The sequence below is a fragment of the Streptomyces sp. NPDC024632 genome, from assembly GCF_055559175.1.
On record NZ_JBVHLD010000007.1, the window covers coordinates 210,843 to 263,294 of the forward strand.

71 protein-coding genes (1 of these 71 cut by a window edge) are annotated in these 52,452 nt (G+C 69.6%); 22 read left to right on the top strand and 49 right to left on the bottom strand.

The window, feature by feature from the left end:
- Positions 1–256 precede the first annotated feature (256 nt).
- Both ACZ37P_RS16670 and ACZ37P_RS16675 read left to right on the top strand, forming a co-directional pair.
- On the top strand, positions 257–991 hold the full coding sequence (locus ACZ37P_RS16670; RefSeq protein ID WP_355336958.1) for a D-Ala-D-Ala carboxypeptidase family metallohydrolase: 735 nt from the start codon (positions 257–259) through the stop codon (positions 989–991).
- Positions 992–1,150: 159 nt separating this feature from the next.
- A complete protein-coding gene (locus ACZ37P_RS16675; RefSeq protein WP_391046960.1) occupies positions 1,151–1,333 on the top strand; it encodes a hypothetical protein in 183 nt (60 codons plus the stop codon).
- 81 nt (positions 1,334–1,414) lie between these two features.
- Here ACZ37P_RS16675 and ACZ37P_RS16680 read toward each other — a convergent pair whose 3' ends face one another.
- The 3 genes from ACZ37P_RS16680 to ACZ37P_RS16690 all read right to left on the bottom strand — a co-directional run bounded on the left by ACZ37P_RS16680 (position 1,415) and on the right by ACZ37P_RS16690 (position 3,233).
- A complete protein-coding gene (locus ACZ37P_RS16680) occupies positions 1,415–2,164 on the bottom strand; it encodes a VOC family protein (RefSeq protein WP_467346978.1) in 750 nt (249 codons plus the stop codon).
- Between the two features lie 142 nt (positions 2,165–2,306).
- The gene (locus tag ACZ37P_RS16685) at positions 2,307–2,480 is read right to left on the bottom strand and encodes a nuclear transport factor 2 family protein (RefSeq protein WP_467346979.1); all 174 of its coding nucleotides are present in this window, start codon (positions 2,478–2,480) and stop codon (positions 2,307–2,309) included.
- Between the two features lie 9 nt (positions 2,481–2,489).
- Positions 2,490–3,233 carry an alpha/beta fold hydrolase gene (locus ACZ37P_RS16690; protein ID WP_467346981.1) on the bottom strand — a complete coding sequence of 248 codons (744 nt, stop codon included), beginning with the start codon at positions 3,231–3,233 and terminating at the stop codon, positions 2,490–2,492.
- A gap of 123 nt (positions 3,234–3,356) precedes the next feature.
- On the opposite strand from ACZ37P_RS16690, the gene ACZ37P_RS16695 reads away from it, so the two are divergent.
- Positions 3,357–4,166, top strand: coding sequence for an AraC family transcriptional regulator (locus tag ACZ37P_RS16695; RefSeq protein ID WP_467346982.1), 810 nt, complete (start codon positions 3,357–3,359; stop codon positions 4,164–4,166).
- A 516-nt stretch (positions 4,167–4,682) separates the two neighbouring features.
- Here ACZ37P_RS16695 and ACZ37P_RS16700 read toward each other — a convergent pair.
- The 4 genes from ACZ37P_RS16700 to ACZ37P_RS16715 all read right to left on the bottom strand — a co-directional run bounded on the left by ACZ37P_RS16700 (position 4,683) and on the right by ACZ37P_RS16715 (position 10,807).
- Complete coding sequence (locus tag ACZ37P_RS16700; protein WP_467346983.1) at positions 4,683–5,279, bottom strand: RNA polymerase sigma factor; 597 nt, start codon at positions 5,277–5,279, stop codon at positions 4,683–4,685.
- 276 nt (positions 5,280–5,555) lie between these two features.
- Positions 5,556–6,710, bottom strand: a complete 1,155-nt coding sequence (locus ACZ37P_RS16705) for a S1 family peptidase (protein ID WP_467346985.1) — start codon at positions 6,708–6,710, stop codon at positions 5,556–5,558.
- Positions 6,711–7,148: 438 nt separating this feature from the next.
- Positions 7,149–8,948, bottom strand: a complete 1,800-nt coding sequence (locus tag ACZ37P_RS16710; protein ID WP_391046937.1) for a discoidin domain-containing protein — start codon at positions 8,946–8,948, stop codon at positions 7,149–7,151.
- A gap of 299 nt (positions 8,949–9,247) precedes the next feature.
- Entirely contained in the window at positions 9,248–10,807 is a 1,560-nt protein-coding gene (locus tag ACZ37P_RS16715) for a cellulose binding domain-containing protein (protein ID WP_467346986.1), read from the bottom strand.
- Positions 10,808–11,070: 263 nt separating this feature from the next.
- On the opposite strand from ACZ37P_RS16715, the gene ACZ37P_RS16720 reads away from it, so the two are divergent.
- Both ACZ37P_RS16720 and ACZ37P_RS16725 read left to right on the top strand, forming a co-directional pair.
- Complete coding sequence (locus ACZ37P_RS16720) at positions 11,071–13,998, top strand: glycoside hydrolase family 48 protein (RefSeq protein ID WP_467346988.1); 2,928 nt, start codon at positions 11,071–11,073, stop codon at positions 13,996–13,998.
- A 428-nt stretch (positions 13,999–14,426) separates the two neighbouring features.
- Positions 14,427–14,669 carry a helix-turn-helix transcriptional regulator gene (locus ACZ37P_RS16725; RefSeq protein WP_467346989.1) on the top strand — a complete coding sequence of 81 codons (243 nt, stop codon included), beginning with the start codon at positions 14,427–14,429 and terminating at the stop codon, positions 14,667–14,669.
- A 167-nt stretch (positions 14,670–14,836) separates the two neighbouring features.
- Here ACZ37P_RS16725 and ACZ37P_RS16730 read toward each other — a convergent pair whose 3' ends face one another.
- From ACZ37P_RS16730 to ACZ37P_RS16740, 3 genes are all read right to left on the bottom strand, one after another.
- A complete protein-coding gene (locus tag ACZ37P_RS16730) occupies positions 14,837–15,085 on the bottom strand; it encodes a hypothetical protein (protein ID WP_467346991.1) in 249 nt (82 codons plus the stop codon).
- Positions 15,082–15,279, bottom strand: a complete 198-nt coding sequence (locus tag ACZ37P_RS16735) for a hypothetical protein (protein ID WP_467346993.1) — start codon at positions 15,277–15,279, stop codon at positions 15,082–15,084. The genes ACZ37P_RS16730 and ACZ37P_RS16735 overlap by 4 nt, the downstream gene beginning before the upstream one ends.
- Before the next feature lie 125 nt (positions 15,280–15,404).
- Positions 15,405–16,640: a helix-turn-helix domain-containing protein gene (locus tag ACZ37P_RS16740; RefSeq protein WP_467346994.1), complete on the bottom strand. Its 1,236-nt coding sequence runs from the start codon at positions 16,638–16,640 to the stop codon at positions 15,405–15,407.
- 109 nt (positions 16,641–16,749) lie between these two features.
- Between ACZ37P_RS16740 and ACZ37P_RS16745 the strand changes: the two genes are divergently transcribed.
- The 3 genes from ACZ37P_RS16745 (at position 16,750) to ACZ37P_RS16755 (ending at position 17,752) form a co-directional block, all read left to right on the top strand.
- Positions 16,750–16,947: a hypothetical protein gene (locus ACZ37P_RS16745; protein WP_467346995.1), complete on the top strand. Its 198-nt coding sequence runs from the start codon at positions 16,750–16,752 to the stop codon at positions 16,945–16,947.
- Between the two features lie 9 nt (positions 16,948–16,956).
- Positions 16,957–17,271, top strand: coding sequence for a hypothetical protein (locus ACZ37P_RS16750; RefSeq protein WP_467346996.1), 315 nt, complete (start codon positions 16,957–16,959; stop codon positions 17,269–17,271).
- 115 nt (positions 17,272–17,386) lie between these two features.
- A complete protein-coding gene (locus ACZ37P_RS16755; RefSeq protein ID WP_467346998.1) occupies positions 17,387–17,752 on the top strand; it encodes a hypothetical protein in 366 nt (121 codons plus the stop codon).
- A 99-nt stretch (positions 17,753–17,851) separates the two neighbouring features.
- Here ACZ37P_RS16755 and ACZ37P_RS16760 read toward each other — a convergent pair whose 3' ends face one another.
- The 3 genes from ACZ37P_RS16760 to ACZ37P_RS16770 are packed head-to-tail and all read right to left on the bottom strand — an operon-like array spanning position 17,852 to position 18,462.
- Positions 17,852–18,025, bottom strand: coding sequence for a hypothetical protein (locus ACZ37P_RS16760; protein ID WP_467347000.1), 174 nt, complete (start codon positions 18,023–18,025; stop codon positions 17,852–17,854).
- On the bottom strand, positions 18,022–18,231 hold the full coding sequence (locus ACZ37P_RS16765) for a hypothetical protein (RefSeq protein WP_467347001.1): 210 nt from the start codon (positions 18,229–18,231) through the stop codon (positions 18,022–18,024). The genes ACZ37P_RS16760 and ACZ37P_RS16765 overlap by 4 nt, the downstream gene beginning before the upstream one ends.
- Before the next feature lie 3 nt (positions 18,232–18,234).
- Entirely contained in the window at positions 18,235–18,462 is a 228-nt protein-coding gene (locus ACZ37P_RS16770) for a hypothetical protein (RefSeq protein WP_467347002.1), read from the bottom strand.
- A gap of 101 nt (positions 18,463–18,563) precedes the next feature.
- Here ACZ37P_RS16770 and ACZ37P_RS16775 point away from each other — a divergent pair, with 101 nt between their 5' ends.
- The 3 genes from ACZ37P_RS16775 to ACZ37P_RS16785 all read left to right on the top strand — a co-directional run bounded on the left by ACZ37P_RS16775 (position 18,564) and on the right by ACZ37P_RS16785 (position 19,565).
- Positions 18,564–18,947: a WYL domain-containing protein gene (locus ACZ37P_RS16775; protein ID WP_467347004.1), complete on the top strand. Its 384-nt coding sequence runs from the start codon at positions 18,564–18,566 to the stop codon at positions 18,945–18,947.
- Positions 18,948–18,990: 43 nt separating this feature from the next.
- Complete coding sequence (locus ACZ37P_RS16780; RefSeq protein WP_467347006.1) at positions 18,991–19,266, top strand: hypothetical protein; 276 nt, start codon at positions 18,991–18,993, stop codon at positions 19,264–19,266.
- A 110-nt stretch (positions 19,267–19,376) separates the two neighbouring features.
- Positions 19,377–19,565, top strand: a complete 189-nt coding sequence (locus tag ACZ37P_RS16785; protein WP_467347008.1) for a hypothetical protein — start codon at positions 19,377–19,379, stop codon at positions 19,563–19,565.
- A gap of 62 nt (positions 19,566–19,627) precedes the next feature.
- On the opposite strand, the gene ACZ37P_RS16790 is transcribed toward ACZ37P_RS16785, so the two are convergent.
- From ACZ37P_RS16790 to ACZ37P_RS16810, 5 genes are all read right to left on the bottom strand, one after another.
- Complete coding sequence (locus tag ACZ37P_RS16790; protein WP_467347009.1) at positions 19,628–19,954, bottom strand: hypothetical protein; 327 nt, start codon at positions 19,952–19,954, stop codon at positions 19,628–19,630.
- Between the two features lie 50 nt (positions 19,955–20,004).
- On the bottom strand, positions 20,005–20,232 hold the full coding sequence (locus ACZ37P_RS16795) for a hypothetical protein (protein WP_467347011.1): 228 nt from the start codon (positions 20,230–20,232) through the stop codon (positions 20,005–20,007).
- A gap of 119 nt (positions 20,233–20,351) precedes the next feature.
- Complete coding sequence (locus tag ACZ37P_RS16800) at positions 20,352–20,588, bottom strand: hypothetical protein (protein WP_467347012.1); 237 nt, start codon at positions 20,586–20,588, stop codon at positions 20,352–20,354.
- Positions 20,585–20,917 (bottom strand): DUF6221 family protein, encoded by a 333-nt coding sequence (locus tag ACZ37P_RS16805; RefSeq protein WP_467347014.1) that lies wholly within the window; start codon positions 20,915–20,917, stop codon positions 20,585–20,587. The genes ACZ37P_RS16800 and ACZ37P_RS16805 overlap by 4 nt, the downstream gene beginning before the upstream one ends.
- Positions 20,910–21,221 (bottom strand): hypothetical protein, encoded by a 312-nt coding sequence (locus ACZ37P_RS16810; protein ID WP_467347015.1) that lies wholly within the window; start codon positions 21,219–21,221, stop codon positions 20,910–20,912. Before ACZ37P_RS16810 ends, ACZ37P_RS16805 begins: the two co-directional genes overlap by 8 nt.
- A 168-nt stretch (positions 21,222–21,389) precedes the next feature.
- On the opposite strand from ACZ37P_RS16810, the gene ACZ37P_RS16815 reads away from it, so the two are divergent.
- From ACZ37P_RS16815 to ACZ37P_RS16865, 11 genes are all read left to right on the top strand, one after another.
- Positions 21,390–21,566, top strand: a complete 177-nt coding sequence (locus ACZ37P_RS16815) for a hypothetical protein (RefSeq protein ID WP_467347017.1) — start codon at positions 21,390–21,392, stop codon at positions 21,564–21,566.
- Positions 21,566–21,703 carry a hypothetical protein gene (locus ACZ37P_RS16820; protein ID WP_467347018.1) on the top strand — a complete coding sequence of 46 codons (138 nt, stop codon included), beginning with the start codon at positions 21,566–21,568 and terminating at the stop codon, positions 21,701–21,703. The genes ACZ37P_RS16815 and ACZ37P_RS16820 overlap by 1 nt, the downstream gene beginning before the upstream one ends.
- The gene (locus ACZ37P_RS16825) at positions 21,703–21,861 is read left to right on the top strand and encodes a hypothetical protein (protein WP_467347020.1); all 159 of its coding nucleotides are present in this window, start codon (positions 21,703–21,705) and stop codon (positions 21,859–21,861) included. The genes ACZ37P_RS16820 and ACZ37P_RS16825 overlap by 1 nt, the downstream gene beginning before the upstream one ends.
- A gap of 64 nt (positions 21,862–21,925) precedes the next feature.
- Positions 21,926–22,102 carry a hypothetical protein gene (locus tag ACZ37P_RS16830; RefSeq protein ID WP_467347022.1) on the top strand — a complete coding sequence of 59 codons (177 nt, stop codon included), beginning with the start codon at positions 21,926–21,928 and terminating at the stop codon, positions 22,100–22,102.
- A gap of 65 nt (positions 22,103–22,167) precedes the next feature.
- On the top strand, positions 22,168–22,926 hold the full coding sequence (locus tag ACZ37P_RS16835) for a DUF2637 domain-containing protein (RefSeq protein WP_467347023.1): 759 nt from the start codon (positions 22,168–22,170) through the stop codon (positions 22,924–22,926).
- The gene (locus ACZ37P_RS16840) at positions 22,923–23,456 is read left to right on the top strand and encodes a hypothetical protein (RefSeq protein WP_467347025.1); all 534 of its coding nucleotides are present in this window, start codon (positions 22,923–22,925) and stop codon (positions 23,454–23,456) included. The genes ACZ37P_RS16835 and ACZ37P_RS16840 overlap by 4 nt, the downstream gene beginning before the upstream one ends.
- Positions 23,453–23,959, top strand: coding sequence for a hypothetical protein (locus tag ACZ37P_RS16845; RefSeq protein WP_467347027.1), 507 nt, complete (start codon positions 23,453–23,455; stop codon positions 23,957–23,959). The genes ACZ37P_RS16840 and ACZ37P_RS16845 overlap by 4 nt, the downstream gene beginning before the upstream one ends.
- Positions 23,956–24,723 (top strand): hypothetical protein, encoded by a 768-nt coding sequence (locus tag ACZ37P_RS16850; protein WP_467347028.1) that lies wholly within the window; start codon positions 23,956–23,958, stop codon positions 24,721–24,723. Before ACZ37P_RS16845 ends, ACZ37P_RS16850 begins: the two co-directional genes overlap by 4 nt.
- The gene (locus ACZ37P_RS16855; RefSeq protein ID WP_467347029.1) at positions 24,720–24,989 is read left to right on the top strand and encodes a hypothetical protein; all 270 of its coding nucleotides are present in this window, start codon (positions 24,720–24,722) and stop codon (positions 24,987–24,989) included. Before ACZ37P_RS16850 ends, ACZ37P_RS16855 begins: the two co-directional genes overlap by 4 nt.
- A gap of 206 nt (positions 24,990–25,195) precedes the next feature.
- A complete protein-coding gene (locus ACZ37P_RS16860; RefSeq protein WP_467347030.1) occupies positions 25,196–25,834 on the top strand; it encodes a restriction endonuclease in 639 nt (212 codons plus the stop codon).
- Positions 25,831–26,217, top strand: a complete 387-nt coding sequence (locus ACZ37P_RS16865) for a DUF6221 family protein (protein WP_467347032.1) — start codon at positions 25,831–25,833, stop codon at positions 26,215–26,217. Before ACZ37P_RS16860 ends, ACZ37P_RS16865 begins: the two co-directional genes overlap by 4 nt.
- Before the next feature lie 70 nt (positions 26,218–26,287).
- On the opposite strand, the gene ACZ37P_RS16870 is transcribed toward ACZ37P_RS16865, so the two are convergent.
- From ACZ37P_RS16870 to ACZ37P_RS17020, 31 genes are all read right to left on the bottom strand, one after another.
- The gene (locus ACZ37P_RS16870) at positions 26,288–27,925 is read right to left on the bottom strand and encodes a hypothetical protein (protein WP_467347033.1); all 1,638 of its coding nucleotides are present in this window, start codon (positions 27,923–27,925) and stop codon (positions 26,288–26,290) included.
- Positions 27,926–27,927: 2 nt separating this feature from the next.
- Positions 27,928–28,257 carry a hypothetical protein gene (locus ACZ37P_RS16875; RefSeq protein ID WP_467347035.1) on the bottom strand — a complete coding sequence of 110 codons (330 nt, stop codon included), beginning with the start codon at positions 28,255–28,257 and terminating at the stop codon, positions 27,928–27,930.
- Positions 28,254–28,685, bottom strand: a complete 432-nt coding sequence (locus ACZ37P_RS16880; RefSeq protein ID WP_467347036.1) for a hypothetical protein — start codon at positions 28,683–28,685, stop codon at positions 28,254–28,256. The genes ACZ37P_RS16875 and ACZ37P_RS16880 overlap by 4 nt, the downstream gene beginning before the upstream one ends.
- Position 28,686: 1 nt before the next feature.
- On the bottom strand, positions 28,687–29,010 hold the full coding sequence (locus tag ACZ37P_RS16885; RefSeq protein WP_467347037.1) for a hypothetical protein: 324 nt from the start codon (positions 29,008–29,010) through the stop codon (positions 28,687–28,689).
- 2 nt (positions 29,011–29,012) lie between these two features.
- Complete coding sequence (locus ACZ37P_RS16890; RefSeq protein ID WP_467347039.1) at positions 29,013–29,903, bottom strand: glycoside hydrolase family 25 protein; 891 nt, start codon at positions 29,901–29,903, stop codon at positions 29,013–29,015.
- Positions 29,903–30,151 carry a hypothetical protein gene (locus ACZ37P_RS16895; protein WP_467347041.1) on the bottom strand — a complete coding sequence of 83 codons (249 nt, stop codon included), beginning with the start codon at positions 30,149–30,151 and terminating at the stop codon, positions 29,903–29,905. The genes ACZ37P_RS16890 and ACZ37P_RS16895 overlap by 1 nt, the downstream gene beginning before the upstream one ends.
- A gap of 19 nt (positions 30,152–30,170) precedes the next feature.
- Positions 30,171–30,668 (bottom strand): hypothetical protein, encoded by a 498-nt coding sequence (locus tag ACZ37P_RS16900; RefSeq protein WP_467347043.1) that lies wholly within the window; start codon positions 30,666–30,668, stop codon positions 30,171–30,173.
- A 9-nt stretch (positions 30,669–30,677) separates the two neighbouring features.
- The gene (locus ACZ37P_RS16905) at positions 30,678–33,926 is read right to left on the bottom strand and encodes a carbohydrate binding domain-containing protein (RefSeq protein WP_467347044.1); all 3,249 of its coding nucleotides are present in this window, start codon (positions 33,924–33,926) and stop codon (positions 30,678–30,680) included.
- Positions 33,926–37,708 carry a phage tail tape measure protein gene (locus ACZ37P_RS16910; protein ID WP_467347046.1) on the bottom strand — a complete coding sequence of 1,261 codons (3,783 nt, stop codon included), beginning with the start codon at positions 37,706–37,708 and terminating at the stop codon, positions 33,926–33,928. Before ACZ37P_RS16910 ends, ACZ37P_RS16905 begins: the two co-directional genes overlap by 1 nt.
- A 120-nt stretch (positions 37,709–37,828) precedes the next feature.
- Positions 37,829–38,236, bottom strand: coding sequence for a hypothetical protein (locus tag ACZ37P_RS16915; RefSeq protein WP_467347048.1), 408 nt, complete (start codon positions 38,234–38,236; stop codon positions 37,829–37,831).
- A gap of 12 nt (positions 38,237–38,248) precedes the next feature.
- Positions 38,249–38,650: a hypothetical protein gene (locus ACZ37P_RS16920; protein WP_467347049.1), complete on the bottom strand. Its 402-nt coding sequence runs from the start codon at positions 38,648–38,650 to the stop codon at positions 38,249–38,251.
- Positions 38,651–38,656: 6 nt separating this feature from the next.
- A complete protein-coding gene (locus tag ACZ37P_RS16925; RefSeq protein ID WP_467347051.1) occupies positions 38,657–39,091 on the bottom strand; it encodes a hypothetical protein in 435 nt (144 codons plus the stop codon).
- A complete protein-coding gene (locus tag ACZ37P_RS16930) occupies positions 39,091–39,828 on the bottom strand; it encodes a hypothetical protein (RefSeq protein ID WP_467347053.1) in 738 nt (245 codons plus the stop codon). The genes ACZ37P_RS16925 and ACZ37P_RS16930 overlap by 1 nt, the downstream gene beginning before the upstream one ends.
- Positions 39,828–40,289 carry a hypothetical protein gene (locus ACZ37P_RS16935; RefSeq protein ID WP_467347055.1) on the bottom strand — a complete coding sequence of 154 codons (462 nt, stop codon included), beginning with the start codon at positions 40,287–40,289 and terminating at the stop codon, positions 39,828–39,830. The genes ACZ37P_RS16930 and ACZ37P_RS16935 overlap by 1 nt, the downstream gene beginning before the upstream one ends.
- Entirely contained in the window at positions 40,286–40,681 is a 396-nt protein-coding gene (locus tag ACZ37P_RS16940; RefSeq protein WP_467347056.1) for a hypothetical protein, read from the bottom strand. The genes ACZ37P_RS16935 and ACZ37P_RS16940 overlap by 4 nt, the downstream gene beginning before the upstream one ends.
- A gap of 1 nt (position 40,682) precedes the next feature.
- Entirely contained in the window at positions 40,683–41,708 is a 1,026-nt protein-coding gene (locus ACZ37P_RS16945) for a hypothetical protein (RefSeq protein ID WP_467347057.1), read from the bottom strand.
- A 39-nt stretch (positions 41,709–41,747) separates the two neighbouring features.
- A complete protein-coding gene (locus tag ACZ37P_RS16950) occupies positions 41,748–42,326 on the bottom strand; it encodes a hypothetical protein (protein WP_467347059.1) in 579 nt (192 codons plus the stop codon).
- Complete coding sequence (locus ACZ37P_RS16955; protein ID WP_467347061.1) at positions 42,326–42,799, bottom strand: hypothetical protein; 474 nt, start codon at positions 42,797–42,799, stop codon at positions 42,326–42,328. The genes ACZ37P_RS16950 and ACZ37P_RS16955 overlap by 1 nt, the downstream gene beginning before the upstream one ends.
- 1 nt (position 42,800) lies before the next feature.
- The gene (locus ACZ37P_RS16960) at positions 42,801–43,238 is read right to left on the bottom strand and encodes a hypothetical protein (protein ID WP_467347062.1); all 438 of its coding nucleotides are present in this window, start codon (positions 43,236–43,238) and stop codon (positions 42,801–42,803) included.
- 100 nt (positions 43,239–43,338) lie between these two features.
- On the bottom strand, positions 43,339–44,793 hold the full coding sequence (locus tag ACZ37P_RS16965; RefSeq protein WP_467347064.1) for a phage major capsid protein: 1,455 nt from the start codon (positions 44,791–44,793) through the stop codon (positions 43,339–43,341).
- A 2-nt stretch (positions 44,794–44,795) separates the two neighbouring features.
- A complete protein-coding gene (locus ACZ37P_RS16970; protein ID WP_467347066.1) occupies positions 44,796–45,725 on the bottom strand; it encodes a head maturation protease, ClpP-related in 930 nt (309 codons plus the stop codon).
- Positions 45,718–47,190 carry a phage portal protein gene (locus tag ACZ37P_RS16975; protein WP_467347068.1) on the bottom strand — a complete coding sequence of 491 codons (1,473 nt, stop codon included), beginning with the start codon at positions 47,188–47,190 and terminating at the stop codon, positions 45,718–45,720. The genes ACZ37P_RS16970 and ACZ37P_RS16975 overlap by 8 nt, the downstream gene beginning before the upstream one ends.
- 205 nt (positions 47,191–47,395) lie before the next feature.
- The gene (locus ACZ37P_RS16980) at positions 47,396–48,796 is read right to left on the bottom strand and encodes a phage terminase large subunit (protein ID WP_467347069.1); all 1,401 of its coding nucleotides are present in this window, start codon (positions 48,794–48,796) and stop codon (positions 47,396–47,398) included.
- Positions 48,793–49,065 (bottom strand): hypothetical protein, encoded by a 273-nt coding sequence (locus tag ACZ37P_RS16985; protein WP_467347071.1) that lies wholly within the window; start codon positions 49,063–49,065, stop codon positions 48,793–48,795. The genes ACZ37P_RS16980 and ACZ37P_RS16985 overlap by 4 nt, the downstream gene beginning before the upstream one ends.
- Positions 49,062–49,616 (bottom strand): hypothetical protein, encoded by a 555-nt coding sequence (locus ACZ37P_RS16990; RefSeq protein WP_467347073.1) that lies wholly within the window; start codon positions 49,614–49,616, stop codon positions 49,062–49,064. Before ACZ37P_RS16990 ends, ACZ37P_RS16985 begins: the two co-directional genes overlap by 4 nt.
- A gap of 53 nt (positions 49,617–49,669) precedes the next feature.
- On the bottom strand, positions 49,670–50,287 hold the full coding sequence (locus ACZ37P_RS16995) for a hypothetical protein (RefSeq protein WP_467347075.1): 618 nt from the start codon (positions 50,285–50,287) through the stop codon (positions 49,670–49,672).
- 3 nt (positions 50,288–50,290) lie between these two features.
- Positions 50,291–50,959 carry a hypothetical protein gene (locus tag ACZ37P_RS17000; protein WP_467347077.1) on the bottom strand — a complete coding sequence of 223 codons (669 nt, stop codon included), beginning with the start codon at positions 50,957–50,959 and terminating at the stop codon, positions 50,291–50,293.
- A gap of 34 nt (positions 50,960–50,993) precedes the next feature.
- Positions 50,994–51,398 (bottom strand): hypothetical protein, encoded by a 405-nt coding sequence (locus ACZ37P_RS17005; RefSeq protein ID WP_467347079.1) that lies wholly within the window; start codon positions 51,396–51,398, stop codon positions 50,994–50,996.
- Entirely contained in the window at positions 51,395–51,748 is a 354-nt protein-coding gene (locus ACZ37P_RS17010) for a hypothetical protein (protein WP_467347080.1), read from the bottom strand. Before ACZ37P_RS17010 ends, ACZ37P_RS17005 begins: the two co-directional genes overlap by 4 nt.
- Positions 51,748–52,125, bottom strand: a complete 378-nt coding sequence (locus ACZ37P_RS17015) for a hypothetical protein (protein ID WP_467347082.1) — start codon at positions 52,123–52,125, stop codon at positions 51,748–51,750. The genes ACZ37P_RS17010 and ACZ37P_RS17015 overlap by 1 nt, the downstream gene beginning before the upstream one ends.
- Before the next feature lie 247 nt (positions 52,126–52,372).
- Positions 52,373–52,452, bottom strand: the final stretch of a protein-coding gene (locus ACZ37P_RS17020) for an AAA family ATPase (RefSeq protein ID WP_467347084.1). The gene runs 1,549 nt beyond the window's last position; only the last 80 of its 1,629 coding nucleotides appear in the window; its start codon lies beyond the right edge, outside the window; the stop codon is at positions 52,373–52,375.

Here is a 52,452-nt window from a genome sequence, read left to right on the forward strand (position 1 = left end):
CCTTCCCACCCTCCTTTCTTTACCCCTTCCCTCTCCCTCCTCCCCTCCTATTCTGTCTTTTCTCGTTTTTTTTTTTTTTTTTTTTTTTTTGTTTCTCCTCCCCTCCCCCCCCCCCCCCCCCCCCCCCCCCCCCCCCCCCCCGCCAGCGTTCGCGGGCGAGGTGCGCCAGGCGAATATGCCAGGTCAAGGGGTGGTTGACGCGCATAGACAAGGTCGGGCAGTCTCATGAGTCCGTGAACCCCCCATGGGAGGCGTGATGTTGAGACGGTACGTCCGTGCATTACTCGCTATTGTCATGTTTGCGTCAGCTATCCTCGTCGGAACCGCCGTGACGGCGGGCAGCGCCCATGCGGCCGGCTGCTACTCCTGGGGCCGCACCCTCAGCCAGGGCGCGAGCGGTGAGGACGTCCGCCAGCTCCAGATCCGGATCGCCGGATACCCCGGCTACGGCGCGGTGCTGGCGACCGACGGCCAGTTCGGGCCGGCGACCAAGTCCGCCGTCGTGCGTTTCCAGCAGGCGTACGGCCTCACGGCGGACGGCATCGCCGGGCCGCAGACCTTCGCGAAGATCGGCGCGCTCCAGGACACCGACTGCACCCCGATCCACTTCACCTTCGGCGAGATGAACCGCTGCAACACCACCTGGGCGGGCGGCGCGGTCAGTGCGGCGACCGCCCGTGACAACGCCCTGCGGCTCATGTGGAAGCTGGAGGCGCTGCGCCACGCGCTGGGCGACCAGCCGCTCAACACGAGCAGCGGCTTCCGCTCAGCCTCGTGCAACAGCGCCGTCGGCGGGGCCTCGAACAGCAACCACATGTACGGCCGGGCCGTCGACCTGATCGGCTCGCCGAGCTACTGCCGCATCGTGCAGGAGGCCCGCTACCACGGCTTCAACGAGATCCTCGGCCCCGGCTACCCGGGCCACAGCACCCACGCCCACCTCGGCGACCAGAGCTCCCGCTACTGGAGCGCCTCTTCCTGCGGAATCTGACCCCCGCGCCCCGTGGCCGACGCTCCCCCTCCGCCTCGGCCACGGGGTTCCGCACCGCCCGGATCCGGCGGCGGCGTTCCGGGCAGAGCAGGAGCGCGAACTCTCCGAGGACGACCACGGGTTCGGGACGATGACGAAGAGGGGCCGTTCACGGGCCCCTTGGCCGACGCGGAGGTCCGCGCCTGGTGCCCCGGCGGCCGTCCCACCGAGGCCGAGTGGACCGCCGCGGTGTCGGACCGCGGCGACCTCTACCCCGACCGCGCGGCGGGCAACTGCACCGTCCTCTACGACGCCGACGGCAGGCCGGTCTCGATCGGCTACTGGGGCGTCACGGCGGACTGACCGCGGCAAGCCGCGGCGGGGCGGGGCGGGAGCCGGGCCGGGGCAGGCTCGGGCAGGACGGCTTCATCCGGGCAGGACGGCCTATCCGGGCCTCCGGACGGAGAACTCGTTGCCGTCGGGGTCGAGGAGCAGGACGTGGGCTCCGCCGTCGGTCTCCGCGGCCTCGGGGCGCGTGGCGCCCAGGGCGAGGAGGCGGTCGACCTCGGCGGAGCGGTCGGCGCCGGCGGGGAGGGCCAGTTCGAAGAAGAGGCGGTTGGTGCCGGTCTTGGGGGCGACGGGCGGGCCGCCCCAGGTGATCTTCGTACCGCCCTCGGGGGACTGGATCGCGGTCTCCTCGTCCTGGTCCCAGACCAGGGGCCACCGCAGGGCCTCGCTCCAGAAGTAGCCGACCTCGCGGGTGCCGTCGCAGGCCAGGGCGCCGATGGCGCCGGTGTCGGCGAGGAATGTGTTGCCGGGCTCGATGACGCAGAATTCGTTGCCGTCAGGATCGGCGAGCACGACATGTCCCTCTTCGGGGAGTTGGCCGATGTCGATGTGCTGTCCGCCCAGTTCCAGCGCCCTGGCCACCGTCTGCCGCTGGTCCTCGGCGGAGGCGCTCGTCAGGTCGAAGTGCGCTTGATTCTGGCGGGACTTGGGCTCCTGGCTCGGCAGGAAGCGGATACGGAAGCCGCCGGTCGCCCCGTCCGCGGCGGGCGGCACGATCGCGACACCGCCCTGCGCGTCCTCGTCCTCACCGGGGATCACCTCCCAGCCCAGCACCCCGGACCAGAACCTCGCCAGCCCCGTCGGCCGCGTCGCGTTGAAACAGATCGCGAACAGTTCACTGCTCATACCCCGTACCTCTCCGATCCCTCGACGTCCGAGCCGCACCCTAGACACGCCCGTCCGGCCCCCGCACCCGAGTTTCCGCCCCGGGCGGCGACGCCGGGCCCCAGCCCGAAGGACCCCCACCGGCCCACCGGCCCACCGCGTGTCAGGGACTCAGGTGCTCGTGCAGCATCTTCCACGCCCCGTCCCGCTTCACGATCACGTTCGTGCCCCGCCTCTCCCCTGACCGGGGCTGCATCACGCGTGCGATGTCGTGGCTGTTGTTGGCCTGCTCATACCGCGCCATGAACGCCGTGGGCTCGGCTGCGGGATGCGACATGCGCCGGGCTCAGGCGCTCGGGTGGGCGGTGGCAGTGGTGTCGGCGGCGGTGTGCGCGTCGGCGTCGGCCTCGGCGTCGGCGTCGGCGTCGGCGAGGAGGATCGCGGCGACGGCGTCCGGGGCCTCGTGCATGGCGTCGTGGCCGGTCGGGAGGTCGTGGACCCGCCAGGCGGGGTCGGCCTGGAGGCGGGCGCGGAGGCCGGCGAAGGGTGTCCGGTTCTCCCAGCCCGAGCAGTAGACGAACTCGCGGCGGGGGACGCGGGCGACCGCGCCGGTCAGCCGGACCGTCTGGAGGAAGGCGGCGAGGGGATGGGGGCGGCGGCGGGGATCGCCGCCGTCCGGCGGCCGGACGGAGTAGCCGGTGGCCGCGGCACCGGCGGCGAACACCTCCCGGAAGTGGTCGTTCGTCGACGACCAGCACGAATCACCGTCGCGCGGTACGTAGGCGTCGAGGTGCACCAGCCGGGAGATCCGGCCCTCCGCGCGGTCGGCCGCGGCGGCGACCACCATCCCGGCGTAGCTGTGGCCGACCAGCGTCGCGCCGGTGACGCTGTGGCGGTCCAGGCACCGCAGCACGTCGTCGGCGTGCGTGTCGAGACCGGCGGTCGCGACCGTCGCGCTGTCGTCGTCCGGCCGCAGACCGGTCAGGGTCAGGGCGTGCACGGTGTGCCCGGCGCGCTCCAGCAGCGGGACCACCGCCTCGAACGACCAGGAGCCCTTCCACGCGCCGGGTACGAGGACGAACGTCGCCATGTGCTTCTCCTTCTCCGGGTGACACGCGGCCCGGTCGGGCGCTCGGCGCGCCGCGGGACCGCTCCGTACAGAGCCAGTCTCACGGGGGCAGGCGGTGGCGAGGTACCGCTACGATGCCAAGTCATGCCCGTTCGCCGCCAACCTCGCCCAGCCGCCGGTGTGACGTCCCATGTGTGGCCGTCCGGCGGGCGCCACCTCTGGCCGTCCGGCGAGGCGAGCGAGGTGCGGTCGCACCCACGCGGGCACCTGGTGTACGCGGCCAGCGGCGTCCTGGCGGTCCACACCGAGCGCGGCACCTCGATCGTGCCCGCCGACCGGGTCGCCTGGACCCCGGCGGGGTTCACGCACCACCACCGCGCCCACGGCGTCACCGACATGCGGATCGTCTTCCTCACGCCGTCCCTCGCCCGGCTCCTGCCCGGCCACCCCGCCGTGTTCCTCGCCTCCGGCCTCGCCCGCGAGGTCCTGCTCGCCCTGACCGGACCCCGCGCGCACGACGCCGACGTGCCCGCGCACAGCCCCGCCGCGCGCTCCCGCCTCCTGCGCGTCCTCGTCGACGATCTCCAGGAAGCGCACGAACAGCCCCTGCACCTGCCGCAGCCCGCGGACGACCGGCTGCGAGCCGTCGCCCGGATCCTCTACGAGAACCCGGCGGACAACTCCACGCTGGCCGAACTCGGCAGGACGATCGGCGCCAGCCCCCGCACCCTCAGCCGGCTCTTCCACGACGAACTCGCCATGACCTTCTACGAGTGGCGCACCCAACTGCGCATCCACCACGCCCTCGTACTCCTCGCCGACGGCCACGACACCCTCCGCACCGCCGCCGCCTGCGGATGGGCCAACCCCAGCGGCTTCATCGCCGCCTTCACCGCCGTCCTCGGCACCACCCCCGGCCGCTACCGGACCCGCGACACCCCTTCCCGGCCCTGACTCAGGGCCGAGCGGTACCGCGCAGGCGAGGTGCCGGAGGCGTGCCCGGACCCGCGCCATCCGTCGATGTGCCCGTTGCTCGACGACCCCCTCGCGTCGGGCAACGGGCACGTTCGGGATACGGATCAGCGCCCCCGCGTGCCGCCGACCGGTACCCATTCCCCCTGGTGTTCCCCCGGGTGTTCCCGTGGTGCGCCGGCGACGTCCTCCCCGGTCGTCGGCGCGTCCGCCGTGGCCCCCGCCACGATCCGGACTGCCTCCGCGGTCGCCATGAGTCCCCCGTACACCTCATGCCAACCGGTCGTGCCCCCAACGCCCTTGCCCCCCTCGGGCTCGGGCGGGTCGTTCATCGTGCGGTCACTCTCGTTCAGGTATGCCAGCATCCTTTCGTGCGGTGAATCCCCTCGATTCGGTTTCGACACGTGCATCCTCCCTGTCTCCCCCTGTTCTTCGTGTCGGGATTAGATCCCGACTCGGGACCACGGTGAAAGTGATCCGTGGTCCCGAGAAGCAGACCTATTCCGCGCGCCATTCCTCCTCCGGGCCGATGCCTGAGGCCAGTCGGGTGGCCTTCTTCAGGTCCTTGCTGACGGTCGCGGGCGAGACGCCCAGGTGGGCGGCGATCTCGACCCCGCTCAGGCCCCATACATGGGTCAATTCCCATATGGTGTACGGGCGTTCGTGGCCGATCGCGGCTCGTACGGCGGCGAGGAGTTCGATGAACTCCAGTGAGGCCGTGAGATGGTCCGCGGCGGGGCGGCCGGGAACGCCGGGCCACGGGACGCCTTCGGGGAGTTCCCCGGTCGGGTCCTCGTAGCGCGTACCGAGCCGGTTGTAGTGCGACTTGAGCTTGTTGCGGGCGACCACCGTCGCGAAGACGATCACCGGCTTCTCGAAGACGGTGCCCTTGCGGTACTCCAGGATGACGGCGATGCACGCCTCCTGCGTGATGTCCTCGGCGAGGACCGCGTCCCGGGTCAGTCGCCTGACCGCCCTGAGCAGGCGGGGATGTACCTCCTTCAGTTCTGCCTCGATGAGCCCTTCCAGCTCCTCCGACAGCCGTTTCGGCGGCGGTACGGCGCTCGTCGTCATGGCCCCCGAGCCTTGTCCCATGTCCTCCGCTCCATTCGATCTGCGGGTCGCCCCGCGTTGCCGGACATGGAGTAGGACGCGCGAGGCGCCGGATTCTTTCCACCGCCCCCGAAGGGGCTGGGCTTCAAGAATCCGGCGCCTCACACGCCCCTAGAGGCATGGACACACGACATGCGACCGACTCCGCCGACCCGGCCGAAGTCCTCGCCGACTTCGCACCAGGCGCAGCTGTCACGCATCACCTGTCACGCATCGCCTGTCACGCATCACCGGGACCGCGGCGGGTCCCGTATCCGGTCAGGCGGTGACCAGGGTCAGCCCGTAGCGGCTCAGGATCGGGTTGACCGGCTGGAACCAGGTCTGGCCGCCGCTGGTGCAGTTGCCCCAGCCGCCGGAGGTCACGCCCTGGGCCTGGTCGCCGGTGATGAACGAGCCGCCGGAGTCGCCCGGTTCGGCGCAGACGTTGGTTCCGGTCAGGCTGTAGACCGCGCCCTGGGCGTAGTTGACGGTGTCGCCCTGGGACAGGACGGTGCCGCAGTGCCAGTGGGTGGTGGAGCCGGAGCGGCAGATGGAGGAGCCGACCGGGGCGACGTTGGAGCCGCGGACCAGGACGTCGCTGACGGTGCCCCAGCCGAGGACGACCGGGACGGTCCACCAGCCGTTGCCGATGGAGATGTAGGAGTAGTCGTTGCCGGGGAAGGTGGAGCCGACGAAGGTGCCCATCGCCGAGCCGTCCCAGCCGGCCACGGAGCTGCCCGGCGTGCCGCAGTGCCCGGCGCTGACGAAGCCGCCGACCACCGAGAAGCCTATGGAGCAGCGGGTGTTGCCGTTGATGTAGTACGGGTCACCGCCGACGGTCCCGGCCGAGAAGGTGCGGGGCGCGGGGGAGTTGTCGGCCTTGACGGTCAGCAGCCCGGCGGCGCGGGCGGGCGCGAGGAAGGCCGCCACGTCCGCGCGGTTCTCCGCCCCCGCCTGTACGTCGGCGACGACGCGGTTGGTCGTGACGTCGACGCGCCAGCTCCGCACCGCGGCGGGCGCACCGGCCGACGACTTGGCCGCGGTGTCGAGCCCGGCCTTGGCCGAGTCCAGCGCGGCCGCGGTGTGCGCGACCTTCACCGTCGAAGCGCCGGTCGCGCGTACGGCCTTGGTCGCGGCGCTGTCGGTCACCCCCACCACCAGCTTGCCGGAGGCGGCGTCGAACCACTCGCCGCCGAACGCCTTTCCGGCCGCGCGCCGGGCGGTGGGCGCCAGCGTGGTCGCCGTCGCCTCGGCCTTCAGCCGCGCGGTCGCCTGCGTCTGGGTCAGCCCCAGGTCCCGCTGCATGGCGCTCACCAGCCCCGGCGACAACGGCTCGGAGGCCGACGCCGAGGTCACCGGCGCCAGCCCCAACGCCCCTACTCCCAAAGCCACTACGGCGGACAGACACCAGCCCGTACGAGTCATACGTCGCATCGACGCGCTCCTTTGCACCTTCTCGCGAGCGAGAAATCGTGGGGGGACAACACACTCGAACAGCGCCCGGCAGTCCAGCGCGCCTCCACCGCACGAGAGCGCTCTCACCACCGGCCGTCCCCCACCATCAAACGATGTCGAGCACATGTCAACACCGCCTCACGCGTAACACCCGTTTCGTCCGTGGATATCCGGAGGTAAAACGTCCGCCATGGCGAGATATCCGAGTCGCAAAGAAGCCGGACCCGCGCGCCGCCGGACCCGGACCCTCCACGGGCCTCGGACGCGCCGCCGGACCCGACCCGCCGCCGGACCCGCGCGCCGCCGGACCCGGACATGCCGCCGGGGGCGGCCGGCGGCCATGAACGGCCGCCGCCCGCCCCCGGCTTGTGGGGGGAGGAGAAAAGAACGGTGAGAAGGAAGGAGCGGCAGCGGGTGCTACCAGCCCACCGCGATCTCCATCCACTGCGGGTTCTGGAGCGAGGCGTACGCGGCCTGCCCGGCCACGTCGTCGTACGGGAACCCGTAGGCGAGGTGGTTGATCGCGTGGTCGTGCCAGAACTTGGCGTACCAGTTGGCCGGGTCGCCGCCCGTGTAGAACTTGGTCGGGTCCTCCCACTGGCTGGACGGGAGGTTGGCGGTGTGCCGGTTGAGCGCGGCGCACATGCCGGGGTTGCCCGCCAGCGAGCCCGCGCAGCCGAAGATGTTGGATGTGGGCTCGTTGACACCGACCGAATTGGCGTACGCCGTGAAGTAGTTGGCGTTCGCGCCGCCCGCGCGGAAGCTCGGGTCGCTGCCCGGCGCGATGATCCGGTACGGGGCCTGGGTCTGGGCCAGCACCTTGAACTGCTGCGGTACGGCGGCCTGGAACTGCGCGAAGGTCGCCTCCCGGCTCTGGTTGAACAGGTCCTGGCTGTCACCGAGCTGGACGTCCTGGCCGTCGTGCGTGTGCAGCCGGATGGCCAGCGGCAGGCCCCAGGCGTCGACCCGGGTGGTGTTCCCGTTGAAGACGTTGGCGCCGATGGTGAACTCGATGAAGTCGTAGTACTGGCTGTTCGGCGAGCCGAGGTAGAAGTACATCCGGCCCGAGGAGTTCGCCGGCATGTCGAAGTACGGCTGCTCGGCGATCGAGTGGACCGTGCCGTTGAAGCTCCAGTACACCTGGCTGTCCGGGTACTGGCCGTTGGTCCGGTTGAGGATCTTCAGTTCCATCACATTGTGCGCGGCCGGAATGTCGTCCGTCGTGCCCCAGAAGCTGTCACTGGGCGGTGTGGTGGGGGGAGTCGTGGTGCCGCCGCCGGTGGTGTTGACGGTCAGCTCCCACAGCGAGTAGCCGTACGCGGTGGCGCGGGCGGTGCCGTTGACCCGCAGGTAGCGGCCGGTGCCGGTGACGTTGAGCGCCTGGACGCCGCCGGTCCCGGTGGTGGTGGAGTAGATGTTCGTCCAGCCGCCGGTACCGCTGTCGGACACCTGGATCTGGAAGCCGGTGGCGTACGCCGCCTCCCAGTTGAGGCCGACCTTGCAGATGGTCTGCGAGGAGCCGAGGTCGACCTGGAGCCACTGCGGGTCGCCGAAGGCGCTGGACCAGCGGGTGCCGGTGTTGCCGTCGACCGCCGCCGAGGCGGGGGTGGTCGCGTTCTCGGTGGAGGACGCGGTGGCCGGGTGGTTCAGCGCGGCGTTGGCCGTGCCGCAGGCGGCGGGCGGCGTCGTGCCGCCGTTGCCGTACACCTGGAACTCCCACAGGGAGTAGCCGTACTGGGTGGCGCGGACCGTGCCGTACACCCGGACGTAGCGCCCGGAACCGTTTACGGTCAGCGTCTGGTTGCCGCCCGTTCCGGTCGTGGTGGAGTAGATGTCGGTCCAAGTCGTGCCGTTGGCCGACGTCTGGATCTTGAAGGATTTCGCGTACGCCGCCTCCCAGTTGAGGGCGACGGAGGTGATCGTCTGCGAGGAGCCGAGGTCGACCTGGAGCCACTGCGGATCGGCGGCGGCGCTCGACCAGCGGGTGCCGGTGTTGCCGTCCACGGCGGCCGACGCGGGCGTGCCCGCGTTCTCCGTCGAGGACGCGGTGGCCGGCTTGCCCTGGGAGAGCAGGGTGTCCGCCGCGCGGGCCGGGGACTGGGTCCAGACGAGCGCCAGGCTCGCCAGCAGGGCCGCGAGGACGGTGAAGATCAGAACCGGCCGGCGCCCGCCGCGCCATGGCCGTTGGCGCACCGACAGGGTAGTGCTGCCTGACATGTGTTCTCCTCAACCGGGTGGGGGTCCGTGATGGAGGCCGGAGGGAGCCGGAGTGCATTGAGAGCGCTCTCCCGGCGAGGTGATGTTTACAAGCGCCGAACAGCCGCGTCAATGAGTTGTTCAATAATGGTCAGTTGGCCCCGTGCCCGATTTCGAGAACCGAACGCGAGCGGACGCCGAACCCGCAGCTCACACCCCGCGCGCCGTCGTTCGCGCCTCGCACTCCCGCGCGGCGCGAAGGAGCGGCCCCGCACACGCCATCCATGCGCGGGACCGCTCCGGCTCGTCACGTCACCGGGCTACCCCAGCGACGCCAGGTGATCGCGCAGCCCGATCCCGTACGCCGTCGGCGTCCCGTCGTACGCCGAGATCAGCGACGGTCCCGAGGAGCAGTCCCAGGTGTTCCAGGTCCACCCCAGGTACGACAGCTTGTGCGCGTCCAGCCAGTTCATGAACTGGTCGATGAAGCCGTGCGAGCAGGTGTTCTCGCCGATCTCACCGGCCACCAGCGGGACCTGCGCCGCGACCGGCGCGACCTGCGAGTCCCAGCAGGCCGCCGAGGAGCAGGTGTTGAAGTTGTAGACGTGGAGCGAGGCGCCCAGATTGCCCGTCGGGTCCGTGGGCTTGTGCGCCAGCCAGCCGGTCAGGTCGTTGGAGTACGCCAGACCGCCCGCCAGGATCACGTTCTGCGCGCCGGTGCCGCGTACGGCGTTGATCATCGACTGCATGCCGGCCACCTGGTAGCCGATCCCCGGGCAGGTGCCGCCGTCCCGCCAGCAGGTCCACGCCTGCTCGGTGGTGGAGGTGGCGCGGTCCGGGTAGGGCTCGTTGAACAGGTCGAAGACCACCGAGGTGTTGTTCTTGAACGCGTTGGCCACGCCGGTCCAGAACGGGATCGCGTACTGCGCGTCCGGCATCGGCTTCTGGCAGGTCGCGTTGACGTCCGAGCAGCCCGCCGAGTTGCCGGTGTACGTGCCGTGGCTCCAGTGCAGTTCCACGATCGGCGTGATGCCGTGCGCGACCAGCCGGTTGACCCAGCCGGTGATCGCGGAGACGTAGTTGGCGCCGCCGTACGCGGCGGGCACGTACGAAAGACCCTGCCAGCAGTCCTCGTTGAGCGGGACGCGGACCGCCGTGACGTGCCAGCTCTTGATCGCGTCGATCGCCGCGTCGTCCACCGGGCCGTCGAAGACGCCGTAGCCCTGCGCGCACATGAACTCGGTGCCGGAGCGGTTGACGCCGTGCAGCACGACGTTCTTGCCGGTGGAGTCGACGAGCTGGTTGCCGGAGACGTGCAGCTTGGGCGGCGCGGTGTCACCACCGGGCGGAGTCGTCGGCGGCGTTGTCGGGGGAGTGGTCGGAGGTGTCGTGGGCGGTGTGGTCGGGGGAGTGGTCGGCGGGGTCGTCGGGGGCGTGGTGGGCGGCGTCGTGCCGTTCACATTGCACGTGGTCCCGTTGAGTTTGAAGACCGTCGGCGCCGGGTTGGAGCCCGACCAGTTGGCCAGGAATCCGGCGCTCACCGAACCGCCCGTGGCGATCGTCCCGTTGTACGACATCGAGGCGACGCTGACGGTCTTGCCGGACTGGGTCCAGGTGCCGTTCCAGCCCTGGGTGACCTTCTGGCTGCCGGGGAAGTCGAAGCTCAGATTCCAACTGGTCGTCGCGGCGGCGTTGTTGGTGATCACCACGTCGCCCTGGAATCCGGCGTCCCACTGGCTGGTCACCGAGTAGGCCACCGAACAGGCGGGGGCGGCACCCGACGCGGTCGCGCCGAGCGCGGCGGGTAGTAGCGCGGCGGCGGTCGCGGCCGTCGTGACGGCCGCGATCCCGAATGCCGCGGTGCGCGTGGGTCGTCGCATGTGCGACTCCTCGTAAGTGGGGGATCGAGAAGTGGACGCGCTCCCACTGGTCCGCCGCAGACCATAGCGGCAAGTCGGCGAGGGCGGTAGGGGTTCGGTGACGACCGTGTCGACTTCTGTAGCGACTCCCCGGTGATAGCGGCATGAACATGCCGTTCTGCTTCACCTCTTGACAGTGCGCTCACAGCGCCTTGATTGTGGGAGCGCTCCCACTGGTTCAGATGTTTCCATCCCCCCACAGAACCGCGAGGAGGGCTTCTCGCATGCCCAGAGGAAGACCGTTCAGCAAGCGGATCCGCAGGCTGGTGACGGCTTTCGCCGTCGCGCTGTCCCTGCCGCTCGCCCTGACCGTGGCAGGCGGCGGAACCGTCGCCCACGCGGCCACTCTCCAGTGCAGCGTCGACTACTCGGCCAACGACTGGGGTTCGGGCTTCACCGCCAACGCCACCATCACCAACCGCGGTACGGCCGCGATCGACGGCTGGACACTGACGTACGCCTACGCCGGCAACCAGACGCTCCAGAGCGGCTGGAACGGCACCTGGTCGCAGACCGGGAAGAACGTCACCGTCAAATCGCTCGACTGGAACAAGACGATCGCGCCGAACGCCGGTGTGACCACGAGCGCCAACTTCAACTACAGCGGCACGAACGCGGCGCCGACCGCTTTCGCCGTCAACGGCACCGTATGCGGGGGCGCTCACCAGCCACCGCTCACCGTGCTCACCAGCCCGTCGGCCGGGGCCACGTACACCGCCGGCGCCAGCATCCCGCTGGCGGCCACCGCGGTCGCGGCGGACTCGGCGACCGTCAGCAAGGTGGAGTTCTGGAGCGACACCACGCTGCTGGGCACCGACACCACCTCGCCCTACACCTTCACCTGGCCCGCGGTCGCGGCCGGTGACTACTCGGTCTACGCCAAGGCGTACGACAGCCTGGGCGCGTCCGGCGAATCGACCCCGGTGGGCGTGCACGTGGCCGCCGGGCCCTCGATCGTCGCCTCGCCCACGCAGGTCTCGGTCACGCAGGGCGGCACCGGCACCTTCGGTGTCAAGCTGTCCGGCGCGCCGTCGGCCAATGTCACGGTCGCCGTCGCGCGCACCTCGGGGAACACCGCGCTGACCGTGAAGTCCGGCGCCAGCCTGACCTTCACCCCCGCCAACTGGAGCACGGCGCAGACGGTCACCGTCGCCGCCGCGGCCACCGGCAGCGGAGCGGCGACCTTCTCCGCGACCGCCACCGGCTTCGCCAAGGCCGACGTCACGGTGACGGAGGTGACGGGCACCAGCGGCACGTACGACTCCCGCTTCCTGAACCTCTACGGCAAGATCACCGACCCGGCCAACGGCTACTTCTCCCCGCAGGGCATCCCCTACCACTCGGTGGAGACCCTGATCGTGGAGGCGCCGGACTACGGGCACGAGACGACGTCGGAGGCGTACTCGTACCTGATCTGGCTCCAGGCGATGTACGGCCGGATCACCCAGGACTGGAGCAAGTTCAACGGGGCCTGGGCGCTGATGGAGAAGTACATGATCCCCACCTCCGCCGACCAGCCCACGAACAGCTTCTACGACCCGAGCAAGCCCGCCACGTACGCGCCGGAGCACCCGCTGCCCTCGGACTACCCGTCCAAGCTCGACACGAGCGTCCCGGTCGGTCAGGACCCGATCGCGAACGAGCTGAAGTCGGCGTACGGCACGTCCGACATCTACGGCATGCACTGGCTCCAGGACGTGGACAACACCTACGGGTTCGGTGACACGCCCGGCGGCGGCTGCGAGCTGGGCCCGACGGCGGCCGGTCCCTCGTACATCAACACCTTCCAGCGCGGCGCGCAGGAGTCGGTGTGGGAGACGGTGCCGCAGCCGACCTGCGACGCCTTCAAGTACGGCGGCACCAACGGCTATCTGGACCTGTTCACCGGCGACTCGTCGTACGCCAAGCAGTGGAAGTACACCGACGCCCCGGATGCCGACGCGCGCGCGATCCAGGCCGCCTACTGGGCGGACACCTGGGCCAAGGCGCAGGGCAAGGGCGCCGATGTGGCGACCACGGTCGCCAAGGCCGGAAAGATGGGCGACTACCTGCGGTACTCGTTCTTCGACAAGTACTTCAAGAAGATCGGCAACTGCACGAGTCCGTCCTGCCCGGCGGGCACCGGCAAGGACAGCGAGCACTACCTGCTGTCCTGGTACTACGCCTGGGGCGGTTCCAGCGGTACGGGCGGCGGCTGGTCCTGGCGGATCGGTGACGGCGCCTCGCACTTCGGCTACCAGAACCCGCTGGCGGCCTACGCGTTGACCACCGACCCGGCGATGGCCCCCAAGTCGGCCACCGGCAAGCAGGACTGGTCGACCAGCCTCACCCGGCAGTTGGAGTTCTACACCTGGCTCCAGTCCAAGGAGGGCGGCATCGCGGGCGGTGCCACCAATAGCTGGGACGGCGCCTACGCCCAGCCCCCGGCCGGCACGCCGACCTTCTACGGGATGGCGTACGACTGGGAGCCCGTCTACCACGACCCGCCGTCGAACCAGTGGTTCGGCATGCAGGCGTGGTCGATGGAGCGCGTCGCCGAGTACTACCAGCAGACCGGTGACGCCAAGGCCAAGGCGGTGCTCGACAAGTGGGTGACCTGGGCGATCTCCCAGACCACCATCAACCCCGACGGCACCTTCAAGATCCCGTCCGACCTGGCCTGGACCGGCGCTCCCGACACCTGGAACGCCGCCTCGCCGGGCGCCAACGCCAACCTGCACGTCACGGTCACGTCCTACGGCAACGACCTCGGTGTCGCCGCCGCCCTGGCCAAGACCCTGTCGTACTACGGCGCCAAGTCCGGGAACGCCGCCGCCAAGACCACGGCCAAGGCGCTGCTGGACGGCATGTGGAGCAACAACCAGGACGCCCTGGGCATCGCGGTGCCGGAGACCCGTACGGACTTCTCCCGCTTCAACGACCCGGTCTACGTCCCGTCCACCTTCTCCGGCGCCATGCCGAACGGCGACAAGATCAACTCCAGCTCGACCTTCCTGGAGCTGCGTTCCTTCTACAAGAACGACCCCAACTGGTCCAAGATCGCCACCTACCTCGGCGGAGGAGCCGCCCCGACCTTCACCTACCACCGCTTCTGGGCCCAGGCGGACATCGCGCTGGCGATGGGCTCGTATGCGCTGCTCTTCAACGAGTGAGGCGGCGTACGACCACCCCTGATGTGACGTGAGTCACGCGAGAGGCCCGGTCCGCTTCCGCGGGCCGGGCCTCTCGTATGGGGTGAGTGACGGGACTTGAACCCATTCTTTTACCCCATTGTGACCTGCGGTGATACCTGAAATGCGGACATACTGACTCATCAGGTTGACGCTCATTGACGCAGAGTGCCGCTCTCGAATGCTCGGCGAGCCTCGGGGTTCCCACGGGAACACGCCCCTTTGGTGATCATCAAGGCTGGGGCGGGGGTGAGTGCAAAGCACCCTTACCGAGGGGCAGTGAAAAGACCGTCGGCGGTGAGCCTGGGGGGCTGACACCGCCGACGGCCGACTGGGGGCCGGACTTCATGATCACAAAATGCGCAAAGAATTGTGCAGACATTCGATCATGATCGACACAGCGTTAACAGGTGCCCTCCCTCGATCCAGTGCCCGAATCGGTGCTCGCCCGCCGCCGGGCCCTCGGACGGCGCATCCAAGCCGCACGTGTCGACGCCGACCTCACCCAGGAGCGGCTGGGCGAACTCGTAGACCTATCGCGCGGATCGATCTACAACATCGAGCACGGCTTGCACAGCCTCAGGCTGGACACGCTATTCACGATCGCCGACGCCCTTCGAGTGCCGGTCGTCGAGCTTTTGCAGGGAATCTGACCTCGTCTAGCGCGGTGCCTACCCGGGGGCAAGGGGTGAGCGGGAGCGCTCCCCACCGTCTCGTGAACGTTGCCCTGGGGCAACCATGCGCACGTCACTCGAACGGGTGAATCCCAAGTGCGCCTGCGCACGCCCAGCCTGACGAGGGTGTGCGCAGGCGCGGGCCGTCACGAGGCCCTGCCCGACGGCGGGACGGGTGCGGCGTCGCGGCGGCCTATCCACGGGGCGACAGCCAGCGGCGCCCCAGTGGATCCGGCGGGGTGCTGGTCGACGGGCAGCAGCCCGTACGTCTCGCGGCACCCGGTGCAGGCGTAGTGGACGGCGGGCGGCCCGGAGCCCTGCTCCTGCTCGGACACGATGACCGCGTCGTCGGCGGGCACCCATTCGTCGGACCAGTCGCACCAGCGGCGGCTCACGACCAGCACCGAGCCCGGTCGCAGTGGTGGATGACCGGCTCGTCCGGTGGGGTGGTGTCACGCGGGTGGACGATGTGCACGGTGGTCGAAACCACAGTGCCGTCGGCGCGAGTGATGGCGAGCGGGCGGACGGTGGACACCATGGTGCGGCGCGGGGCGGTATCGGGTGCGGGGTCGTGTCGTTCCTCGGACATAGGGGCTCCAGCGTCGTGGTCCGCTTGGTGATCACCACGCTACGAGCGGTCACAATTGCTCCACCAGCCACGACCCGTAGCCCTTTGACGGGCCGTCACCCAGCAAGGGCTACGTTTCGTATCCCCTACGGGGCGTCGAAGAACGCCGCCAACCGGCGCTCCTGCCCCGTCGCCCGGCCGCCGAGACGCTGGGCGTCGTGGAACGTGCGGGTGGCCATCTGCTGATGCCGCAGCCACGCCGGAGTCTGTTCGTACAGGCGGTCCAGGACCGCTATGGCCTCGCGGCGCTGCCGCAGCATGACGTGGGCGGCGGCGACGTCGAGGAGGTGGCGGCGCAGGAATGTGGTCGTACCCGCCTCCGCGACGCGCTCGGACAGCCGCAGCACCCGGCCGGGCTGCTCGGCGACGAGCTGGTTCTCGATCCCCTGGAGAGCAACGGTCCGCCAGTCGAACCGACCCCACGACGACTCGGCGACGACCGTGCCGCCGGTCAACGCGGCGCCCGCGGTGCGGCCGAGGCGCAGCATTTCGCGCGCTTCCTCGGGCCGGTTGTTCCTGGCCGCCGCCGCAGACGCGTGGACCAGCAACTTGCCCCAGCCGCCGAGAGCTTTCCGGGACGCGCGGGAGATGCGCGGCTCCACCGCCTCCGCCGTCGCCACCGACACGGCCTCCGCCTCGTCCAGGCGTCCCTGGCGCATCAGGAGCCAGCCCTGCTGGTACACCGCCCCTGCCACGACCTCCATGTCACCGACTCGTACGGCGTCCGTGATCGCGTCGCGCAGTGCGGCGTGCGCGAGGTCGTACGCGCGGACCTGGGTGAGGTAGCGGCCGGCCATCTGGAGGATGTCAGCCCGTACGGCGACCGCGTCAGCTTCGCGGGGCCCGCCATGGTGGTGGTCGACGGTGGCGTGTGCGGCGCGGATGAGGGCGGGCAGGAGGTCGGCGACGGTGTCGTAGTCGTCAGAGTGGTAGGCGACGGCCAGGGTGTGCGCGGTCGCACGGAGTTGGTCGACGTCCGGCTCGTCGTCGCCCGTGGTCGCCGGGGTGAGGCGGCCGGTGATCGTGATCGGGGGTGCGATGGCCTGCCGGAGCGGCATGAGGTCGACGTCGTCGCCGGGGGTGCGGCGCGTCTCGTGCGGTCCGGCCGGGTCCATCAGGGCGCTGGTGCGTACGTGGAGGGCGCGGGCGACGGCGTGGTAGGAGTCGAGGCGGGCGGTGCCGCCCTGCTCCATTTTCTTGATCAAGGCGAGGCTGCGGCCGGACTGTTCGGCGAGTTGTTCTTGGGTGAGCCCGCGGCGGCGGCGGAGTTCGCGGATGCGGTCGCCGGGCAGGGGCGACGGATTGTCCGTGGGGTATGGCATGCTGGCTCCCGTTCTGACCTAGACACTCAGAACGGTACTCGCGGCCCCCCGGAATCGGGGGGCCGTTGCCGTGTGCCCGTGCGGGTGTGCTGGTGGGTAGCCTTGGTCTATGCCCTGTTCGTCCTGTGTCCCGGCGCCGCTGCGTCCTGATGCGGCTGTCCTGAACGCGCGGATACGGCGGCTGTCCGAGGGCCGTACGGTGTGGGCGGCGGAGGATCTGGTCGAGCTGGCCCGGCTCCAGGCGGAATGGCGGGCGGCAGATGAGGAAGAGCGCGCCGGGGGCACTGTTGTCCGCCCCCCGTCGTAGGCTGCGGCCATGCCCGACATTACGTACCCGCCCGACCTGATCGCCGCGCAGAAACGGTCCCACCAGGCATGGGTCGATGTGCAGACCCACCGTATGACCGTGGACGCCGCGCGCCGCGCCGAGGCGGTCCCGGTGAAGGATGCGCCGAAGTGGATGTCCCCGGCGCTCCGCGAGTGGACGCCGGAGGAGCGCGACCGGCACGCGGAGCTGATGACGGAGGCGACCGCGGCGGCCGAGGCGCTGCACGTCGCGCTCGCCGCAGCCGGGCTCGGGCACGGGTACGACGTGCTCCAGGGACTCCACAAGGCGGCCCGCGCGGCGTAGCGTCAGCGGCGTACCAATGCGGGGCCGCCCGCGGAAGGCCCGTCACCTGCTGGTGGCGGGCCTTCTGTATGCCCCGGTAGTGCACCGCCCGGAACTCGCACATACGATCGAACACATGTCCGACCCTCGACCCGTGGTCACCGTCACCCTCCCCGACGGCACCACCATGCCCGCCCGGCTCATCACCCGCCGCGAAACCCGGACCGGCTGGACGTACGACGTCGTCATCGCCGTCCCCGCCGAGGACTGCGAGCCGGTCGACGGTGCCGTCTATACGTGGGTGCCGACCATCCACCGACCAGGGCCTGACGCCACATGGATGATCGCGCCGATCGGTCGCACGGACGTCGCGGAGCTGCACCACGTGCAGCGGTGCGGCCAGCTGGACCGCAGCCGGGGTCGGGTGGTCAGCAGGGCGGAGGCGGCAGCGGCTCTGGTGGCGGGGACGCGGGCGTGTGAGGACTGCTGGCCCGAGCCGTAGACATGGCCGCGCCCCGCCTCCACGGGGGTTGGAGACGGGGCGCATCCTCGGGGGGTAATTTCAGCGTCGCACCAGGGCGCGACGGCGGGAAGGGTGTGGTCAGTACCGGCGTCCGTACTTCTCCACGATCGCCTTCACCTCGCCGACGCGCGCGGCCTCGGTGTAGCTCAGCTCGTCAGCGGCGGCTGCGTCGAGGTAGAGCGTGGCGACGGCGAGGAGCTGGCCAAGCTCGTGCTCCGGGAGAGGGATTGTGCTGTTCGGCTCTTCGCTCACGGCCTGTTCTCCGGACTGGGCTGGTCGGCGGACCGTAGTGCGGTGCCGATGGCGGCGAGGTTCCTGGCTGTGTTCTGCACGGCCTCTGCCGACGTGATGCCCCAAGCCTGCGCGGCGACGCGGGCGTTCACGGTGCGCGGCGCCTGCGCGTGGCGGTCGAGTTGGTGGCGGGCTCGGTCGGCGTCCGGGTACGGGCGGTAGGTCATGGCTCAACTTTCCTCTTCGGCGGGCGTGGCCTGCGTGGGAACCGCGAGATTGCGGCCGTCGGCGACGAGGCGGCGGACGGTCTCCCGGCTGTAGCCGCTGGCCTCGATGATGTCCTTCTGCGGCATCTGGTCCGCGAACCGTGCGAGGTCGCGGGCGCGTTGACGGTTCGCCGCGCCGATCGCTTTGTCGTACTTGGCGATGGCGGCTTGTACGTCCTTCTTGGTGGCCATGACCCGATGATGCCATATCGGTTAGGCCCAATCCAGTTGACATGCCTCATTGATTGGGCCTACTCTATGAGGCGTAGAGGAAGTCGCGCCGAGGGGGATCCGTGAAGCACACCGCCCGCCAGACCAGCCAGCAGACCACCGCCGCGATGTACCGCGCGATGGACCGCCAGCACCCGGTGACGATCACGTACACCAAGGCGGACAGCAGCACCACGGTGCGCACGATCGAGATCCGCGAGATCAAGACCACCAAGGCGGGCGACACCATCCTCCGCGCCGCCGACCGGGCTTCGGGCGAGCTGCGCACCTTCCGGCTCGACCGCATCAGCGCCTACACCGTGCACCGCACCGCCTACGTGGTCGACCTCCCCGCGACCGACCGCCCCGCCGTCGCCGTCCCCGAGTTCCGTACGACCGCCGCGCTCGTCGCCTACGAGATCGGCCGCGACGAACGCGGCACCCGCCACCTCATCGCCGCCGCCTGACCGCACCACCACCCACCACACCTGATCAGGAAGGACCACCACTATGGACCGCAACGCTGACCAGTTCCGCCGTGACGCGATCGCCCAGTACGGGCCAATGCCCGCCACCCCCGAGGGCGCCCTCGCCCACGTCCTGTGCGCGTTCGCTCAGCGGCCCGACGACGAGATGGCCGTCACCGCCACCACCAACCTGTACGGCGAGGGCGTCCGCACCGGCCTCACCTGGGGTGACCTGCGGGCCGTTCAGCGGCAGTTGGACGCGGCCGAGCAGCCCCTGGACGCGGGCGTCGTTGAGTTCCCCAAGCGGCCGACCGTCTGAGCGCCGCCCGTGTGCGTGCCCCCACCGCGCACACGGGACCACCTGGCCCCGTCCCGACAATTCCCAGCGCCGGGGGTGCAGTTGTCGTACCCGCCCCGTATCGTCCCGGCATGACCTACGCCGATGACCCGACCCGACTCGCCCGCCTCCTCCGCGACCTCGCCAACGCGCTGGAAGCGACGGGCGTCAGCCCCAGCGGAGCCACCGCGGAACGCCACCTGATGGACGACGCTCGCGCAGCAGCACGGGAACTCGACCCTCGCGATAAGCGTGGGCCCGGCAAGCTGAGCGCCTGGTAACGGCGGTGCTGCCCCACCAGGGCCGTGCTGCCGCCTCCCCCCGGCGGCACGGCCCTTCCGTGTCACCTCCGCCGCGGCTGACCACCCATCGGCGTCGGAATCACCCGAGCCGAACCTCCACGTCCAGCCTCCCGGCGCTCGACCAGCAACTCCTCGTAGGACTCCCGTGCGCCCGCCAGGGCGTCCTGAAGACTGTCGCAGTCCTTCCCCCAGGTCTTGCCAGAGCCAGAAAGGCTCCACAGTTCGACACTCCAGTAGGGCTCCCACGGCGTGCCGTCTGGATCGACGTCCGTCTCCGGGTTCGGCCCCGCGATCTCCCCGATTTTCCCCGTCTCGTCGTACAGGTCGAACGACCCCGCCAGCTCTTTCGGCCGGAACTCCAGTGCCATGGTGTCTCTCCCAGTAGGTCGGCGACGCTGAGCTCGAACGGCAGCCGCATTCAGCCGTCGTAGTCGTCGGTGTATGCGGGTCCGCCCGGCTCGGACTCGCACCCCTCGGTATGCCCCGGCGTCCCGAAATGCGTGATCACCAGCCCGTAGCCCTGGCCGGTGCCGCAGCCCTTGTCCGACCACTGCTGCGCGGCCAGGGTCCAGGCGACGAGGGCGATGAGGACGAATGCGGCGATGGTGGTTTTGCTTCTGATCCACGGGGTGGTGGTGGCGGTCATGGCCGCGAGTATGGGCGTGCCCGTGTGGGGGTGTCCGGGTAGTAGCCGGGTAGTAGCCGGTTCGTGACATGTAACCGCCCCGCCACCAGCACGGTGACGGGGCGGAAGGGCGGTCGGGACTACGGCTGTACTTCCCAGACCTCGGCCACCGCACCGTCGTAGTCCCGCACCTCGAACCGACCCGTGGGAACGGCCACGGCCTGCGTCATGACGACACCCTCGGGCGGCGGCGTTCCTGCGGGTGGGCCTTCCGGCATGTCGGCGCGGTCGAACCAGCAGCCGTCCATGTGTGCGGGTACGAATCCCTCCGGGAGCCCCGGCGCGGGGCGGATCACGACGTAGTCCGGTTCGCTCATGGCCGCCATTCCTCGCGGTAGTCGGGGTGGTCGGCGTACGCCTGCGCGAAGAGGCGGAGGACGCCCTCCAGCTTCGCGGCGAAGCCCGTCGTGAACGTCGGGGCGAAGTCGGCCGCCGCCTCGGCAACGCGCAGCAGCGCCCGATTGGCTTCGGCTTCGCGCAGCACCCGCGCCGGACGATGGGTCATGATGTGGCGCTCGTCTGCTGCCATCTCGGGATCGAACGACGTGATGCGGGTGAAGACGCCGCTCAGCTCGCTGTCCGCGGCGCGCGCCAGTTCCTCGTCCTCGGCCAGTCGGGCCCGCAGGAACACCACCAGATCATCCACCGCTGCTCTCCTCGTTCACCTTCGCCACCGACTTCGGCCGCCGCTTCCCGCCGCCGGAGTAGCCCTTCGCGATGTCCTGCACCGACCCGTGATTGATGCCCAGCTCAATGCCCACGCTCCGCAGGGTCGCACCCGGGCGCGCGAGCAACTCCTGGAACGCCGCCTGCCGTGCCGCCTTCAACTGCTTGTTGTGCTCCGGCAGGCCCTTCAGTACCTCGGTGAGCACCTTGGCGCGCTCCACTGGATCGGCGATCTGCCCCAGCGCCTCGATGGCGTCGAACACCCGTTGCGCCTCCTCGCTCACGCCCGGCCCCTCTCTGTGGGCGGGCCACTTCCCATATTGTAGGGGGACCCCCTACAGTGAGGGAAGGTAGCCCGCGCTACCCAAGTAAGGACGGCCCGGCCGGAGTTCGCAGCTCCACATGGCCGGGCCGTCAGCACCACCTCAACCATCACGAAAAGGCGGCACCACGTGCAGATTACCGATCACCCCGAGCCCGAGCCCACCCCCACGCCCACCTCGAACCTCACCACCTGCATCGAGTGCGCCGCCGCCTACACCGGGACCCACACCTGCGCGCCCAAGATCTGGACGACCGCCGGTGGCTGCGGGGCGCCGGACTGCGTGACCACGGCGGCGAGCGCCTGATGAGCGAGCAGCCCGAGTCCGAGCAGATCGGCACGGCCCAAGAGCAGAGCGGCCACCACTGGCCCGCCCCGACGCCCGCCGAGCACAACGAGGCATTCCGACAGGAACGTCCCGACGACTGCGTGAGCGAACACTGATGGGCCGGTTCGACTGGCTCGGCGGACGCAGCAACCCGCGCGACGCCGAGCAGTCCGCCCAACGTGCCCGCGACCACCGGACCCGCATCGCCCGAAACTCCCGCGACACCAAGAAGCGGCAACGCGACCAGACCAACCGCCCCCGCTGGAACGAGTAGCCCCCCCAGCCGCCGGACCCGTCACGCCCCCGCACGGGCCGAACCACCCACCCAAGGAGACCCCATGGCCAAACCCACCGCCATCCACGTCGGCGACCGCCTCAACGCCCCCACCTGCTGCAGCAGCTCCCTGCGCGCCATCGGCGACGGCATCTACGAATGCCGCCACTGCGATTGCCACGTCATCACCGCCGACAGCGGCGTCGTCGAGAAAGTCCGCCGCTGCCCCCAGCACACCTGACCCGAACCCGACCGCCGCGCCCGGCGCCCCTCCCGGCCGCCGGGCGCGGCCCCACCGAGGACACCGTGAACCCCAACCGCCGCGCGATCACCGCACTCGCCATCGGCGCCGGCTTCGTCACCCTCGTACTCACCGCCGGCGCCTTCTGGCTCAGCTACGACCACCTCCACCTCATCGCCGACGGCCACGGCCTCCACGGGAACGGCGCGTGGGCGTGGCCCGGCACGATCGACGGCTTCATCCTCGTCGGCGAGAGCCTGATCCTCCGCGCATCACTGCGAGGACGCGTCGACCCCTGGGCCATCGCACTCGCCGCACTCGGCTCCACCGGATCGGTCGCACTCAACATCAGCGGCGTCGGATCAGGCGCATCCGCCCTCGACTACATCGTCGCCGCGGTGCCGCCGACGGCCGCACTCATCGCGTTCGGTGCACTCATGCGGCAGGTCCACGACGCCCTGGAGCGCATCCAGGCCGCACCCGGCGAAGAGGCCGGGCCGCAGCCGGATTCGGAGTTCGAGCAAGCCGCATCCGAGGCCACCGCACTCGCCCCACCCGTGCGCACGGCCGGTGCACTCGAACTGCATCTCGCCCCCATGCTGCCCGCAATCCCCGAGGTCAGGTTGGATGCGCAGCCGGATACACCGCCCGTACCCGAGCCGTCGACACCCACCTCGGCCGCCCCCGACGACGAACTGATCGAGCACGCCCGCGCACTCGCCGCACACGGCCCGATGAGCCTGCGGCGCATCCAGCGCACCTACGGCGTCGGCCAGCAGCGGGCAATGCGCATCCGCGACGCACTCGACAAGGAAGCCTCGTGACCCACAAGCCGATCGAGCCGACCCGCGTCATCCCCGCCGGGCACCCGCTGCCGACGCGCACCGCATCCTGGGAACCGCCACCCGCACTCCCCGCACCTCCCGCGTGGTGGGAGGCGCCTCCCCCTGCCGGGCCGCCCGTCCCGATAGGCCCGCAGGAAGTGCACGTCCGCGTCGACGTGCACTTCCCCGACCCTGTCGCGCCGCCGGTCGAGCCGCGGGTCGACTGGTCCCGGCTGTGGTCCTGGATCACCGTTCAGCACTGGATCGGCGTCTGCGCGTCGCTGGCCCCGCTGTTCGGCGGCCGGTCGGTGGCCACCGGATGGGGTGCCGAGCTGCGGGCATGCCGGGCGCAGGCGTCCGTCGGCGGGGCGTGGACGCTCGCCCTGATTGCCGTCGGCGTGGCGTTCACGGTCGGCCGTTGGCGGCCGCGCTGGTACTCCTACGCCGCGGCGACCACCGCCCTGTTCGGGCTCGCCGCGCAGGCCAGCCCCTTTGACCTCGTCACCCTTCTTACGGGAGTCACCCAATGAGCAACGCCCACCTCACCGCGGGTGCTCTCGCGATCAGCCTCGCCATCACCGGCTACAACCTGTGGCAGTGGTGGAAGACCCCGGCTCGCGAGCCGAAAGTCCTCCTCCCGTTCGCAGGGTCGTACGTCCTCGGCGGCCTGTCCACGATCTGCGGCGGACTCCTCGGCATCCTCGCCGGATGGACCGCCGGGGCCAGTAACGGCGCAGGAAAGCACGTCCTGTCCGGCACGGCCGGAGCGAACGCCGAGGCTCTCGATCGTGGCAATCCGGGTCAGTTGAGCCCTGGCGGGGCGATCGTGACGGTCCTGATCGCGTTCGCGTTCGCTGTGGCGTGGAAGGCTGCGGGCAAGGTCATGAAGCGGAAGCTGTTCGGCGGCTGGCTGTCCGGGGCGACCCTCACCCTCAGCGTTGGCGTCGCCGGGCTGTTCGTGCACGTCGTGGGTTTGGTCAACGGGATCGGCGACCCCTTTTATGACTGGTTCAGGACCGGGGCCGGACTGTGACCGGGCACCTGGCGAGGGGCCTGCGGATCCTCGCCGCGCGCTGGTCGGCCAAGCCGATGGCGTGGGCGCGCGCGGGGGAGAACTGGCTCGACAAGGGCTTCCGATGGGCCATGCTCGCCGCCGCCGGGCTGGTTATTTTCCGGGTCCTCACTGTGTCGCTGCCGGTCCTCGGAATCAGCGTGCTGGTGGTGTGCGTGCTCGCCCTGCGCGCCGCGACGAAGGCTGCACGAGCGGGCGCATCAACACCTGTTGACGCCACGCGCGAGCAGCCCGACGAGGCCACTGACGAGCCGTCGCAGGACGGTCTCCCCGAGGTGTCGCAGGAGGCTTTCGTGAGCCTCATCCGGGACGTCCTCGGCACCCTCAACGGGGTGCACCTCGCGACCCTCGCAACCGCCCTCAGCGTGCGCGTCGGCGGGGCCTGGGAGATCCCGGACGTGAGGGCCCTGGCCGCGGCCACGGGGGTGCCCGTCCGGCCCGCTGTGCGGGGTCTCGGTAAGCGGGTCTCCCCAGGGGTGCACAGGGACGACCTGCCGCCCCTCCCCGGCCCCTCTCCGGCGGCCGGGCGTAGTTCGGCCGGGGCTGTAGTTGTTGCAGGTCAGGTCGGAACTACAGCCGCAACTACCAGCCCGGCAACAACGCCTGAGACCACGACGGACCGGGTGGTAGGGGGCCTGCGGATCATCACCGCCGACGACCCCCACAACCCCGCCCGCGCGACCGTCACCGTCATCGACCCGACCCGAAAGAAGGCGCGCTCGTGACCCGCCACGACCCGATCGAATGGCTCCGCGCACACGACGCAAGCCCGCTCGCCGAGGTCGACTCCGACACCCCGTACCTCCGCGAAGCCAGCTACGACGACGGCGCCACATGGGTTGACCCGGCCCCGCAGCGAGCTGAGTTCGCCCACCTCGCGTCCACCGAGGCGACGCTCGCCGGACTGCGATCGGATGTCTCCGAAGAGGGGGTCGTGATCGTGGAAGTGCACGGCGGGTGGCTCACCCGGTGGACACCGATCACCCAATGAAGCCCCGGAGCGGGCGCCGCCTGGCAGCTACCGCCCGCCCCGGTTTCACCCGATCCGATGAGAGAACAGGCCCCACGATCATGCCTCTCCCGAAGATGCCCACACGCCAGGACACGAAGCCCGGCCAGGGCACGGAGCACGCCCGCGAGTACGACGAGAAAACCGGCGGTTGGACGAAGCCCGTGCCGCCGAAGGAGGACTGACCGGTGTCCCGCGCCCGCCGTCGACGGCGCCTCCCGCGCCCCGACTGCTCCACGCTGCTCCTGTGTCTGGCGGTCGTCGCGGCGGGCGTATGGCTCATCGTCCGTACCGTCACCCTGTGGATCACCGGACACCCAGGGGCCGTAGCGGTCGTGCTCGGGTTCGGCGCGGCCGGAGGCATCGGCGCCGGAATGCTGTCCGCGCGCCGGGACCGCGCCCGTGCGGACCGTCTCGCCCGCACGGCCGACTATCTCGCCCTGTCCCCGGCAGAGTTCGAGCAGGCCCTCGCCGCGCTGTGCCGCCGCGACGGTTGCCGGGACGTGCGGGTCGTCGGCGGCGCCGGGGACTTGGGCGCGGACGTGCTGGCGACCACGGGGGACGGGCGGCGGATCCTGATCCAGGCGAAGCGGTACGCGCCCGGCCGCCGGGTGGGTTCGCCGGATGTGCAGCGGGTCGGCGGAACGATGCGCATTGTGCACGGGGCGGCGCTCGCGATCGTCGTGACCACCTCCGCCTTCAGCGCGGAGGCCGAGGGGTACGCGCGGACTGCGGGGATCCGGCTCGTCGACGGGGACGAACTGGCGACGTGGGCATTGGGAGAGACTGCCCCGCCGTGGGGCAGGGAGAGGAGAATGCGGGCATGAATGATCTGATCGAGTTCCTGCGGGCCCGGCTGGCCGAGGACGACGCGACCGTACGCGAGGCGAACACGTCGCCGGAGATGGTGACGGGCATCCCTCATTCGTACGCGGAGGCACCGGTCGCCCTTCACATCGCTCGGTTCGCCAGCCCCGACCGGGTGCTGCGCGAGGTCGAGGCGAAGCGGAACCTGATTGACTCAGCCGCTTGTGCTAGGCACGACCGCGACTACTGGAACGCGCAGCTCCCATCCGATTCAAAGGAGCAGCTCAAGACCATCGCGGTTATGGAGGCGCGCTGGTTCGCGTGGCACTACGTCCTCACGCAGCTCGCCGCGTCCTACGTCGACCACCCGGACTACCGACCGAAATTGATCGTCCCCGCCTGACCCCCGGACGCACAAAAACCGCCCCGGCGCCCTCCCGAAGGAGAGCACCGGGGCGGTCTGCTGTTCGTGCCTACTTAATCCCAGCCCAGTACCCAGTCGCCGCGACGTTCGACGCCATCGTGATCGTGCTCGGCAACGCCGCGCGCCCCGTCCCGTTCGACGCGTACAACTGCCCGGCCCCGCTGAGCCCGACGTTGATGAGCGACGGAGACCCACCCGCACCCGCACACCGCGGCAACTGCGGGGCAGTGGTCGCGTTGAACAGGAAGGCCGCCCAGTACGTCCCCGGGGTCAGAGCCACGCTGATCGTGGCCGTCTTCAGTCCCGTCGTCGCCGTGTCGCTGTCCACACCCACCGACGTCAGCAAGGTCCCGCCACTGTCGTACAGCCCGACGAAATTCTGTGCGGCCGTCTGGCCCGTCGGGGCAGCCGCCACGCCCCAGTACAACGCGGTCGCCGTGAAGCTCTCCGTGATGAACATGCCGCTGAGGAACAACGTTCCCCCGGTCGCCACCGCCGCCGTCGATCCACAGAACCGCGGATCGAACGCCCATGCCCGCAATCCGTGATCCGCAACCTGCGGAGCCCGCAACGCCCGCCCCGCTACCGTCAGATTCCCGGAGACCGCCCCGCCTGCCAGCGGCATGTACTTCGTTGCAGCGTCCGCCCGGTCACCATGCGGGTCCGCCGCTCCAGAGTGGGCCGTGATCGCGGACGTCGTGAAGGCCCTGTCCGCGTGCGGGTCGGCGGCGCCCGTGTGGGTAGACACCGCCGAGGTGGCGAACGTCGCGGCAGCAGCGCGGTCCCCGTGGGGATCCGATGCTCCGGTGTGGGTTGTGACGGCCGACGTAGCGAACGCGCGGTCTCCGTGCGGGTCCGAGGCCCCAGCATGGGCTGCGACTTTTCCCGTCGCATCGGTCGCGGCTGCCGAGGTCGCAGCGCTCTGGGCCGCGTTCGCCTTCGTCGTCGCATCCGCGGCGGCGGCGGCCCGGTCGCCGTGCGGGTCACTTGCGCCTGCGTGCGCTGTCACCTTCGCCGTGGCGTCCGCAGCCGCCGTCGAGATCGCCGTCGACTGGGCCGTGGCCGCTTTCCCCGAAGCATCCGTCGCGGCAGCGGACACCGCCGCCGCCTGCGCAGCCGCAGCCGACCCGGCCAGATCGAACGCCGCGACCGTGGTGGGCGCCAGCGTCGGGTTCGGGTACGTGCCCGTCAGCGCCCCGCCAGCCGGACCGGACGGTGCACCGCCACCCCCACCGCCGGAGTGGGCGTCGGTGTACGCCTTTGCCGCCGCCAGTGTCGCCGCGGCGGTGGCATCGGCGTACGCCTCGGTGACCGCCTGAGGTACGAGGAGGTCGTACGTGCCCGGGTCCTCCGCCACGGGGATGAGGTCGGCGAGATCCACCGTCGCCCCAAGGGCCGTGGGCAGTTGCACGGAGTACGGGGCGTCGTCCCCGGTCTCGACGCGGTACGTCCAGCCGCTGGGCACGTATCCGGCGGCGTCGGTGCACAGGAGCGTCACCGCCGCGGTGCCGGTGCCGCGGTCCGGGACGATGGTGATCGGATCGTTGGTGCGGATGTCGTCCAGCGCGGTGCTGACGACGCGCTGGGGTGACGGGGTCAGGGTGATCGGTGTGCGGTCTGCGGCGCCGTCGGTCTGGCCGACCCTGACGGTCAGGAGGATCGTGTCGGCACCTTCGGGAAACGGCATGCTCAGACTCCGATGTCATGCAGGAACGGGCGGGCTTCGTCTGGCGGTGGAGGTGCGGGTGGGGGCTCCAGACCGGCCGCCCGCGTGAACACGACCATCGTCCGCAGCAGACTGCTCAGGTAACCGATCGCACTGGTCTGCCCGCTGATCGTCGTGTCCTGCCGGGTGACGCGGGCGTCGAGTCGCTCGATGTCCTTGTCGAGGCGGTCAGTGACGGCGGCGAAGTCGTCGCGGCGTTCCTGCCGCGGGGATCTGCGTGCGGCCCTGGCGACGCCGAGCGTCCCACCCGCGGTGACTGCGGCCACGACGATCGTCGTCAGGTCCAGGCTCACGTGGTGCTCCGATCGTGCGGGGGTGGCAGCGGTTCGTCCCATGTCGCGCCGACGGCTGGGATCAGGGCGAGCGCGGCAAAGATCAGGGAGGACACCCAGCCGCGCGGGGTGTCGTGTCCGGGCCACCAGGACACGAAGTACGACAGGGACCAGGGCACCCAGACGAGGGTGAGGGCGGCGAACCCCGGCCAGTCCCGCCCTTGGCCCAGGGGGACGCAGGCGAGGGCGACGGCCCCGGCGGCGATGAGGGTGACGCCCCAGCCGTGGAGTCCCATCAGGCCGAGGAGAAAGCGGAGGCCGGGTGGATGTGGGACGGGAGGGACGGTGATGAGGCTGATCCCGTAGAGCAGGGCGATCCCGCCGACGAGGGTGAGGAGCGCGCCGCGGTGGCCCACCTGGCGGGCGACGCGGTGGACCACCGCCCGCATGTCAGGCCGCCAGGTCGACGGACTTGCGGGTGCCGAAGTCTTGCGCCCGGACAGCCACCCCGGTCGGCTTCCACACGCCGAAGTGGCTGAGCACGCCGGTCCCGAAGGACACGGCCCACAGGATCACGGCGGAGCTGACGGAGTATCCGGCGTCGTGCGGCGCGGCCAGCTCGACGAGGAAGCCGGTTGTGGCGGTGAGGCCGAGCAGGAGCACCGCCTTGACGGAGGCGTTGGTGACGCGGGTGGTGACGAGGCCGACGAGGACGGGCAGGACGACGCTGATTGCGAGGCCGAGCCAGTACGCGCCGTCGAGGGTGGGCTGCATGGTCAGGACTCCTTCGGGATGGTGGTGTTGTCGTGGACGGTGACGGCCGGGCGGCTGTCGCCGAGGGCCTTGGCGAGGGTGTTGACCGTGGCGGTCAGCGCGTCGAGGCGGCGGGCGAGAGCCTTCACATCGGCGTTGGTGCCCCGCAGATAGCTGTACGCGTCGTGCGGGTCGGCCTTTCCGTCGAGCTGGCCCTTGTAGGCCCACAAGTCCTTCGGGTTCGGCATCGTGATCTCCTCGTGCGTCTGAGGTGCGGCGGGGGTGTCACCAGCAGCCCACGCCCGCAGAGCCGCAGGCGACAGGTAGGCCAGCGACCGGTCCAGCGGGGTGCTGGTGAACTGCCAGAACAGCGGGCGCAATCCGGACGGCGACGGCTGCGTCCGCTTCTCCGCGTCCGTGTACGACATGGCGCCCGCCGGATACGCCGGGTACCAGAGGAAGGCCGAGTTCGCGGGCAGGTGCCCGGCGGCGATGTCGTCGGCGGAGGTGTAGACGCCGACGCGCTGTCCGGGGAACGCCTTCTGTACGGCGGTGATCCAGGTCTGCGCGTAGGCGCGGATCTGGGCGGCGGTACGGCCCGAGTAGTTGGCGCCGTCCGAGCGGCGCTCCAGGTCCAGGACGTGCAGGAAGCCCGCCCTCGAGTACGGCGTCACCGCGGCTATGTAGTTCGCGGCCTCCGTGGCCGCGTTCTGGTTCGGCCACCCGAAGTGGTAGGCGCCCGGCACGAGTCCGGCGCCGATGATGCCCGCGATGTGCGTGGCGAAAGCGCTGTCCTTGGTGTGCTCGCCCTCGGAGGCCTTCGCGAACGCGAAGGTGATGCCGCTCCTGGCCAGGGCACCCCAGTCCTGCGCGCCCTGATACGACGAGACGTCGAGACCGTGCGAAGTAGCCATCAGTCCTCCGTTGGCGGTATAGCTGTGGCGGCCACGTCAAAGCGCGTAGCCGTTGCACCGATTGGATTCAGAGCAGTCCCCCTCGACTCGAAGAGACCTATGAGTGCGGCGATGAATTGGTCCTGTGTCATACCGGCTACAAGGTCCCCGTACATGGTGTCGCCACCCCACCTGAACGACACCGAATATGAGGTGTTACCCGGCTCCTGAGTGCGGATAGTGACGAAGGGATATTCAAGCTCTGCCACGGTGGCTTCCTTTCTGGACTCAGGAGATGGGCCCAGCTGACGGATAATCAGTGGCCGCGCCGATTTCCTCTACGAGCAGGTACGAAGGGTTCGAGGCGGACCCGCTCAGGATCACGCTGCCGCTGCCGCTGATCCGGGCGTACGTACCAACGAGCGGCGCGAGGATGTCCGCGCCGGTCGTGTTCGTAATGATCGACTGAAGATAAAATGCGTATGTGCCTGCGGGGCTGCCGGACTGAAAACGTCCTGACGCCAACAGAGACAGACCGGTGGTAGTTGTTTTGTGCACCTCGAAGCTTCCCTGGTCAGTGCTCGCCGCAGAGAACATCGCACCCTTGAATGTGATCTGGTAGGCACGCCCGTTACGAAAGACGATGGTCGATGTGGTGATGCCCGCTGCCGCAGTCGACGTGGTCGACGCGGAAGTGTTCGCCGTCAGGGCCGTGTAGCTCACCGTGTGCGGCACGTTGTCATTCATGAGTTGGGCGGTGACCCTTTGTCCTGCGAGAAATGCCATATCCGCCTCCTACAGGGCGATAATCATCGGGGTGTTGAGGCGGACGTCCGTCCCAGCCGCCTGGGCCTTGACGACGGTGTTGCGGCTGCGGCTGACGTAGAAATTGGTCGGCGAAGCGCTGACCGCCACCGGTACCAACCGCAGCGCCCACGCGTACCAGGGCGCCGACGCCGGGGGTGTCCCGCCATGACGGGCCCGCAGGACCGCGCGGGACGCCGACGCGGGCGCCGTGACCGTCTGCGCGAGGTAGACCCATTTCCCCGCCGGTACGGCCGTGGTCCCGGTCAGGCCACCCGTCGTGAGGAACGTCCCGGACGCGTCGTACCAGTCGACGCAGGCCCTCACGTCCGTGTGGCCGCCCGGCGAGTACGCCCACAGGCACACGGTGTACGAGCCCCCCGCCGTGACGGTGCCGACCGCGCTCAGTGCGTTGTTGGCACCGCCCGACGTGCTGATGCCGTTAGGTGTGATCAGGAGAGACCCGGTGCCGTCCTTCGGGAACACCTGCGCCTGAGACCAGCCAACGCTTGCACCGTTCCCCGTCCAGCCCGACGCGTCCGAGTCGAGCCACGGATTGGAGTTGATGATGTCCGCGCCGATCGACTCGACGCGGATCCTTTCGCCCCCGACCCGGACCATGACGGGCATGTCCACCGGATCGACCGTCCACAGCGGCCCCGCGGTCACGGCGACGGACAGGACACGGGCCGTCGAAGTCGCGGCGGCGGCGAGCTGAGACCCGTCCGTGTCGAGACGCCCGAGGACGGGGTCGTCGAGGACACCCACCCGGTACGGGCCGTACGGGGTGCACGCGAAACTGAGCCGCCACGCGAACTGGGCGATGGTCTCCGTGTACCCGAGCGCGAGTTGGTCGATGGTGTCCGGCGGCAGTTGCGGGATCAGAGGCGGCGTGATCCGTATCCGGGAACCGGTGTCGATCCGGCACACGGAGGGGATGAGCGTGGGATTCTTCTCCAACCACACGTTGACCTGCGGGAACCGGGCCTCATCCCACGTACCGACGTGCGTCCGCCACCAGGCATGCTGGGCGGCCTGGTCATCGGTGTGGAGGGCGAGCGTGGTGTTCTCGTCGTAGCCCGTGCCGATGCCGAGCGGCGGCGGCTGCACGGACAGCGGCCCCGTGGTGATGACGCTCCGGCCCGACGAGCCGTTCGCGCGCGTGATGGTGCTGTCGTTCCGGACGCCTTGCAGGTCGTCTACCGGCTTCAACGGCGCCATCAGCGCCTGTGGCGCCTGTGGCGTGGCGATGTAGGGGAGGTCGAGGGCGGACGGCTGGTTGTACAACGACGCGCGGCTACGGACACGCATGCCCAGGAACTCCCGCGCCTCGTACAGCAGTCCCTCGTCTGCCTGGACTGCGGCGGTGAGCGCGACGAGCAGTTCGTCCGGCGGCTGTGGGCCCACCAACTCGGTGTCGATGTCGTAAGCGGCCACCGACATCGGTGCGCCCTGCTCCATCCCGAGCCGTGCCACGCGAACCGCAGCAGGTTCGCCGTCGAACCCAGACTGCGAGTCCTGGTAGGCGGCCGTGCCGGGGGCCGCGACCACGGCCAGGTGCCCGAGGCGCAGATCAAAGCCGGGCCCCCACGCCCCCGTTACAGACGTGACCCGTCCCGGTGCGCCGGTGAACGAAGTACCGGGCCCGTACGTCGCGCTGTCGCCGAGCATCCGCCAGGCCGCCGTCAAGGCCACGGTCCCGCTGAACGTGGACGTCGAGATCTGAAGGCACCCCCACCCGGCGGTGATACTCGTCGGCACGGTGTCGAGCGTGCCGAGGACGTTCCCGGCGCTGTCGAGGGCGGTGATACGGGCGACGCCCACGCCGACGAAGAACTGCACGGTGGCCGCCGTACCGCCGGACAGGCCGACTTGCAGCATCAGCGTGGGCGCAGCCGGGACCGTCGCCATGTTGAAGACGCACGCCACGTCCCAGTCACCCACCGGCATCGCGGGGACTGACGCGGTGATCGATGACGGCGGCGCGATCTGCGGCAGCGGGCCCGAGCCGGGCAGGCTGCTGTCAGCGGCCCAGGTGAGCCCGGCGGTTCGCATGACGCGGACGCCGGGAAGCGGGCTGGCACCGAAGGTCGCAGCGGCGCCGTCCTCCATCGGCCAGTAGGCCACCAAGGAGGGATCCGCCGCGATCGTCCGGCGGAGCGCCGACAGAAGGACTGTTTTCGACTGGTTGTAGCGCTGAGAGACACCGGACGCGGTGATCGGGGTCGTGACGTCCTTGCCGCCCGTGTCCCACTGCGGAGGCCACTCGGATACCTCGCCGCTGAACCGGATGAACACGTTGCTGATCGCCCCTGCCGTGGCCGTCCAGGTGCGGGGCGACGGCGCGGTGTCAGCGAAGGACGTGGCACCCACTGTCTGCGCGGTGAAATCGGGGTTGGCGACCACTGCCCCGCCGATGCCGGAGCGGACCTCAGCGGAGAAGATCTTCCGGGCGTACTCGACCGGCGTCACGTTGGGGATCGAACCGGCGGTCAGCGGCGCCGCCGACTTGAAGATCGACGTCGCGCCCACAACCACCGCGCCGCCGAGCTGGGTCCACGGGCCCGCAGTACCGGGCGTCGTGGAGGTGTAGAACGTCACCGTTCCGCTGCTTGCGGCCAGCGTCGCCCGGACCGACAGGCGAGACCCCGGCACCGCGCCGATCGGATCGGACTGGGCCAGCCTCCGTGCCGCACCGTCCGTTGACCACACCAATTCCAGGATGCCGAAGGCGCTGACCCCCAGACGCCACGACCGCTGGTTACCGGCTGTGGCGTACTTCCCGATCAACGCGGTGACCCCAGGGCGCCCGTCGATGAAAGCCGCCGGCGCGTCGGCGAAATCGCCCCAGACGGCGAGTTCCGCATCGACTCGGATGTCGATGTCGCCGGTAATGCCCAGCACCGCTGCGTCAGGGGTGGAGGCGCTGCTCGATATGCCGTGGGGGCAGTCCAGCCAGGGTGTGCCGTAGGCGACGCCCACCTGGAGGGGGGTGTTCCGGCCGAGGTACGGGTAGTACGGACTGAGCGGGTTCCGGGAGGAGTACGCACCCGAGTTGTTGTCGAGGGTCAGCGTGCACGTCGCCGGATCGGCCACCGTACCGCCGGACGCCTTGATGCCCCGCTCAATGACGATCGCGTCGGTGCCGCCCTGAGACCGCACGTCGGACGACACATCCACCAAGGCGCCGTTGACGGTGAGCTGGACAACGATGGGAAGCCTGGTCTGCGGGAACGCCATCAGGACCGCCCCCCGTAGACCCTCTGCACGTCGCCGCCGCCCTTACGCTGCACGAGGTCCCGCGTCGGCTCCAGCAGCCGCTCGGCCAGGACGCGGCCGTCGAGCACCAGGGTGATGTGAATCGGCGGGACCTGGCCGCCGCTGGCGCGCGAGAGCATCCGCTCGGTGTCCGGGGCGGAGTGCACCCGCGATCCGGGCGGCAGGTCCACCAGTTCGGGCGCGTACTCCCCGACGAGCGTCCGGCCCGACCGTGCCCCGCCCGTCGCGGCCATCCCCACCGTGCCGCCGGACGCCTTCACCCCGAAGGCCCGCTTGAGCTGCTTCGCCATGGCGTTCGCGGCCGCCATCATCACGTTTTCGATTTTCTTCTGCTGCTTCTCCAGGCCCTTCACCAGCCCGTCCGCGGCCTTGATGCCCGCCCCGTACATGGCGTCCGCCGTCGTCTTGCCCGCGGCGGTGCCGACGGCTTTGAGCTGCTTCTCCAGGGAGTTGATCGTCTTGATGTCCTTGCCCGACGCACCCAGGAGCCGCTCGGCGGTCTCCATGCCGCCGCCGTCGATCCCCGCAGACGCGATCTCGCTGAGGGACTGGGAGTTGAGGCCCTTCTTCTTCAGCGTCGCCAGATCCGCAGCGAAACGCTTCGCCGTCGCCACATCCGTGCTGAGCTGGTTCACCACGCTGCCCGGACCGCCCGGCTGGCCGGTTCCGCTCTTGGCGATGGAGCCGTAGGAGACGACCGAGGACGCCACCGAGTCGCGGAGCTGCGCGAAGCTGTCCTTCAGCGACGACAGCTTGTCCTTCGCCGACGCCAGCTTGTCGTTGACGGAGTTCAGCGCCTTCTCGTTCTTGATCAACCCCGCGCCGAAGTTCCCCAGTGCCTTCAGCAGCCGCGTCTCCTGCGCCCCGTGCGTCGCCGCAGCGATCTTCGACCGCCACTCGTTCAGCGTCGATACCAGGCTGTCCACGCTCCCCGCGCCCGCCGTCGACCGCTGGAACGCCGGGGTCTTGTACCCCGCCACCCGGCTGAAGTACGCCAGACCGCCCAGCTCGCCAGCCGCATCACGGCGCGCGTCAGCTTCTGCCTTCGCCGCGTCGATCCGCCGCTGCTCCGCCTTCGAGACGGTGCCCTTCGCGTGCCCCGGCACCTTGATCCCGTTGAGCGCGGCGAGCTTCTTCGAGTCCGTGTTGCTGAAGATCCGCGTCCCCGTCGGGGTGACTTGCATCAGTTCGGGGCCCTCTTCGCCCACCCAAGCGGTCTCGCCGATCGGCGCGACGCCACCACCGGCGTGATGCCCCAACCCGCCCAGTTGCGGGCCTGAGTACACGGACTTCAGGAACGTCGTGATCGTGATGTTCTTGTTGCCGAGCTGCGCCAAGTCCCACTTCGCCTGGAGAACCTTCGCCTGAAGATCCCGGATGTCCGCTTGGAGCGCGGCCTTCTTCGACGGCGGCACCGACTTCAACTTCGCCTTCGCGCTCGCGAGCTTCTTCTCCAGGTCGCTGATGTCGCCGTTGACCTTCACCTCCGGCGGGACCTTCAGCAGCGAGTCCGCCAGCTTCTCCGCCGCCTGACGGTTCTGGCCCATCCCCATCGCGGCCTTGACGAGGCTGTTGTACCCGCGCTCGTACGCCGAGTTGACGGTGCCCCACGACGCGTTCTGCTTCACCAGGGCTTCCGTGTAGGAGTCCGTGTCGCTCGCGACCGCGAGCAGCGCGTCCCTGTTGGCCCGGCCCTTCTCGGTGTGGACATCGAGAGTCGCACCATTGGACTTCAGCGCGGAGGTCAGGTCGGAGATCGACGACTCCATCTTTGTCTGCGACCCGTACGCCTGCTGATTGACCTTGTCCAGCGCCTGAAGAGAGTCCGTAAGACCCTTCGCCGATGCCGCCTGTACGTCGAGAGCCGCCTGCGTCTCCTGCGCGGCCTTCCCGAACTTCCCCTCGGACTCGGCGGTAAGGTCGGACTGGAGCTTCGTCCCGGCCAGCGCGGCGTTGTAGTCGTCCAAGTCGGTCTTCGGGATCTTCGCACCGGACTTCGACAGCTTGTCCAGGGCTGCCTTCGCCTGGTCCGCGTGACCGCCGCTCACCAGCGATGCGAGCGCCTTGTCGACGCTGTCAATGTCCTTCTGCGCGTCCTTCAGCGAGTTGGACTTCGCCATACCCAACGACATGACCTTGTTCATCGTGTCGTTGAAGGCATCCATCCCCGACGCCTTGCCCGACACCCGGTCGACGGCCTTCGCGAGCCCGTCAAGGTCAGAACCGAAGGCCCTGGTCAGCTCACCAGCGGCCTTACCGCTCGACCCCAGATTGCCGAGCGCGGTGGCCATCCGGTCGACGTCCGGGGCCTTCTTCCCGCTGGAGGACAGCTTCTCCAGCACCAGCACCAGGGCGCCGACCGCCGCCACCGTCACGCCGAGCTTCGCACCCGTCGACAGCGTCCCGAACGCCGCACCGAGCCCCCGGAGCCCGCCGCCAGCCGCGACGGACGCCTCCTTCATGTACATGGCCTTCAGCGCGACCGTCTCGAACACCTTGGCCGCCACGGCGGCGCCCTTCGTCGCCCCCGACCAGAGCAGCGTCGCCCCGGCTGCGACCTTCATCGCCACCGACACGGTCACCATCGCCGCCGCGAGACCAGCCACGGCGACAGCAGCCCCGAGCGTCGCGGTCTTGTGGGCGGACAGGAGAGAGACGAATTTCTGGACCGGCGGGATCAGCTTTTCCCCGATGCTGATCATCAGGGCCTGCGTGGACATCTCCAGAGACTTCATCTGGAAAGCGAAAGTCTTGGTCGTGTCCTCCCATGACTTGCCGAATTTATCCGCACCCTCAGCCAGTGCGGGGTACTTCGATTCCACGCGGTCCATCTGGCCGACGAGAATATTCAGACCGGCACCGGCTTTACGGCCGAAAGCCTCGGTGATGATCTGGCCCTGCTGGTCGGAGGTGACGCCCGCCGCCTTCATGTGCGCGACGAGGTCTTCGAGGGCGAGCTTTAGGCCGCCCTTCTGCATGTCCTTCGCAAGGGAATCCGCCTGGAGCCCAAGGGACTTCAGGGTGGCCTCACCGCCAGCGACGGGCTTCGCGAGCGCCATCACGGACATGCGGAGCTGGTTACCCGCCAGAGCGCCACGGATGTTGTTGTCACCAAATGTCGCCAGTGCGGCGCCGACGTCGGCAATATTCAGGCCGAAGCCCTTGACTGTGGCGACCATTCCGCTGCCGAACGCGTTGGCGAGGTCCTGCATCCGCATGTCGCCGGTGCCGACAGTGGCGTTGAGGACACCCATGGCCTGGTCGAGGTTTTCGACACCTGGGATTCCCGACGCGACAGCGGCAGTCAGGGCGTTGGTGACGTCAACCAAATCGGCGTGACCGACGGTCGCGCCTTTCGCGGCGGTCTCCGTGAGCTCAAGGGCTTTCTTACTCGTGATGCCCATGCTCTCGAAGTTCATTTCGACGTGCAGAAGCGACTCGGACAGTGAACCGGGGTCCTGTGCGACTTTCCCCGCTAGTCCGAGGACGCCCTTTTTCAGGCCGCCGAGTTTGTCCGCCGACACCCCGGCCTGCGTTTGCAGAAGGGTCATCTCGGAGTCGAACTTGCTGGCCATCTTCACGGCCTCAACGCCGAGCACGGCGAATCCCGCGCCCGCCAACAGTGCTGTCTTGTGAAATTTGGCCATGCCCGCGCTCGCGCCGTTGACCTTCGCGTTCACACTGGCCATGGCAGGGCCGGTGAGGTCCTTAGCCGTAACCAGGATCTCCACCAGATTCGACATCAGCCCTCACCCCCAATCGCACAATCTCCAGCAACCGCAACGACTCAGCAGGCCCGTCTTCAACCACCCACGGGGGAACCCCCCACTCTTTTGCGAGTGCGAGAATCTCCTCCGCGTAAATCAGCTCGCTAGGCTTTCTGACGGGATTTCCGTCAGCATCGATTCCACCGGGGAGACCTCTCCATCGGCGGAGTCGCTCTCCAAAGGGGCGGGGACACCGACGATCGCCTCGTTCCACTTCGCGATGATCGCGTGGACGAGCTTCGGCTCCTCGTCCTCCAGAGACTCCCGAGTCGGCGGCAGGTCCGCCCCGTCCTCGTCCTCCCGGTTCCACGACACAAGCTGCGAGACGACCAGGCTGAGCATCCGGTCGAACGCACCGTCCTCGGATTCGTCGGCGACGCGCGCGGAGGTCAGCTCCTTGTGCTTGCGGATCGACATCGACCGCAGGACGACCTCAAGGCCCGGCCAGTCGGTGGTGTCATCGAATACGAGCTTGTACAGCGTGGGACTGCGCCTGCTACCCATGATGTGTCTCCCTCAGGCCCACGTCGGGACGGTGCCGTCAGCGAGCACACCGGGAATCGACGCGGTCAGCTCACCCGAATTCGACCGCTGCAACGGGTAATCCGTGTACAGCATCTCCATCGCCAGCGTCTTACCACTGACCGCGAGGGACGTCGTACGCGCCACCGACGTCGACGGCACCGTGCTGAACACGGTGTGCGCACCCGTCGGGTTGAAGACCGTCTCCAGCGTGATGGAGGCATCCGCGAGCAGCAGAAGCCGCTCGTTCGCGCTCTTGTCGATGCCCGTGACGTCCTGCACCGCACGCGGCGTCGCGAACGAAAGATTCGTCACGTCGTTCTTGATGACGACAGGCGTGCCCGACGCGTCATCGACACTGCACGTGGTCCAGCCGATACCGGAGGTCTTGGCCATGGGTGATCACCCTTCCTTGATTGCGTCGGCGAGCCCCTGCTGGTGCTCAGCGAAGTCCTCGGTCCAGTGCTCGGGCCGCTGATGCAGCCGCGCCCTCGTCCCGCGGGGATTGCCGCGGCGGTCGCCGTCGCGGACGATGTAGAACTCCGGCCGGCCGACGGGAAGACGGTGCTGGCTGGCCTGGAAGCACGGCTGGCCGGCTTCGAAGACCAGCCACGTCTCGCCCTCGGTCACGGTCAGCTCCGTGAACTTGCGGCCGCTGTTCTTCGCCGCGTGGAGCAGCTCGGGCGCGAGGCTCTCGATGCGGGTCTGCCAGCCCTTGAGGAAGTTCAGGCAGCCGATTTCCTCGCAGGTCGCGGGCCGGAAGTGCGTGGCCAGCGGCGACCGGATCTCGTAGGTCTTGTACGACTCGGGGCCCATGCGGGGCTCGACGGTGGTCATCAGAAGGTCACCCCTGCGATCGGGTTGCGGCAGACCGTCACGGCGAACTGCGCGCTGGTGAAGGTGCCGCTGCTCACGGCCCGCAGGTACCGGGCCACGGTCTGGGCGTTCGATGTGGCGATGCGCTGCGCGCCGGCGGCCGCGGCTGCGGTGAAGCCGCCGCCGGTGACGTCGGTCCACACGGAGTTGTCGGGGCTGTCCTGGAGTTTCACGGTCACCGAGGTGCCGGTGAGGGCGAAGACTTGGAGGTACGCCTGGAGCCCGTACGCGGTGGACGCGGCGTTGTCGAGGGCGGCGCCGTTGGTGCCGGTGGCGTCGGTGCGGGGCCCTGCGGTGGCGAGGAGTCCCCATTCGAGGCCGTAGGAGTTGGCCTGCCCGGACACGGCCATCGTGAAGGAGCCGTCGGTGCCGCGGGTGCCGTCGTAGTTGATCTGCTTGCCATTGAGGCAGGCGGCTGGTGATCCGAGGGCGGTGCCGCGGGCGTAGGTGAAGATGACGTCGGCCGTGGGCAGCGCGGCGAGCGTGTCGTGGGTCATGTTCAGCGCCGGGTCGAAGAAGCTGACGAACTCGATCCGGCCGTCCCTGATGCCGCCTTGGCGGGCCATCGCGGCTTGGGTGATGTCGGTGAAGTCGAGGACGCCGGGGCCGCCGCCGATGTTGCCGAGGCTGTTGATCGCACCGGATGCGTTGAAGCCGCTGACGTAGAACGCGTCGCCGAGACCGCCTTGCTTGGCCACTACGCCACCTGCTCCCAGAGGTCGTTGACGATGACGGGAAGGGTGATCGTCATCACCCGGTACTCGTTGCCGGACTCGATGAGGTACCCGGCGCGCGCACCAAGCGGATCACCGAACTGACCGAGGAGGTCGACATCCCGAACGGTGCCGGCGAGTGTGAAATCCCCGGAGTACGCGGCCATCAGTGCATCCAGGGCGGTCATCAGCGCCGGGTCAATCGCATCCCCCGGGTCCTGGTTCATGCCGGTGTACAGACGCACGTAAAAGCCCAGCCGCACCGACGTAGACGCCAGCCCCGACGCACCCCGAGCCGGGCCGATCTGCTCCACCCACACCGCGCACGTGATACCGGCGCTGGGCGGAGGCGACTTCGGCTCTTCGCCGTTGACCGCCTCGAAGTACCCGGTCGCGAGAGCGTGGGACTGGACCTGGTCGAGGATCGTGGTGATGTCGAGGCTCATCCCAGCATCCCCACCCCTCGGGCGACCGCGGCCTCGGCGATGGCGTGGGATTTCTGCGCGATGCGGTTCCGGACCCGGCGGAACGTCGCGTAGCCCTTGAAGGACGTGGTCTGGTTGCGGAACGACACGCCTTCGAGCCATGGCCCGTAGATCACGCCGGAGTCGTTGATGCTCCGCACGCCAGGGCCGCGCAGTTCGTTGACGATCCGCGACTCGTAGTAGCCCGTCGGGTGTTGCAGCACCTTGATCAGCTCCATGCTGACCTCGTACTTGGTGTAATCCGCGATCTCCGTGAGGGCTGTCTGCGTCATGTGGGCGATGGCGATCCGGCTGCGGCCCTCGACGATGGGGCCCTTCAGCCGGACGTTGACGTTGTACGCGACACCAGCCATGTCACACCGCCCGCATCCGGGCCTTACGGCCGTACGCCCCGTACACCCGGCCACGGAGACTGTCGATCTCCGCCGTCACCGCAGCCACCGACCGTGTACCTGTACCCGCCTGGGAACGCACAGTCCGGGCGTACCCGGCCTGTTCCATCAGCAGGGTGTTCATGGCCTCGGCGATCGCCAGCGTCTTCACCAGCCCCGGCGCCACCCACCGGGTCAGCGGCGCCCCGTCGGCGGCCGGCGCCGCAGTGGTGCCAGCCGCGCCGCGGCTCACGGTCAGCAGACGGGGCACCCAGATCTTCTCGCCCCCGGCGTGGGAGTCGAGCTGCGTCCCGTCGTACGCCCGCTCCACCATGAGGGTGTTACCGGCGATGTCCCGGACACGGACGCGCTCCGCGCCGAGCGTGAGGGTCTCGCCCTTGCGGTACCCGGCACCGTCGGCCACCGCCGCGAGGACCTCGTTCTTCTGCTGGCCGAGAGGCGCTTGCAGGGTCTGTCCACTGTCCGCCAGGCCCTTGTCGGTGACGACCATGCGCTCCGTGCCGCACCGGAGGAGGTCCCCGACACCGACCGCAGTGGAATCCGTGACCGTCATCGCCGCCGTGGTGCCGTTGACAGCGCCGACAAGCGCCCCGGCCGGCGCCGCATCGTCGGAGTACCCGTACACGCCGGTCACGGCGATAGCCCGCTGATGAGTGGCCCCAGTGGACCAGGCAGACTGCTTGTCGAGACGGATCTCGACGCGGTCGTAGGGGGGCCCGTAGTCGGCGGGCTCCAGGTAGTAGTCCGTAGCCGGGATCGTGGTCCCGCCGGACACCACGAGGGACGCGGAGATCAGTTCGTTGCGGTCGAGCCACAACTCCCACGACCGGGGGGTCTGCGGGTCGGGCCAGTCGAAGAAGCGGGTCGACTGGATGGGGGCGAAGTCCCGGTGGCACAGCTCAGCTACCGCGCTCGTCGCCGTGGCGAGAGCGCGGTCGATCTGCGCGTCCTCGCGCGCAGTGCTTGCTGAGCTGAGGGCAGACCTCACGTCTTCCCTCGTGGCGTACCAGGTCATCGCCGTCGCGTCCTACTCGCTGTCGCGGTCAGAGGTAAGTGCCGTCGGGCCGCCATCCGTCGAAGGGGCAGTAGAGGATGCCGTCCGTCCCTTCGAGGAGCGGCTCCCCGTCTTGCGGGCAGGCGAGGGGGCCTCGTTCTCGCTCGTCTGCGGCGAGGGCTGCTCCTTCTCGGACGATGTCGAGGAGCTCGTACCAGGAGATGTCTCCTCGCCTCCTTCGGTGAAGTCGTCGCTGTCGGCGGCGAGTTCGGCGGCTTCGTGGCTCGCCCCGGTGTGCACGGTGGTCTTCGGCACTTCGGCCTCCTCTTCCTGCTGTTCGGGTTCGTCGGTGACGGAGCACAGCTCCGAGCCGCATCCGGCGCAGACCAGCCGCGGCATGCCGATGACGCCGGGTGCGAGCTGCTGGAGCATCACCCGCCGCCGTACGCCGGTGTAGCGGCACCCTTCACCGGGCAGGCAGGCGACGGTCACTGACAGCACGAGCGGCGCCGTGCCGTGGTCCTCGCGTGGCTCGTTCGCCCCGCACTGCGGGCACGCGGGGGCGCCGACGGCGTACCGGGCCGTGCACTGACCGCAGACCAGGACGCTCATCAGACGGCCGTCACAGTCGCACCGTCGTCCAGCGGCACGTAGGTGAGCGTCCATTTGAACGCGCCCGTGTTCGTCGCGGACGTGGTGATGTCGATCTGCCCGGCGGGCACGACGTATCCGCCGGACCCGGGGGCCTGGGCCGCGCCTCCGGCCAGAGTGTTGACGAGCAGTGCGCCCTTGGTGACGGGCAGGGACACCAGCGACCCCACCTCGGCGGAGGTGACTGCGGTCGCGGTGGCCAGGGCGGTCGCCGACGCGGTGCCGGTGAGCGGGGTGTGGCCGACGGACACGGTCGTCGCGGTCGCCGAGCACACGGTGGTGCATTGCCCGACAAGGCTGGTGACGATGACCCGGCCGCCGGTGACGGTGAACAGGTGCGCGGTGCCCGTTGCGGGGAGTACCGCCGCAGGCTCTTCGACCTTCGTGCCGAACAGCAGGCGCCGCTGGTCGCGGCCCGGGATGCCCGATGCCATGTCAGGCCCCCATCGCGGGGAGGTTGCTCGGGTCGCGCTGCGTCGTCAGGTCGGTCGTGACGGCGTTGACGAGACCCGCGCCGGTGGACGTGAGCTTGACGTACTTGTAGCCGTCGTCGAGAGAGGTCCCGAGGACCTCCACGACCATGGCGTTCTGTGTGGCGGTCGCCGAGGTGACGACGGTGGCGGCAGCGGCCTGGGTGCGCTTGGTCCAGGCGTCCGATCCGTCACCCGTGTTCGTCCAGTAGGTGGTGACCGTCGCCAGGTTCTGCGCCCCGGTCCCGGTGGAGTCCTTCGCCTCCTGGAGGGTGTACGTATCGCCGGCCGCGCCGGACAGGTAGCACAGGAAGCTGACGCCGCCCGCCGCCTTGAGGCTGATCCACTTGCCGTCGGCGGCAGGAGTGAAGTTGAAGAGGCGCCCGAGGGCCTTCTGGGCCATGATCTGTGCCTTCCGTCTGGGTTCGGTCCGGGGCGGCGCTGCCGGACTGGTGGTGCTCCGGCGCCGGGGGGTGAGTGCCGGCGCCGGCCGTGAGGTTGGGTTACGGGCGTGCGGCGAGCTCGACGAACGGCGACAGGGCCGGTCCGCCGTTCTGCGGGGTGACCGCGGTCTTGATCCAGGGCTGGCCGTCGACGCGCTCGATCAGGCGGAACGCGGTCTGGTCGTTGCCGAACTTCCACTCGGTCGACGACGCCGCGGTCATCTGCTGCCGGTCACCGACGAGGTAGTAGGACAGGTCGACGAACGCGAGGTCGCCCTGCGTACCGAGCTGCTTGGCCTTCTCCGTGATGACGAGCGGCCGGCCGAGGACGGTGAGGGGGGCCGGGCCGGCGGCGTTGGTGAGCATGACCGCGGAGCCGCCGGTGCCGACCGACAGGGCCATCGTCATCAACTGAGGGAACGCCTCGGGAGTGGCGAGCCAGATGCCCTGCGACAGAGAGGAGGGCATCATGCGGGCGTACATCTTGATGATGTTCTCCAGCACGATCGTCCCGGACGCCTGGCCGGACTCCGCGGCGACAGCGACGGTCGCCGGGTTGCTCAGCGCGCCCAGCGGTTCGCCGACACCGGACCCGGTCATGAAGCCGATGTCCTCGTAGAACGCTAGGGCTCGCGGCCACAGCGACTCGATCAGCGCGGCGAACGACATCAGGCTGTCGGTGAGGAGCTCGTTCGGGACGACGCTGAGACCGGTGAGCTTCTTCGCGTCGAGGACGATCCTGCCGAACTTCGCCGACGCGTCCTGCAGCGCGGCGCTTTCCTCACCCCAGTAGGCGACCATCCCACCGAACACGCTGGTGGCGTTGCTCGTCACGTCGATGATCGGGAACGGGACCCTGGCGGTTTCCATCGGCACGACCGTCGCGCGCGGCCGGATGATGGACATCTCCAGTGCGATCTGGAGGAGCTGGCTGCGCAGGGTCTCCGGGACGAGGAACCCGCCGTCGGCCGGCACCGTGCTGGAGTACGCGTTGCGGAGCGCCTCCATCTTCCCGCGGGCCTCGGGGTTCGGGTTCAGGTGCCAGGCGGATGCGAAGAATTCCGCGCCGGTGCTGAACTCCTTGTCCAGGACCGCCCCGGATGCCTTCGGGTTGTACGCGGACGCCTGCTTGTGGGAGGTGAGCATGTTCGCGGGCCGGGTCTGCGGGTCCAGGTTGAGGCGCTTGATCTGGTCGGCCTCGGCGTTGCTCACCTCCTTGTCCTTCAGCATCTGCGTCAGGACGCGGGTGGCTTCGTCGGTGATGGTGCGGCGCAGTTCGGTGCCGTCGCCCTGCTGCTCGTCGGCGTAGCTGGTGATGAAGTCCTTCAGGGAGTCCTTCGAGGCGAGGATCTCCGCGGACCGCTTCGGGTCGGAGAGCATCTCCTCCAGCTCGTCCGGGCCCTTGGGCACGGGCAGGGTGGCGGTGCGGTTGTAGGTGCGGCCGGCGCGGTCCGGGCGGATGCCCATGACGTGCAGGCGGTGGCGCTGCCCGGGGGTGGGCTTGGTTCCGATCACAGCTATGCCTCCCTGAGGGCAGCGAGCAGATCGCCCACGGTGGGCTCTGCTGAGGGGGTGATAAGGCGGGTGACGGTTGCCGCCCATGGGTCGGGATCTGGAACGGTGCCGGGATCCGGGGCCGTGGCCGGCGCGGAGGGCTCTTCCGGGGAAGTACTTTCCGTGTCGGCGTCGGGAGTCTCATCGGGCTCCGTCTCCTGGGCCTCGTCCGGGACGTCGGAGGCGGGCGCGGGAGGCTGCGTGCCGCTGGGCTCTTCGGCGGGCGCGGCGGCCAGGACCGGCGGAGGCGCCTGCTCGCGGCCCGCGTACGCGAAGACGCTCAGGTCCCAGTTCTTGTCCATGGGAACCCCGGCCGCAGCCTGCGCCGGGCGCTGTGCGACCTCGTCGGCGAGTCCGGCGGCGACGGCCTCGTCGGCGGTGTACCACGTTTCCGCGGTCATCTTCGCCCGCCAGTCCGCGACGGTCCCGCCGGCCCGTTCGGCGTAGACGGCGCCGATGTTGTCGGACTGGAAGTCGAGCATGTCGGCCATCTCGCGCATGTCGCCGGCGTTGCCGAGGCACAGCCCGGCCGCGTCGTGGATCATGAGCTGGGAGTGGGGGCCCATCACGATGCGGTCCCCGGCCATCGCGATGACCGAGGCAATGGATGCGGCGATCCCGTCGACGTAGGTGGTGACCTGCGCGGCGTGCGCGCGCAGGCAGTTCATGATGGCCAGGCCGTCGAAGACGTCCCCACCGGGGCTGTTGACGTGCACGTCGATCGCCGTGACGCCGCGCAGTTCCGACAGTGCCGCCACCAGATCGGAAGCGGTGGTGCCCCAGAAGCCGATTTCGTCGTAGATGTACAGCTCAGCGGTCGTCGCCGAGCTGTTGCGCAGCCGGTACCACTCGCGTGACTGCCGCATCTGCGGGCGGCCCTTGGTCTTAGGCATCGGAGTCCTTCCCGCGGGTGACGACCTTGCAGCGGCAGTTCTTGCGGCCGAGGCACTTCACATAGCCCTTGCCGCCCGGGTAATCCGCGTAGGCGTCGGCCTGGGTGGCGTAGGTGCGACCGTCGTTGTCGGAGCACGGCTTGCAGATGTCGGCGTCTTCGTGCGCCTGCGCAACCCACTCGGTGGTGGTCGCGGCCCGGGGGCGGGCGGTCTGCGCGAGAAGCGCGGCGGCCTGCTCGGTGAAGCCGCCCGGCGCCGGGCTGAGAGTGGTGGTGTGCCGCATCGCGGGCAGGCCGACCGTGGTGAGGATGTCGTCCGGGTCGTACCCCGCGTCGCGCAGCGCCTTTGCCGCGGTGGCCTGCGCGAGCATCTTCGCGTTCTGGGTTTCGGCGTCCGGCGGGACGGGGTTGTCGTAGTCGAATTCGACGCCCTGGCCGGCGGCTCCGAACATGGGGAGCAGGTCGTTGTTGAGGGCCTGCTTGAAGCGCTCCAGGCGCGGGACGGTGAGCTGCTCGGCGAACCATGCCTTGGCGGCTTCGGCGGTTGCCCGGTTGATGTCGGTGATCACGCCGACGGCGAACTTCGGGATCCCGAATGCTTCACGGATGGCGTCGGAGGTCACGGCGCGGAGTTCCGCGAACTGCATGTCCCGCTGGGTGATCTTCCGGTCGACCCACTGGCCCTGCTCGATGATCGCGACGCGGTGGGCGTTGTTGACACCCTTGTGCTGCTCGTTCCAGCGGCGCGACAGCTGGTCGAACTCGCGGTCGTCGAGGGACTTGTCCATCTGGATGATCCCGCCGGGTTCGGCGGAGTTCCGGAAGAAGTTGGCATTCCACACCGCGCTGAAGCGGGAGGCGTCGAGGTCCGGGAGGATCGCCTGCACCGGCCCCATGCCGCGGTAGGGGTCCAAGGGGTTGGGCATGCGCAGTTGGATGACCTGGTTGCGGAGCAGGGCTATCTGCTCGCCCCCCGGGGACAGGTACATGTACCCGGACAGGAACTCGGTGGGGTGGGGTACGGGAACCATGCGATCCGGGCGAACGGGCCACAGTTCCAGGGGGATCGCTGAGCGCCCGGAGCGGCCGATGACCCACCAGCCCTCGCCGGTGAGGTCGACGTGCTGTTGTTCGGTCTCGACGAATTCCTGTCGCGTGTAGAAGTCGTTGGGCTTGGTCCACAGGTCGAGGGCGACGTGGCGGGTGACTTCTTTGCGGTCCTCGGGGAGCCCGGACTTGGACTGGGTCCACAGCCGCCAGTTGACCTGGCCGGTGCTGTTGCTGGTGCGGTGGACGACCGCGAAGAGGGTGCCGACGGCGCCCATGGCGCGCATCTGGGTGACGGCGTCGTTCCGGGAGGACCAGGGGAGGTTGACGACGGGTGATCCGCTGTCGGATGTGAACGGGACGGGGGTGGGGATGGAGTTCCAGAGCGAGCGGAGGGGGTCGATGAGCGTCCTGCCCATGGCCCCCTCCGATCAGCTGTATGCCACTGCCTGCACCACGCACGCCAGGACCCCGCCGACGATGAGCCCCACACCCAGACCGCCGATTATCCCGCATCCTACTGCGATGAGTGTAAATCCTCCTGTCAAGAAGGCGATAGGAAGGAAATTCTTCGGTACGTGGGGCGCGAGCTTCCGCACGGGGACCTCCAGAGTTGGGGACTGATCAGAGCCAGCGAATGTTCGGCCGACCGCCGAGGTCGCGCTCGGCGACGATGTACCGCTTCGCGTCGCAGCCGTGGTCGTTCTCCTTCAACGGCTGCTCCTTCGGCGGCTTCTCCGCCGCGCGGGCTGCCGCGGTGCCCGGATCCCACACGTACCCGGGAATCTCTTCCTCCGTGCTGGTGGGCTTCTTCGCGTCGGCGAGCGACTCATCGCGCTCCAGCAGGCTGTCGGCGAGGAGCAGCAGCCGCGGCTTCCCGTCCCCCGCGGGCTTCATGCGGGTCTGCACCGCCTCCAGGCCGACCTTGACGCGTTTGTCCGCGGCAATGGTCGACAGACGGAGGTGCCGTTCCAGGGTGGCCCGGTCCTCCGCGTCGTGGTCGCAGATCACCGCGCGCGGCTTCGGCTCGGTCCACTCGGTACGGCAGTCGTCGCACGTCTGGCAGTCGTGCGCGGCCTTGGTGCTCTTGCAACAGGCCGCGCACTTGGTGACCTCGCGAAGGATCCGCTTCGCGTGGTCCTCCACCAAGGTGCGGGTCTTGTAGATCTCCCGGTAGAGGTACAGCCGCCCGTCGGGGTCCTCAGCCCAGCACTGGAGCACGAACGGGTTGGTGTACCCGAAGTCCACGGACCACCAGCGGGTCCAGGTCTTCGGAATGGCGAAGCGGGGGACGACGTGGACGGCGGGGTCCCACTGCTCGTAGATCAGGCCCTCGGCGGCGACCCACCGGCCTTCGTAGAGGCGCTGGCGGCGGACGCCGGTGAGGGCGCGGAGCTTGCTGATGTACGCCTGGCCCTCGGGGGTCCATGCGCCGTCGCGCCACAGGCGGGGGTTGTCGCGGTGGGAGCAGTGGAGCATGACGGTCTGGCCGGTGTGGCAGCGCTGGTTGAGCCAGTGGTGGGGCACGGAGGGGTTGCAGTCGGCGACGAGCTGCTGGAACGAGATTCTGCCGTTGCGGAGGCGCGTGGTGATCGCTTCCCAGTCGGCGGTGGTGAGTTCGGTGGCTTCCTGGGCGTAGGCGACGTCGTACTCCGACGACATGATCTTCGTGGGGTCGTCCATCCCCCCGACCGCGAGGAACGACCCATTCTTGTACCGGTACCCGGCGGGCTCCTGCTGTGACCCGCCGAACCATTTGACGTGCCCGGCTGCGATGGACTCCGCCGCAACGTGTTCACGGAACGTCACCAGGCCAGTGCTGGCCAACGACTTGCCGGTCTTGCGTACGGCCAGCGCCCGGACCTTCGGGGTCTTGAGGCAGATCGCGTGGATCTTCTCCAGGCAAGCGCGGGACTTGCCCGTACCTGCGGGACCTGAGAGGAGTACCTCGGGGTCACGGCGCGCGAAGACCTGCTGTGCGGCGCCGTGGGGCTCGTAGGTGCGCACGAGCGCCGCCGTGGTCACGTCCGCGTCCTTGGGTCGATGAGGTCGGCAGCGCGGTCGGCGTCCTCATGCATGAAGAACGGAGACCGGTAGAGCGGCAGATCATTCTCATCCACCGCGCAGTACTTGCCGCCTTCTCCTCCCCACTCGCGTAGGCGCTCCGCCAACTCATGCGCGTGCTCGGCATCGCGTGCGGCCAGCATTCGGTCGGCCCGCTCCAGCGTGCAGCCGTAGGCAAGCAGGACCACTCGCAGCTCCTCCTTGGCGGTGAGCGCCTTCTCGCCGCTCACGACAGAGCCTCGGGGTCGACGCCGACGATCTGGTACGTCACCTCGCCGCCGAGTTCCACCTTGGCCGCCGCGTCGTACCCGTCGAGCTTCCGCCACGACTCATTGACCTTCAGGAGGCGGTCGATGGCCTGGAGTACCGGGGCGTCGTCGACTAGCGGGGTTTCCTTCCCGGTGGCTTCGTCGGTGACCATGATCACCTTGCCGTGGGAGACGGTGAGGTGCTTGCGCTCCATGACCTCCATGGCGGCCTCGTGCATCAGTTCCAGGCGCTCGCGGAGCATGTCGCGAACCTCTGTGGCGCGCTGCTCGCGTTCGGCGTCGGGGGTGCGGCGGCCGCGGGCGACGCTGTCGAAGGCGGCGCTTTTGCTGGAGAGGCCGAGGCCGTCGGCGATCTGCTGGTAGGTCCAGCCGTTGAGGTGGCGGCGTTCGGCGGCCCAGACGTCGCGGTCGCGTTGGTTGGGCGGCGTCATGGCCATGTGGTTGCCGCTGTTGCGGGGTTGGGCGAGGCGTGGTGGGGCTGGGGGGATGTCGTCGTAGTCGTCGGTGGTCATCGTCGGCCTCCTTCCTGGTGTTGATGGTCGCATGTGCCGATACCCGGTGGGTATTAGTCCTGTTCGTGCTCCTGCTTGTGCCCCCACCACGGGGCGGGGTCCTCGGACTCGAAGCGGGCACACGGCCGGTCGCCGCACGGGCCGTTGTAGGACGGCGGGCAGGTGCGGGTCTCCATGCGGCGGCAGGTGGCGAGCGGGGACTCGTCTGTCGGCGCGGTGGCGTGATGGTCGGCGAGGTGTTCGCGGGCCTTGCGCTCGGCGTACGGCCTGTCGGTCAGGTCGAGTGCGAGGTGTCCGTCGCACCCGGCGTCGCCCCAGCAGCGCCAGCACCAGGCCCAGTTGCCGTGGTCGGTGCGGTAGCGGTGGACGACGAGGAACTCGGCGACATCGAGGTCGGCCTCCGCTTCGTCTCTCACCGGGTCGTCCTTCTGCCCGGGGCGCCAGTCGTGGACGAGGTGCAGGGTGAGGGCGCAGTCGGTGGGGTCGTAGCCGGTGATCTGGTATTCGACCTGCTCGCCGAAGCGGAGGCGGTCGCCGTCGAGGTGCCGGATGCCGAACTGGCCTTGGGTGAGCAGGCCCAGGGTGATCTTCGTGTACTCCGGTGCGGCGTTGACGACGAGGCCACGCCCGAGGGTGAGGCTGAACTGCGCGTCTTTGTAGGTGATCGTCATGGGTCAGCCTTCCTTGACAGCGGTCGTGACCTGCGGGGTGTTGCCGAGTTCCAGCACGGTTGCCCCGTGGTCCTCTTCCAGCGGGGTGTCCGGCTCTACCGGTTCCGCGAGGCCCGGCCAGCCGTCGAGCGGCACCACGAGCGGGACGGTGTGCTCTTCCTGCACAGGTGCGCCCGTGTCGTCGGCGCGGATCCGGCCGCCGTCCCGGACGTACACGGTGTGGCGGATGACGACCTGTCCGGCCTGGGCTCCGATGGTGAGGGTGCTGTCGGCGGGTACGTCGTGGGGGTTGATGCCGTTGGCGCGGAGCCAGGTGCGGAGGTGGGCGAGTTCGGACAGGGCGGCGCAGAGCAGCTCCCACAGGCCGTCGGTGTGGGAACCGGGCGGGATGGGCGGGAACAGGGCGTCGAACTCGGCGTCGGGCAGCATCAGGCGGACGTCGACGTCCCGCCACGTCTTGCCGACAGCCGCGCTGCCGACGAGGTACGGGAGGTGCCCGAAGGCGTCGTTGATCTCTCGGCCGAACGCGTCGAGGTGCAGGGCGGCGGGCATTCCGACACCGACCAGGGGGGTGGTGTTCTGCCGGTATTCGGTGCAGACCTCGGGGCCGTCGCAGGGGCAGGTGTCGCAGGGCGGCTTGCGCGCGTCGGGGGTGGGGGTGTGGTCGGTCACGGGTGGGGCTCCTCGGGCAGGTCGGCGGCGGCGGTCACTGTCCGCCCCCGAGGATCGCGTCAGCCAGCGCCAGGGCGGCCGGGTCCGCGGTGGAGCCCCTGCGGACGGCCTCGGCAGCGGAGTCGAGGAGGTCGGCGATCAGGAGCCCGACCGGGGGGTGCAGGGTCGCGGCGTAGACGGCGTGCTGGGTGTGCATGTAGGCCGGGCGCACGGGGGAGCCGCCGCACAGGAGGAGCGGCCAGGTGATCAGGCGACCGTCGTCTCGGGTGATGTGGTCGCCGTAGAGGTAGCTGCCGCTGCCGGGGTTATCGGGCCGGCGCTGCTCGGTGGTCCAGTGGGCGGTGGGTTCGCCGTCGGGGGCGGTGCTGGCGGCCCGCGCAAGCGTGCGGAGGTGGGTGGCGGCGGCCGTGAGGCGCGCGGCCGGGTCGGTGGAGGTCACGCGTGCTCACCGCCCGCCGCGGCACACGACTGTGCGCCCTCGGTCATTGCGTCGAGGTCATCGGCGTACCGGTCCAGGACCGTCCGGGCGGTCATCATGCCCCCGCGGAAGTGGTGGTCCTCCTCCGAGCTACGGCCAGCGGTCCTGGCCCGGTCCTGGTCGGTGCGCTTCTGGACCAGGTCGGCGAGTTCGCGGGCGTGGGCTGCGAGCAGGGTGTGCGCGGACGCGGTGGCCTCGGTGATGGTCATGGCGCCGGGGTCGGCCGCGATGAGGTCGCGCAAGGCGGCCAGCGTCGGCGACTCGTGGCGCGCGATCGGGCCGGGAACCGGGTGGTCGGTGGGCTTGGTCATCAGGCGCTCCATCCGATGCGTCGGAAGGTCGCGCCCTGGTCTTCGAGGTCACGGCGGGACTCGGCTACCTCGGAGGCCCAGACCAGCCGGACCACGTAGTCGCCGGGTGGGTCGGTCGGGTAGTCGGCGTACAGCCAGTCGTCCTGGTCGAGCCATACGGCGGCGTGGGTGCCGGTGGGCGGGGTGTCAGCGGGGATGAGTCCGGCGCGGATTGCTGCGTCGAGGTAGTGCAGGGCGGCGCAGCGTGCGCCTTCCTGCTCGTCCGGGGGGAGTTCGTCGTAGGTGGGGTTGAGCATTCCTTCGTGGGAGAGCTGCTGGCGGGCTCTGGCGAGGGCGACGACGCGTGGGTCGTTCTCGGGGCGGGCGGGCTGGGTCATGGTCGTGGGTCTCCGTGGTGTCGTGGCGGGGCTGTGCGGGCGCGTGGCGAGCTGCGTTCGGGTTCGGTCGGGTGGGGTTCGGGTGGTCAGGTGGGGTCGTGGGGGTGGCTGCCGGTGGTGGGGTCGCAGCCGATGTGGGTGGTGTAGCCGCGGGCGTGCCAGTCGGGGTTGATGGGGCGGTCGCAGACGTCGCAGAGGGGCTTTGTTGAGGTGGTGGGGTCCCCGGGGTCTTCGCCCCCTCCCCCCTCTATCGAGGGGGGACGGGGGGAGGTGGCTCGGGGGGACCGTCCCCCGGACCTCCCCGGGACCTCCCCGGGGGAGGTTTGA

Coding starts and splice junctions, on each gene's coding strand:
- ACZ37P_RS16935 (WP_467347055.1), bottom strand. CDS start 40,289: ATGAGCCTCGACATCACCACGATCCTCGACCAGGTCCAGTCCCACGCT.
- ACZ37P_RS16830 (WP_467347022.1), top strand. CDS start 21,926: ATGGCCAAACCCACCGCCATCCACGTCGGCGACCGCCTCAACGCCCCC.
- ACZ37P_RS16715 (WP_467346986.1), bottom strand. CDS start 10,807: ATGCGACGACCCACGCGCACCGCGGCATTCGGGATCGCGGCCGTCACG.
- ACZ37P_RS16755 (WP_467346998.1), top strand. CDS start 17,387: ATGTCCGACCCTCGACCCGTGGTCACCGTCACCCTCCCCGACGGCACC.
- ACZ37P_RS16890 (WP_467347039.1), bottom strand. CDS start 29,903: ATGGCTACTTCGCACGGTCTCGACGTCTCGTCGTATCAGGGCGCGCAG.
- ACZ37P_RS16880 (WP_467347036.1), bottom strand. CDS start 28,685: ATGCGGGCGGTGGTCCACCGCGTCGCCCGCCAGGTGGGCCACCGCGGC.
- ACZ37P_RS16790 (WP_467347009.1), bottom strand. CDS start 19,954: ATGGCACTGGAGTTCCGGCCGAAAGAGCTGGCGGGGTCGTTCGACCTG.
- ACZ37P_RS16740 (WP_467346994.1), bottom strand. CDS start 16,640: ATGCCATACCCCACGGACAATCCGTCGCCCCTGCCCGGCGACCGCATC.
- ACZ37P_RS16975 (WP_467347068.1), bottom strand. CDS start 47,190: ATGGGCAGGACGCTCATCGACCCCCTCCGCTCGCTCTGGAACTCCATC.
- ACZ37P_RS16995 (WP_467347075.1), bottom strand. CDS start 50,287: ATGACGATCACCTACAAAGACGCGCAGTTCAGCCTCACCCTCGGGCGT.
- ACZ37P_RS16925 (WP_467347051.1), bottom strand. CDS start 39,091: ATGACCACCGTCGAGCCCCGCATGGGCCCCGAGTCGTACAAGACCTAC.
- ACZ37P_RS16735 (WP_467346993.1), bottom strand. CDS start 15,279: ATGTCCGAGGAACGACACGACCCCGCACCCGATACCGCCCCGCGCCGC.
- ACZ37P_RS16820 (WP_467347018.1), top strand. CDS start 21,566: ATGAGCGAGCAGCCCGAGTCCGAGCAGATCGGCACGGCCCAAGAGCAG.
- ACZ37P_RS16865 (WP_467347032.1), top strand. CDS start 25,831: ATGAATGATCTGATCGAGTTCCTGCGGGCCCGGCTGGCCGAGGACGAC.
- ACZ37P_RS16765 (WP_467347001.1), bottom strand. CDS start 18,231: ATGACCTACCGCCCGTACCCGGACGCCGACCGAGCCCGCCACCAACTC.
- ACZ37P_RS16915 (WP_467347048.1), bottom strand. CDS start 38,236: ATGGGTAGCAGGCGCAGTCCCACGCTGTACAAGCTCGTATTCGATGAC.
- ACZ37P_RS16970 (WP_467347066.1), bottom strand. CDS start 45,725: ATGCCTAAGACCAAGGGCCGCCCGCAGATGCGGCAGTCACGCGAGTGG.
- ACZ37P_RS16920 (WP_467347049.1), bottom strand. CDS start 38,650: ATGGCCAAGACCTCCGGTATCGGCTGGACCACGTGCAGTGTCGATGAC.
- ACZ37P_RS16720 (WP_467346988.1), top strand. CDS start 11,071: ATGCCCAGAGGAAGACCGTTCAGCAAGCGGATCCGCAGGCTGGTGACG.
- ACZ37P_RS16745 (WP_467346995.1), top strand. CDS start 16,750: ATGCCCTGTTCGTCCTGTGTCCCGGCGCCGCTGCGTCCTGATGCGGCT.
- ACZ37P_RS16905 (WP_467347044.1), bottom strand. CDS start 33,926: ATGGCGTTCCCGCAGACCAGGCTTCCCATCGTTGTCCAGCTCACCGTC.
- ACZ37P_RS16780 (WP_467347006.1), top strand. CDS start 18,991: ATGGACCGCAACGCTGACCAGTTCCGCCGTGACGCGATCGCCCAGTAC.
- ACZ37P_RS16900 (WP_467347043.1), bottom strand. CDS start 30,668: ATGGCATTTCTCGCAGGACAAAGGGTCACCGCCCAACTCATGAATGAC.
- ACZ37P_RS16680 (WP_467346978.1), bottom strand. CDS start 2,164: ATGAGCAGTGAACTGTTCGCGATCTGTTTCAACGCGACGCGGCCGACG.
- ACZ37P_RS16670 (WP_355336958.1), top strand. CDS start 257: ATGTTGAGACGGTACGTCCGTGCATTACTCGCTATTGTCATGTTTGCG.
- ACZ37P_RS16955 (WP_467347061.1), bottom strand. CDS start 42,799: ATGGCATCGGGCATCCCGGGCCGCGACCAGCGGCGCCTGCTGTTCGGC.
- ACZ37P_RS16690 (WP_467346981.1), bottom strand. CDS start 3,233: ATGGCGACGTTCGTCCTCGTACCCGGCGCGTGGAAGGGCTCCTGGTCG.
- ACZ37P_RS16825 (WP_467347020.1), top strand. CDS start 21,703: ATGGGCCGGTTCGACTGGCTCGGCGGACGCAGCAACCCGCGCGACGCC.
- ACZ37P_RS16795 (WP_467347011.1), bottom strand. CDS start 20,232: ATGACCGCCACCACCACCCCGTGGATCAGAAGCAAAACCACCATCGCC.
- ACZ37P_RS16700 (WP_467346983.1), bottom strand. CDS start 5,279: ATGGGACAAGGCTCGGGGGCCATGACGACGAGCGCCGTACCGCCGCCG.
- ACZ37P_RS16950 (WP_467347059.1), bottom strand. CDS start 42,326: ATGAGCGTCCTGGTCTGCGGTCAGTGCACGGCCCGGTACGCCGTCGGC.
- ACZ37P_RS16940 (WP_467347056.1), bottom strand. CDS start 40,681: ATGGCTGGTGTCGCGTACAACGTCAACGTCCGGCTGAAGGGCCCCATC.
- ACZ37P_RS16750 (WP_467346996.1), top strand. CDS start 16,957: ATGCCCGACATTACGTACCCGCCCGACCTGATCGCCGCGCAGAAACGG.
- ACZ37P_RS16990 (WP_467347073.1), bottom strand. CDS start 49,616: ATGACCACCGACGACTACGACGACATCCCCCCAGCCCCACCACGCCTC.
- ACZ37P_RS16885 (WP_467347037.1), bottom strand. CDS start 29,010: ATGCAGCCCACCCTCGACGGCGCGTACTGGCTCGGCCTCGCAATCAGC.
- ACZ37P_RS16960 (WP_467347062.1), bottom strand. CDS start 43,238: ATGGCCCAGAAGGCCCTCGGGCGCCTCTTCAACTTCACTCCTGCCGCC.
- ACZ37P_RS16695 (WP_467346982.1), top strand. CDS start 3,357: ATGCCCGTTCGCCGCCAACCTCGCCCAGCCGCCGGTGTGACGTCCCAT.
- ACZ37P_RS16685 (WP_467346979.1), bottom strand. CDS start 2,480: ATGTCGCATCCCGCAGCCGAGCCCACGGCGTTCATGGCGCGGTATGAG.
- ACZ37P_RS16800 (WP_467347012.1), bottom strand. CDS start 20,588: ATGAGCGAACCGGACTACGTCGTGATCCGCCCCGCGCCGGGGCTCCCG.
- ACZ37P_RS16770 (WP_467347002.1), bottom strand. CDS start 18,462: ATGGCCACCAAGAAGGACGTACAAGCCGCCATCGCCAAGTACGACAAA.
- ACZ37P_RS16705 (WP_467346985.1), bottom strand. CDS start 6,710: ATGCGACGTATGACTCGTACGGGCTGGTGTCTGTCCGCCGTAGTGGCT.
- ACZ37P_RS17015 (WP_467347082.1), bottom strand. CDS start 52,125: ATGACCCAGCCCGCCCGCCCCGAGAACGACCCACGCGTCGTCGCCCTC.
- ACZ37P_RS16710 (WP_391046937.1), bottom strand. CDS start 8,948: ATGTCAGGCAGCACTACCCTGTCGGTGCGCCAACGGCCATGGCGCGGC.
- ACZ37P_RS16870 (WP_467347033.1), bottom strand. CDS start 27,925: ATGCCGTTTCCCGAAGGTGCCGACACGATCCTCCTGACCGTCAGGGTC.
- ACZ37P_RS17010 (WP_467347080.1), bottom strand. CDS start 51,748: ATGACCAAGCCCACCGACCACCCGGTTCCCGGCCCGATCGCGCGCCAC.
- ACZ37P_RS16910 (WP_467347046.1), bottom strand. CDS start 37,708: ATGTCGAATCTGGTGGAGATCCTGGTTACGGCTAAGGACCTCACCGGC.
- ACZ37P_RS16785 (WP_467347008.1), top strand. CDS start 19,377: ATGACCTACGCCGATGACCCGACCCGACTCGCCCGCCTCCTCCGCGAC.
- ACZ37P_RS16845 (WP_467347027.1), top strand. CDS start 23,453: ATGAGCAACGCCCACCTCACCGCGGGTGCTCTCGCGATCAGCCTCGCC.